A 56,962-nucleotide genomic window follows, 5' to 3' on the forward strand; every position below is an offset into this window, starting at 1 on the left:
CTCCGGCACCGGCCGGGCCTCGGGCCGGATCCGCAGCGCGGCGAACGCGAGGACGCCGGCCAGCGGGGTCAGCAGCAGCAGGAGCAGCACGGGCCGGTGGCCGTGCGCCTGCCAGACGAAGCCCAGCCCCATCGGCACCACCAGCCGGGCGGAGCTGAGCACGAAACCGTTGAGCGCCATGAAGGCGCTGACCCGGCGTGGTTCGACGTGGTCGGCGATGTAGGTGGGCACCACCACCGAGGCGATGATCTCGCCGAGCGTCCAGACGACTGTGGACAGCAGCACGGCGGGCAGCGAGAACGCGAACACCAGCACCGCCATCCCGGCCGACCAGAGCAGGCCGGCGACGACGAGCAGCGTGCGCGTCGGGTACGCCTTGATCCGCTTCTCGATCAGCATGCCGGCGCCCACCACGACGATGCTGTTGATCGTGTAGACCGCGCCGACCACCGCCACCGACGAGTTCAGCACCCCGGTGACCGCCAGCGGCAGCGTGTACTCCAGCCCGATCAGCGGCGCCACGTAGCAGAACGAGAGCACCACCAGCACCGCGACGTCCAGGTCGCGCCGCAGCGCCGCCCGGCGCAGCCCGGCCTTCGCCGGTGTCCCGGCCGCGTCGCGGCGGGTGTCGGCGGGCACGCTGAGCCGGATGGTGAGCGCCGCGAGCAGCCCGAGCAGGATGTTCCCGGCGAACATCAGCCCGTACGAGTACGCGGCGGCCAGGCCGCCCAGCAGCGGCCCGACGCCCATGCCGAGGTTGTTGGCGATGTAGCTGACCGTGTACGCGAACGGCCGCTGCTCGGGTTCGGCGAGGTCGGCGATCAGCGTGTTGGCCGCGGGCGCGAACATGCCCATGCCGACGAGCGCGACGAACAGCAGCGCCGCGTATGTCCACGGCGGGCCGTCCAGCACCGCCAGCCCCAGGTAGCCGGCCGCGTTGAGCAGCAGGCTGGACACCAGCGCGGCCCGCCGGCCGGCGCGGGCGCAGACCGGGCCGCTGAGCAGGCTCCCGGCGAGCAGGCCGGTGCTGCCGACCGAGATCAGCACGCCCGCCTCGCCGGTGCTCAACCCCCGGCTGCGCACCAGGTAGACCGCGAGCAGCGGGAAGACGAACATGCCCGCGCGGTTGATGAACGAGGCGAGCACCAGCATCCGCAGCGGGCGGGGCAGCGCCCGGAACCGGCTCAGCCACATGACGCCTCCCCGGCCGGTTCGGTACGCACCTGGAAGGCGTCCCGGATGGTCTTGAACCGGGCCCGTACGTCGTCGAAGTCCCGGCCCTCGCAGACGTACCAGCCGAGCACGTCGTTGGAGGCGGTCGGCGGGGCGAGCACGTCGCCGACGCCCTTCCACACGTCGGCGTCGAGGACCGAGTCCAGCGCCCGCAGCTCGTCGGCGGTGGTGATCGCGGTGATCCGGCCGTACCGGTCGGAGCAGAGGTATTCGGTGCCGGTCTCCGCGCCCAGCGCGGCGGCGGTCCGGTGCCCGGGGTCCAGTTCCAGCCGGCACCACTCGCCGGCCAGGTTGATGCCGCGCCCGGCCTCGATGGCCGGGACGATCGACCCGCCGCCGGCCCGGGCCGCCGCCTCGCCGAAGACCACCTCGCCGTCGTCGCGGAGGAAGAACTCCACGTGCGCGACGCCGGTACGCATGCCGAAGCCGCGCAGGAGCCCCGCGTTGGCGGACAGGATGCGCTGCTCCGCGGGGGTCAGGTCGTGCTTGCGGGAGATCGTGCCGCCGGGCTCGTCGCGGAACTCCAGCACCGAGTACGTGTAGCGGGAGAGCTGCTCGAAGACCACCTCGCCGTCGCGCAGCAGCGAGTCGACGTGGTACTCCGCGCCGCGGACGTACTCCTCGACCCGGTAGTCGTGGCGCGCGTCGGCCACCAGCGGCCACACCCGGGCCAGGTCGTCGGCCGAGTCCACCCGGTGGGTGTCGCCGCAGGCCCAGCCGGCGTACGGCTTGACCACGACCGGCCAGCCCACCTCGGCGGCGAACTCGGCGACCGCGCCGACGGTGTCCGGGCGGCAGGAGCGAGCCACCGGCACACCCAGCTCCACCGCGCGGCGGTGCATCACGTTCTTGTCCCGGAAGGCGAGCGCCTGCTCCGGGTCCAGGCCGGGGATGCCGTGGTCGCGCCGGCACCGCGCGGCGGTCAGCACGTCGCCCTCGAACAGCGGGAAGATCCGCTCGACCGGGCGGTCGGCGACGATCGCCGCGACCGCCGCCCGGACCGCGTCCGGGTCGTCCAGGTCGGCCCGGTGGCAGGACAGGCCGGCGGTCTCCGGCGCCGGCTGGCCGGTGGGCAGCAGCACCAGGCTGTCCACGCCGAGGTCGGTGGCCGCGGCGACCACGCTGCGGAACTGGGCGGCGTAGCGGCCGGCCGCGGGCCGGTAGACGATCAGGATCGCGCGTTTCACGAGCGGCCTCCCGGGGTGCCGGCGGGGCTGAGCGGGGCCTCGACGGCGAACACGGCGTCGCGGGTGTCCCGGTCCAGCACCGCCCGGTGCCGGGGCGCGGCGGTCAGCTCGCCGAGCACGGCGTCGAGCCGGTCCAGCGCCGCCTCCACCTCCGCCCGGCCGCCCGGGTGGGCCGCCTCGACGGTGAGCAGCAGCCGCCGCCGGCCCTGGTCGGTGCGGACCAGGTGGCCCTGGCGCCAGTTCCAGCGCCGGGAGTGGGCCCGCCCGTGGTCGTCGGCGTAGACGATCTCGCCCGGTTCGGGCCGTTCCGGCGCGTCGGGCGCGCCCAGCGGCAGGTACGTCTCGGTGCCGTCGGCCGGCCGGACGGCGACCGCCGCGATGTCGTCCACCGCGCACGAGGCCACCGGCAGCGCCGAGTCCAGCGAGACGGCGTTGCAGAGGTCCACGAGCGCGTTGATCCGGGGCAGCCGGTCGCCCCGGGCCACCCGCCGGGCGATCGACTCGGCGGCGCACGGGAACCGGTTCGGGTTCACCGCCACCGCCCGGTACGCCGCCCGCCACCCGGCGATGCCCGGCAGCTCGGACACCCCGGCCTTGTCCAGGCCGGCCCGGTGCAGCGCGTCCTCGGCGGCGGTCAGACGCCGCGCCACGGCCGGGTGGGCCGGCCCGACCTCGATCGCCGGCACGGCGAGCAGGCCGAGGACGTAGTCCGGCACGCTCGCCGTCACCCGGTCGTCGATCCGGACGGACAGCCGGTCGGCGCCGTCGCTGAGCTGGGTCATCGTCATCCCCGTCGGTTCGGTTCACACGGTCGCCCCGACCGTACGAAGCGGCGCCGCCACCGGTTGTGGCCAATCCCCGCCGATCCGGTGAGGCCAATCCGGGACTGTGGGCCGCTTTGCCGCGCCGGCCGCATCAGGCCACCCCGGCCGGCCGGCGGTCCCGGTAGGCGGCGGCGTCCCCGGCGACCACCCGCCCGCCCAGCAGGACCAGCTCGATCGCCTCCGGCCGCCCCAGCACTGTGATGTCCCGCGCCGGGTCGCCGTCGGTGACCACCAGGTCGGCCAGCCGGCCCGGCTGCACCGTCCCGGCCTCGTCGCCGCGCCCGGCCAGCCGCGCGCCGTTGGCGGTGGCCCAGGTCAGCACCGTCGGCGCGGGGATGCCGGCCATGCTCACGTACGTCTCCAGCTCCTCGGCGTACCGGCCGTGCGGGGTCCAGGCGAAGCCGAAGTCGTCACCGGCCACGATCGGGATGCCCATCTCCACCATCAGCGGCAGGATCCGCAGCGTGTTCTCCACCTCGGCCCGGAACTCCAGCGTCTCCAGGTATTCCGGGGTCTTGCCGTGCGCGGTGCCGGTGGTGAGCAGCCGGTGCGGCTGGTGCAGGCTCGGCACCACGAAGATGCCGCGCTCGGCGATCGCCTCCAGCGCCGCGTCGTCGGCGTACGTGGCGTGGTCGATCACGTCCACCCCGGCGGCGATCGCGTTGCGGATGCCGCCCAGCCCGCGCGAGTGCGCCCGGATCCGTACCCCCCGCTCGTGTGCGGCGTTGGCCGCGACCACCAGCTCCTCGGCGGTGAACAGCAGCTCGTGCGAGCGGCCGTTGGGGAACGTGTCGTCGCCGGTGGAGAACACCTTGATGATCTCGGCGCCCTGGGCGACCTCGGTGTCGACGTACTCGACCAGCTCCTCCGGGGTGTCGGCCAGCCGCATCAGGTCGGTGGGGATGCGCTGCCTGACCGCCGGATTACGCCGCTGGGGCGGCCCGGAGACCATCAGGTCCCGGCTGCACGGCGTGATCCGCGGTCCGGGCAGCCGCCCGGCGTCGATCGCCCGGCGCAGCGCCATGTCGATGCCGGCCACCGAGCCGGCGCCGACGAACGCGGTGTAGCCCAGCCGGAGCATCTCCGCCGCGTTCGCCGCCGCGCCCAGCGTCACCTCCGGGATCGAGTGCTTGAACAGCGTCTCCCGGCCGTCGAGCACGTTCAGGTAGGCGATGTGGGTGTGGCCGAGCGTCATGCCCGGCATCACGGTCCGCCCGTCCAGGTCCAGCACGTCGACGTCCGGGTCGTGCAGCGGCGCCTGCGCCTCGGGCAGCACCGCGACGATCCGCTCCCCGTCGAGCAGCACGCTGTGGTGCGGCCGGGACGCCACCCCCAGCCCTTCCTGGACGGTGGCGCGGTGCAGCAACGTTCGTCGGGACACGACTGTCACTCCGGTTCTCCTCGAAGGTGCGGGCGGCGGTGGCCGAAGAGCAGCCAGACGATCTCCGCGCCGGGGCGGCGGACAACCCAGCGCAGCGCGTGCCGGCGTACCCCCGGGGCGTTCGTCACCGCGAGGTCGGCGGCCCCGGCGGCGAGCAGCTCGGCGGCGTGCTGGGTGGACTCGGCGTCGAGCCACCGCATCGGACGGTCGCGCAGCGCGGGCGGGGCGAGGTCGGCGAAGATTCGCCGGACCTCCCACAGCGCGGCGACGGTGACCTCCCCGTCGCCCGGCGGCGCGTCCCGCTTTCGCGCCGCGATGCCGTACTCCGGGGTGGCCTGCGCGAAGTAGGCGTCCAGACGCAGGTCGCGGTGCCAGTGGAAGCGGGTGGCGCCCTGGTACGCGCTCGGCACCAGCGCCTGGTCCACGCGGCGTTCCACGAGCGCGCCGAGCACCTCGTCGAACGTGTCGCACAGCTCGATGCGCAGGCCGTGCCGCTCGGCCAGGAACGCGGCGGTCAGGTGGCTGGACGTGCCGGCCGGGCCGAGCGTCGCCACCGCCGTGCCGGGGTGGCCCGCCCACCGGTCCACCACCGTCCGCCACCGCCGCCCGTACGCCCCGGCGAGCGGCCCGGGCAGCGCGGGCACCGGCTCGGCGGCTGTGGTGTCGGGTGTCGCCGTGGTGTCAGGTGTCGTAGCCACGCCTGCCCGCCATCCGCCGGGCCACCCGGGTCTCGTGGTCGTCGGCGACCCGCCGGTCCACGATCCGCGCGGCCTTCCAGCTCACGAACGCCCCGGTGCTGACGATCGGGTCCAGCCCGTCGCTCAGCTCGACCTCCACCGGCACGCCGAGCGCGGCGGCGGCCCGCCGGCGCACCCCGTCGGCCACCGCGGCCGGGTCGTCCACCAGGTCCTTGAGCAGCTCCAGCCGGACGGTGAGCCGGTCGCCGCCGGCCGGGTCGTTGTCGATCACCACCTGGTAGCCGGCCGAGCCGGTGACGCCGGTGAGCACCGCGCTCTCGATCTGCCCGGCGGTACGCCGCTGCCCGCCCAGGTCGATGCGGTCGAGCGTCCGCCCGACGATCTGCACCAGGTCGCCGGGCATCTCGCAGTCGCAGTCCGACGCGCCGACCACCACCGCGTCGCCGGTGCGGTAGCGGATCAGCGGCTTCACGCCGTCGACCAGCATGGTCACGGTCAGCTCGCCGGTGCCGCGCGGGCCGTGCGACGCGCCGGTCTCCGGGTCGACCACCTCGATCAGGTAGTTGGTCTGGGACAGGTGCATCCGCTTGTTGCGGCAGGCGGTGGCGATCACGAACGCCTCCTGCGAGCCGTACAGGATGTTGTAGACGTCCGCGCCCCAGACCGACTCCAGGTTGTGCGCGAGCGCGGGCGTGCACATCTCGCCGGTGACGAACAGCAGCTTGACCGCGAAGTCCTCGCGCAGCCGGTAGCCGTGGTGCTCGGCGGCCTTGGCCAGCATCAGCGCCACGCCCGGCGTGCAGCAGATCACCTCCAGTTCCAGGTCCCGCATGAGCTGGAGGGCCTTGGCGAACCCGATCACCGGCGAGTACGGCCAGATCTTGGCGTTCATCGCGCCGGTGTTGCGGGCCACGTCGCCGAGCGTGTCGCCGAACGAGTGCACCTCGGTCGGGCCCATCAGCCCGACCCGGGGCGCGTGTTCGCCGAAGTGGTGGCGGAAGATCGACGCCCAGGACTCGGTGACGTGGGCGTTGCTGGCCACCACCTCGCGGCCGTCGCGGGGGCACGGCGTGGCGGGCCCGGTCGTGCCGGTGGTCTCGTAGAAGAAGACGGCCTCGGCCAGCGGGCGGCTGAGCACGTCGAGCATCTCCTCGCGCAGGTGCGCCTTCGTGGTGAAGGGCAGCCGGTCGAGCGTGGCCGGGGTGATCGTGGTCAGGTCGATCCCGGCGAGGTGCCGGGCGTAGAACGGCGAGCCGGTGCCGACCTGGTCGAGCACCCGGCGCAGTTGCCGGTCCCGCCAGTCACCGAGCTGCTCGTCGGTGAGCGTGCGGTCGTAGAACGCGCGGTGCAGGCGCAGGTAGTCGGCGGCGAAGCCGGCCGCCGGGCCGGTGGTGGGAAGCCACATGGATCGGGGTCCTCTCGGTGTGCGTCAGTGCAGGCCGCCGTCGACGTCCAGCACGGAGGCGGTGACGTAGCTGCTGTCCGGGCCGGCCAGCCAGGCGACGGCGGCGGCGATCTCGTCCGGGGCGCCGAAGCGGCCGGCCGGGATGCGGGCCCGGTAGTCGTCCCGGCGGGCCGCCGGGATCCGGGCGGCCATCGGCGTCTCGACCAGCCCGGGGGCCACCGCGTTGACCCGGATGCGGTGCGCGGCCAGCGCCCGGCCGAGGCTGCGGGTGAGCGCGACGACAGCGCCCTTCGAAGCGCCGTACGCGGCGTCCGGGCTGCCGATCCGGCCGCTGATCGAGGCGACGTTGACCACGGTGCCCGGACGCCCGGCGGCCACCAGCGCCCGGGCGTACGCGAGCGTGCCGAAGAACGTCGCGCCGAGGTTGGTGTCCAGCACCTCGGCGTACGTGCGCGGGTCGTAGTCGAGGAAGTCCCGGGCCGGGTAGACGCCGGCGTTGTTGACCAGCACGGCGGGCAGGCCGTGCCGCTCGTGCACGTCGTCCAGCAGCCGCTGCGCCTGCTCCGGCACGGCCAGGTCGGCGACGAGCGCCGCGTACGCCGACGGGTCGGCGGCCGGCTCGCGGTCGACGCTGAGCACCCGGTGCCCGGCCCGGGTCAGGGCGGCGGTGACGGCCCGGCCGATGCCGCCCGCGCCGCCGGTGACCACGGCGAGCGGGGGAGGGGAGTCGGACATGATCGGTCTCCGCCGCTCAGCCGGCGACCGGCAGCGCCGCCGGTACGCCGCGCAGGAAGTTGTCGAACAACCGCAGCCCGTCCTGGGTGGTCACGCTCTCCGGATGGAACTGCACCCCCTCGACGGCGAGCGTGCGGTGGCGCAAGCCCATCACGTAGCCGTCGTCGCCGGAGCGGGCGGCCACCTCCAGCGAGGGCGGCACCGGGTCGTCGACGATCAGCGAGTGGTACCGGGTGACGGTCAGCGGCGCCGCCGCCCCGGCGTAGACGCCCCGGCCGTCGTGCGTGACCTCGCTGGTCTTGCCGTGCATCAGGTGCCGCGCCACCGCGATCGTGCCGCCGTACGCCAGGCCGATCGCCTGGTGGCCGAGGCAGACGCCGAGCAGCGGCACCCGGCCGGCGAAGGCATGGACCAGCTCGACGTGGCCGGAGTCGCCGGGGTGGCCGGGCCCGGGTCCGAGCACCACCGCGTCCGGGCGCAGCGCGGCGAGCTGCCGGGGGCTGCGCACGCGCGACCGGACCACGACCGTCCGGGCGCCGAGCGTGCGCAGGTACTGGTCGATGATGTGGGTGAAGCTGTCGTACGCGTCGACGAGCAGGACCTTCACGGCAGCAGCTCCTCGCCGGTCAGGGCCCAGTAGGCGGCGCTCATCTTGGCCAGCGTCTCCCGCCACTCGGCGGCTGGTGTGGAGTCGGCGACCACGCCGGCGGACGCCTGGGTGTGGTAGCGGTGGCCGTCGTGCACGACGGTGCGGATGCAGAGCGCGAGCACCGCGAACCCGCGGACGTCGACCAGGCCGATCGCGCCCGCGTAGATGCCCCGGGGTGCCGCCTCCAGCCCGTCGATGATCTCCATCGACCGCAGCTTCGGCGCGCCGGTCATGGTGCCGGCCGGGAACGCGGCGCGGACCGCCGCCCACACGTCGGCGCCGTCGTCGAGGCGGCCGGAGACGGTGGAGACCAGATGGTGCACGTACGCGAACGGCTCGACGTCGAGCATCGCGTCCACCGACAGCGTGCCCGGCTCGCAGACCCGGCCGATGTCGTTGCGGCACAGGTCGACGAGCATGACGTGCTCGGCGCGCTCCTTGTCGCTGGCCCGCAGCTCGGCCACCCGGCGGCGATCGGTCAGCGGGTCGGCCGAGCGGGCGGCGGTGCCGGCGATCGGGCGCATCGACAGCCGGTCGCCGCTCAGGCGCAGGAACAGCTCCGGGCTGGCACCGATCACGGTGCGCCCGGCCCAGGGCGCCAGGTACATGTACGGCGACGGGCTGCGGTGCCGCAGGCGCCGGTAGACGTCCAGCGGGGTGAGGGCGGTCTCCACCTCGATGCGGTGGCCGATCTGCACCTGGTAGCTGTCGCCGACCCGGATGTGCCGCAGGCAGCGCCGCACGCGTTCGGCGAACGTCTCCTCGTCGACGGTGTCGCGTACCCGGGCCGGCGTGGGCGCGGGTGGCGGCGGCTGGTCGCCGGGCGCGCCGGTGAGCAGCCGCGTCACCGGCGGCGCCGGCTGCGGCGGGAGGTGCGGGCCGGTGGCGTGCAACTGGTGCGCGGTGCCGGCCCGCAGGTCCCACCAGACGGTGTGCCGGAACAGCGTCAGCGCGAACCGGGGGAGGTCGTCGTCGGCCCGGCCGAGGGTCAGCTCGTCCATGTCGCGGGCGGCCTCGTAGGCCAGGGTGGTGAGGAAGCCGAAGGCGAACCGGTCGGCCGGCACGGGCGTCTCGACGGTGAAGGCGCGCTGCACGGCGCGGACCACCGACCAGAGCTGCGCCGGGCCGGGCACGTGCCAGGCGGACGTGGTGCCCTGCCGCCGGGCCGGTGCGCCGAGGACGCCGGTGACCACCGCGCCCAGCGCGTCGCCCAGCGGCCCGGCGGCGGCCAGCTCGCACCCGTCGGCCAGGAACCGCAGCTCGGCGAGACGGCCCCAGCCCACCGCCGCGGCCTGCCGGTCGGCGGCCGGTCCGTCCAGGCTTTCGAAGAGGTACGCGTCGTGTGCGGCATGGCTTTGTGTCAATGCGGTGTACAACGTGAGCGGATCGATCGACGGCAGTGTGATTGAGGTCACGGAAATCGGAATGCGGCCGGTCGGCGTCGTGCGTCCCGGCGTCTCCGAACGGTGGTCTGCGGTTTCCGCGCCCACCGTGGTCGACAATGAGGACACTGTGGAACCCCCCTTTGAGCAGCCCGGATGTCCCGACGCGGACCGGCTGGACCGCGTTCGGTGACAGATCGGACTTCCCCCGTTGAAAAGGACGCGCGGCACCCCCCGGTTGCGGCCGGGAATCGGTTGCGGTCCCGGGAAACACTTTCACCAAGTGCGGTTCCCGCTGTCCATACCACTTCGGAGACCGGGGAGAGGACCAATCGGTGTGGCATCTGAATCTGTCAATTGACGGCGATGCGCGTGAAACGTTGTCGGCGCAGCTCCGCAACGCTCTGCGCGGGCGGATCACCGACGGCACGCTGCGCCCCGGGACGCGCGTGCCGTCGACCCGTCAGCTCGCGACGGACCTCGGCGTGTCCCGCACCGTGGTCGTCGAGGCGTACGAGCAGCTCTGCGCCGAGGGCTACCTGACCTCGCAGCGCGGCTCCGGCACCTCGGTGGCGGACTCCGCGCACGCCGGCGTCGCCTCCGCGCTCACCTCCGACGAGGCACCCGCGCCCGAGGTGTGGGACCTGCGCGCCGGCGGCACCGACGTGTCCACGTTCCCGCGCCAGGACTGGATCCGCTGCGTCAGCTCGGTGCTCCGCTCGGCCGGGCCGCAGGAACTGGGCTACGCCCCGCCGTCCGGCCTGCCGGCGGTCCGCCGCACGCTCGCCGGCTACCTGGGCCGGGTCCGGGGCGTCCGCGTCCGCCCCGAGCACCTGATGATCACCTCCGGCTTCGCCCAGGGGCTGGCGCTGCTCTGCCGGGTGCTGCGCGACCAGGGACACGAGGCGATCGGCGTGGAGGATCCCGGGCACCCGGGGGAGTGGGCGTTCATCGCCGACGCCGGGCTGCGGCCGGTCGGTGTGCCGGTGGACCGGGAGGGCATCCGCGTCGGCGAGCTGGCCGCGACCGGCGTACGGGCCGTGCTCACCACCCCGGCCAGCCAGTTCCCCACCGGTGCGCCGCTGAGCCGGCGGCGCCGGGAGCAGCTCGTCGACTGGGCGCGTGCGGTGGACGGGTACGTCGTCGAGGACGACTTCGACGCCGCGTTCGTGGCGCCGGCGCAGCGGATGCCCGCGTTGCAGAGCGTCGCGCCGGACCGGGTGGTGTACGCCGGCAGTGCCAGCAAGGTTCTCGCCCCGGCGCTGCGGCTCGGCTGGCTGGCCGCGCCGACCGGGCTGGCCGCCTCGATCGAGCGGGTCCGGGCCGGCTGGGACATCGGCTGTTCCGGGCTGGACCAGCTCGCCTTCGCCCGGCTCGTGGACACCGGCGCGTTCGACCGGCACCTGCGCCGGCTGCGGGCCGAGTTCCAGCGCCGCGGCCAGGCGGTACGCCAGCACGTCGCACGCCATCTGCCCGGCGTGGCGCCGCTCGACGCCAGTGGTGGCCTCCAGACGTACCTGGTGCTGCCCCGCTGGTGCGCCGAGGAGTCCATGGTGGCGGCCGCGCGGCGCCGGTCCGTGCTGGTGCGCGGCGGCCGGTTCTACGCCCTGCGCGCCGACGACCGGCCCCCGGCGCTGGTCATCGGGTACGCCGGGGTGCGCGGCGCCGAGCTGGGGCGGGGACTGGCCGGGGTCGCCGCGGCCTACCGCGACGTGACCGCGCGCCACGCGCCGGGTGTCAATGTGCGCCGGGCCGCGGAATCCGACCGAAGGACCGGCTTGACAGCGTGATCAGCGCTTAGGTTAGCCTAACCTCCGTGACGAGCAGAACGGTGCGAGCCGACGGCTTGAGCGGCAGCGACCTGCGGCTGGGCTACCACGGCACGACGGTGGTGCACGACGCCGCCATCACGCTTCGGCCCGCGGCGGTGACCGCGTTGGTCGGCCCGAACGGCAGCGGCAAGTCGACGCTGCTGCGCGGGCTGGCCCGCCTGCACCCGCTGGAGCACGGCGAGATCGTGCTGGCCGACGGCACGCCGGCCCGGGCGCTGTCCGCCCGGGACTTCGCCCGCCGGGTCACGCTGCTCGCGCAGAGCCGCCCCACCCCCAGCGGGGTGACGGTGCGCGACGTGGTCGGGTACGGCCGGCACCCGTACCGCCAGCGGTGGCGCGCGAACGACCTCGACGGACCGGCCGCGATCGACCGGGCCATGCGGGTGACGGGCGTCGACGGCATGGCCGGCCGGCCGGTCGACGAGCTGTCCGGCGGCGAGCTGCAACGGGTCTGGCTGGCCACCTGCCTGGCCCAGGACACCGCGATCCTGCTGCTGGACGAGCCGACCACGTTCCTGGACCTGCGCTACCAGGTGGAGATCCTCGACCTGATGCGCGAACTCGCCGACACCGCCGGCGTCGCCGTCGGTGTGGTGCTGCACGACCTGAACCAGGCCGCGGCCGTCGCCGACCAGGTCGTGCTCCTGCACGAAGGCCGCGTCCGCGGCGCCGGCACGCCGCACGAGGTGTTCACCGAGGCGGCGCTCACCGAGGCGTACGGCATTCGCGTCGAGGTGACTGTCGACCCGGTCACCAACCTGCTCTCCACTCGTCCCGTCGGCCGGCACACGACCCGCGTCTCCGCCTGACCGACTCCTGCCCACAGAAGAGAAACCGATGTTGCGTACCCGCCTGACCCTGCTCGCCGCCGCCGCGGCCAGCGCGCTGCTGATCGCCGGCTGCGGCACCACCGAGGAGCCCGCCGCCGCACCGTCCCCCTCCGACGCCGCGTCCACCGGCCCGGTCACCGTCACCGACAGCCGGGGCAAGACCATCACCCTCAAGAGCCCCGCCACCAAGGTCGTCGGCCTGGAGTGGGGCGAGGTCGAGATGCTCGTCGGCCTCGGCGTGATGCCGGTCGGCGTGGCCGACCCGAAGGGGTACGCCACCTGGGTGACCGCCGCCCCGCTCGACGCGGGCGTCAAGGACGTCGGCACCCGGGGTGAGCCGAGCGTCGACTCCATCGTCGCGCTCCAGCCGGACCTCGTGGTGATGGAGGCCGAGCGCGGCTCCGCCGTCGTCACCCAGCTGGAGAAGTACGTCCCGGTGCTGGTCACCAAGGGCAGCGACGCCTCCGACAACATCGGCCGGATGCGCGCGGACCTGAAGATGATCGCCACCGCGACCGGCCGGACCGCCCAGGCGGACAAGCTGCTCGCCGACTTCGACGCCGCGCTCGCCGACGGCAAGAAGAAGATCGCCGACGCCGGGGCGGCCGGCAAGCAGTTCGCCATCGCCGACGGCTGGAAGGAGGGCAGCACCGTCTCGATCCGGATGTTCGGCCAGGGCGCGTTCGTCTCCCAGCTCGGCATCCAGCTCGGCCTCAAGAACGCCTGGACCGGCAAGACCGACGAGATGTGGGGCCTGGGCCAGACCGACGTCGAGGGCATGAACGTCCTCAAGAGCCAGGACCTGCACTTCTTCTACAACGCCTCGGACGGCAACGACGTGTTCGCCGACGGCCTCGCCGGCAACGCGATCTGGCGCTCCCTGCCGTTCGTCCAGCAGAACAAGCTGCACAAGATGCCCAACGGCATCTGGACGTTCGGCGGCACGCTGTCCGCCAAGCAGTACATCGACGAGCTGGTGAAGGTCTACACGGCTTGAGCGCGATGACCGCCCCCGCCCCGCCGGGGCCGGCCACCCGGCCGGCCCCGGTCGGGCCGCCGCCCGTCCGGCGCAGCCGGGTCGCCGGCGCGTTCACCCTCGCCGCCGTGGTGCTCGTCGCGATCACCGCGGTGCACCTCACCCAGGGCACGTCGTCGGTGGGGGCGCTGGACCTGCTCCGGCTGCTGACCGGCGGCGACGACGAGGCCGCCCGGATCCTTGTCGCCTCCCGCCTGCCCCGGCTGCTCACCGGCCTGGCCGTCGGCGTCGCGCTCGGTTTCGCCGGCGCGGCGTTGCAGTCGACCACCCGCAACCCGCTCGCCTCGCCGGACACGCTCGCCGTCAACGCGGGCGCGCACCTGGCGATCGTCGCCACCGCCGCGTTCGGGATCGCGCTGCCGGCGCTGCCCTCGGGCGGCCTGGCGTTCTGCGGCGGCCTCGCCGCCGCCTCCCTGGTCATGCTGCTCTCGGCCGGCGGGCAGGCCGCCACCACCCGGCTCATCCTCGCCGGCTCGGCCACCGCGATGGCGCTCGCCTCGCTGACCATGCTGCTCCTGCTGCTGTTCGAGCAGTCCACCATCGGCCTGTTCGCCTGGGGCAACGGCTCGCTCGTGCAGGGCGACCTCGCCGCGTTCACCCAGCTCGCCCCCGTGATCGGGGTCGCCGCGCTGCTGCTGGTGACGCTCGGGCACCGGCTGGACCTGCTCGCCCTCGGCGACGACACCGCCACCGTGCTCGGGCTCAACGTGCGCCGGACCCGGCTCATCGTGGTGCTGCTCGCAGTGCTGCTCTCCGCCGCCGCGGTCACCCTGGCCGGGCCGATCGGCTTCGTCGGCCTCGGCGCGCCGGTGATCGTCCGGCTGCTCGGCCGGTGGGTGCCCGAGGTGCACCGGCACCGCATCCTGATGCCGCTGGCCGGCATCGTCGGCGTCGTCATCGTGCTCGGCTCCGACGTGCTGCTGCGCGCCGTACTCGGCGGGCAGGCCGGTGTCGACGTGCCCACCGGCGTGGTGACCACGCTCTTCGGCGCGGTGCTGCTGATCTGGCTGGCCCGCCGCCACCGCGACGCCGGGCCGACCCGGCAGGCGCCCGGCGGCCACGCCGCCGTCCGCTCCCGCGGCTTCGTCGCCGCCGTCGTCGCGGCCTGCGCGGTCGTCGTCACCGCCGCGCTGGTGCTCGGCATGCTCGCCGGTGACACGTGGGTGCTGCTCGGCGACATCGTCAACTGGGTGCAGGGCCGCACCGGGCCGGCGTACACCTTCGTGCTGGACGCCCGCTGGCCGCGGGTCACCGCGGCGCTGCTGGCCGGGGCCGCGCTGGCCCTGGCCGGCACCACGGTGCAGGCGGTGTGCCGCAATCCGCTCGCCGAACCGGGCATCCTCGGCATCACCGGCGGCGCCGGCATCGGCGCGGTGTCGCTGCTGACGTTCGCGCCGATGGCCGGCGTGCTCGCCCTGTCCGGCGCCGCCGGTCTCGGCGCGGTCGCCGCGTTCGCGCTGGTCTACGGCCTGGCGCGGCGGCGCGGCCTCAACTCCGACCGGCTGGTGCTGATCGGGTTCGCGGTCTGGCAGGGCGGGACGGCGGTCATCACGTTCATCGTGGTCTCGTCCGACCCGTGGAACACTGGCAAGGCGCTGACCTGGCTGTCCGGCTCCACCTACGGGCGTACCGCCCCGCAGGTGCTGCCGGTGCTGATCGCGTTGATGATCGCGCTGCCGGTGGTGGCCGCCGTGCGCCGCGAGCTGGACCTGCTCGCGCTCGACGACGACACGCCCCGGGTGCTCGGCGTCCGGCTGGAACGCGCCCGGCTGATCGCGCTCGGCCTGGCGGCGCTGCTCACCGCCACCGCCGTGTCGGCGGTCGGTGTGATCGGCTTCGTCGGCCTGGTCGCGCCGCACGCGGCCCGCGCCCTCGTGGGCGGGCGGCACACCCGCGTCCTGCCGGTCGCGGTGCTGCTCGGCGCCACCCTGGTCAGCCTCGCCGACACGCTCGGCCGCAGCGTGATCGCCCCCGCCCAGGTTCCCGCCGGTCTGGTCACCGCCCTGATCGGCACCCCGTACTTCGTCTGGCTGCTGTGGCGTTCCCGCGCCGCGGCGGCCGCCCGTTAGCCCGTTCACCGACGTACCGCCCACCGGCCGTGAGAGGAATGACGCATGACCAGCACCCTGGCCGTCGCGCCCTGGCGAGTCTTCACCGTTGAGGTCCGCGCGCTGCGGCGGCTCGGCCCGTCCTTCCTGCGGGTGACGCTCACCGGCCCGGACCTGGACCGGTTCGCCGACAACGGGTACGACCAGCGGATCAAGCTGGCCCTGCCGCCGGTCGACGGGGCGCCGGGGGAGCTGCCCGACGGGCCGGACTGGTTCCCGCGGTGGCGGGAGCTGCCGGACGGGCTGCGCAGCCCGATCCGCACCTACACGGTGCGCGCGGTCCGGCCGGAGGCGTACGAGGTGGACGTGGACATGGCGCTGCACGGCGACGGCGGCCCGGCCACCCGGTGGGCACGCCGGGCCCGCCTCGGCGACCGGATCGCCGTCGTCGGCCCGGACGCCGGGTGGGACGGCCCGCACGGCGGCGTCGAGTTCCAGCCGCCGGCCGGTGCCACGCTGCTGCTCGCCGGCGACGAGACCGCCGCGCCGGCGATCTGCGCGATCCTGGAGCGGCTGCCCGCCGACGCGCGCGGGCACGCGCTCGTGGAGGTGCCGGAGACCGGCGACGAGCTGCCCTGCGCGGCGCCGGCCGGCGTCACGGTGACCTGGCTGCCCCGCGACGGCGCCCCGCACGGCAGCCGGCTCACCCCGGCCGTGACGAGCCTGGCCGGCCGGCTGGTGCCCGTACCGGCCGGACCGGGCGCGCCGCCGCTGGCCGAGGTGGACGTGGACCGGGACATCCTCTGGGAGGTGCCGGAGCGGCCCGACGGCGCGGCGCTCTACGCCTGGCTGGCCGGGGAGGCGGCGGTGATCCGCGGCCTGCGCCGGCACCTGGTCACCGAGCGGGGCATGGACCGGTGCGCGGTGGCGTTCATGGGCTACTGGCGGGCCGGACGCGCGGAGAACTGATCGTCCCCACCGCCGTCGAAGCGGGCCGGCGCACGGCGCCGGCCCGCTTCTTCGTCGTCCCCGTCAGTCGCGCGGCGCGTACGGGGCGAGCGGGTTGACCAGCGTGCCGGCGAACTGCAACGCGGCCGACGGGTCGGACAGGTCCACCATCTGCTGGTTGTTGCGCAGCTGGAGCCGGTTGAGGCAGGACAGCGTGAACTCCGGCGCGAACAGGTCGTGCCGGCGCATCCGGTCGGCCAGGTGCGGCACCGTGGCGGCGTAGCCGGCGGCGCACTCGGCCACCGTGCGCCAGAACCCGTCCTGGTCGAGCACGCCCTGGGTGTGCAGGGCGGCGCTCAGGTGCCGCAGGAAGCAGTCGAACACGTCGGTGAAGATGGACAGGATCTTCTCGTCCTCCGGAATGGCGGCCCGGATCCGCCGCACCCGCTCGGGCAGGTCCGCGTCCGGGTCCATCACCACGATCTCCTCGGCGATGTCCTTGAACACGACCCGCTCCACCACGCCGCCGTCCAGCACCAGGATGACGTTTTCGCCGTGCGGCATGAACGCCAGGTCGTGGGCGTACAGGCTGTGCAGCAGCGGCACCAGGTAGGCGTCCAGGTAGCGGCGCAGCCAGTCGGCCGGGGCCAGCCCCGACTCGTCGATCAGCGCCGCGGCCAGCGAGCGCCCGTCGGAGTCCAGGTGCAGCAGCGAGGCCATGGTGGCCAGCCGCCGCCCGGGTTCCAGCCCGGGCACCGGGCTCTCCCGCCACAGCGCCGCCAGCATCTTGCGGTACGGGGAGTACCTGTCGGTCGCCGCCTCGTACTGGCGGTGCCGGTAACCGATCGCGGCCCGCTCCCGGATGATCGACAGGCCGGTGCGCTTGAGCACCGGGTCGCCCTCGATCAGCCCGGCCAGCCAGTCGTTGATGGCCGGCGTCGCCTCCATGTACGCGGCGGACAGCCCGCGCATGAAGCCCATGTTCAACACCGACAGCGCGGTCTTCACGTAGTGCTTCGCCGGGTCGGTGACGTTGAAGAAGGTGCGGATGGACTGCTGCGCGAGGTATTCGTCCGGCCCCTCGCCGAGGCAGACCAGCCGGCGCGCGGCCACCTCACCGGCGAACGTGACGGCGAGCTTGTTCCACCACTGCCACGGGTGTACCGGGACGAACAGGTAGTCGGCCGGGTCCAGGCCCAGCCCGGTGAGCGTGGCGGTGAATCCGGCCAGCGTCTCCTCGCCCAGCTCGGCCCGGACCAGCGTGTCGTAGTCCAGGTCGTCGGCGCAGGTGAACGTGGTGTGGTCGCGGTGCGCGGCGAGCCAGAGCAGCCGTACCGGCGCGGCGGCCTCCGGGGCGTACGCGTGGTACTCGTGCACGCCGAAGCCGATGCGGCCGTTGTTGGCCACGAAGCAGGGATGCCCCTCGGTCATGCCGGTCTCGATCGCCTGGAAGTCGGCGGCGGCCAGCTCGGCGGCGCTCACGGCGGGCTTGGCCAGCTTGTACGCGGTCCCGGCCAGCGTGGAGGTGATCTCCTCCAGGTAGACCGGCAGGATCGCGTCGGTGAGGCCGAGCGCGCCGCGCAGCTCCACGCACAGGTCGACGGCGTCGGGCGGCAGGTCCGCGCCGTCGCGGCGGCGCACGATGCTGTCCGCGTCGACCTGCCAGTGGTCGAGCGCCAGCCGCTGCGCGGCGAACCGGTACTCGACGGTGCCGTCGTCGCTGCGCACCAGCCACTGTCCCGGGCCGGCGGGCTCGGGGGTGATCAGGCGCTCGTGGGCGAACTCGGCGAGCGCCTTGCGCACCAGCAGCCGGTTGGCCGTCGCCCACGCCTCGGGGGTCAGGTGGTCCACGGATGCGCTGGCGTTCACGCCGGTGCCCCTTCCTCGCTGGCGGGCGCGCCGGTGGCGGCCCGGAACTGGTCCCGGGTGCAGACGCTGAGCAGCGCCTCCTTCTCGGGCTTGCGGATCGGGCCGACGACGGAGAAGCCGACTGCCGCGTTGAGCGCGTGCACGGCGGTGTTGCGCACGTCCGGCTCCACCACCACCCGGCGCGTCGCCGGGTCGGCGAACAGCCAGGCCATCACCGTGGTGATGACGGCCCGGGTGAAGCCGTGGACCGGCGTGTCGGCGGGCGCGCAGAGGAAGTGCATGCCCACGTCGCCGGGCTCCGGGTCGTAGAGATCGACCAGCTCGACGTGCGCCGGGTCGTACCGCTCGGCCAGGAACGCCGGGGTGCCGCGCCACGACCCGAGGTACGCGTCGTGGTGCGGGTGGTCGGCGATGCGCCGGTACTCGGCGGCGACGGCGTCCACGTCGGCGTCCTGCATGAGCCAGAACGCGGACTTGGGGTGGGTGACCCAGCGGTGCAGCAGCGCGGCGTCGGCGTCGGGGTCCAGCGGGCGCAGCGTGAACTCGCCGAGCGCGTCGTCGACGCGGGTGAACGCGGTCATGCCGGTCATGCCGGGGCCCCGGCCGGGGCGCCGAACTCCTGGAACGCGATGGTCTTCTCCACCGGGTAGTGCTCCCGGCCGGTCATCTCCCGGATCAGCCACGAGTTGCGGTACGGGCCCATGCCCAGGTCGGGTGAGGTGATGCTGTGCGTGTGGGTGCCGCCGTTCTGGAGGAACACGCCCCGGCCGGTGTGGTCGACGCTGTAGTTGCGGGCCACGTCGAAGCGGCCGTGCGCGTCGAAGCGGAGCCGGTCGCGGACCGGCGCGAGGAACTCCGGCACCCGGTAGTGGTAGCCGGTGGCCAGCACCAGTCCCGCGGTGTCGAGCGTGAACGCGCGGTCCTGCTCGGTGTGGCGCAGCCCGAGCCGGTAGCGGCCGTCGGCGTACGCCGCCTCGACCAGTTCGGTGTTGGTCAGCAGGCGGCTCGGCACCGGCCCGTGCAGGCTCTTGGCGTACAGCAGGTCGTAGATGTCGTTGATCAGGTCGGCGTTGATGCCCTTGAACAGTGGCTTCTGCGCGGCCTCCAGCGCGTAGCGGGTCGGCTCGGGCAGCGCGTGGAAGTAGTCCACGTAGTCCGGCGAGGTCATCTCCAGCGTGAGCTTGGTGTACTCCAGCGGGAAGAACCGCGGCGAGCGGGTCACCCAGGTGAGCTGGTAGCCGTACGTGTCGATGTCGCCGAGCAGGTCGTGGTAGATCTCCGCGGCGCTCTGGCCGCTGCCGACGATCGTGATGCTGTCCTTGGCCCGCAGCGCCTCCCGGTGCTCCAGGTAGCGCGAGTTGTGGATCATGTCACCGCCGAGCCCGGCGCAGGCCGGCGGCAGGTACGGCGGGGTGCCGGTGCCGAGCACGAGGTGCCGCGCCCGGTGGGTGGCCGGGCCGTCCGGCGTGTCCGCGTGCACCACGTACCGGTCGTCGGCCTCGTCGTACTCGACGGCGGTGACGGTGTGCCGGAAGCGCAGGTTCGGCAGCTTCCCGGCGGCCCAGCGGCAGTAGTCGTTGTACTCGGCGCGCAGCGGGAAGAAGCTCTCCCGGATGTAGAACGGGTAGAGCCGGCCGGTCTCCTTCAGGTAGCTCAGGAACGAGTACGGCGAGGTGGGGTCCGCGAGCGTGACCAGGTCGGCGATGAACGGCGTCTGGAGCCGGGTGGATTCCAGCAGCATGCCGGGATGCCAGTCGAAGCTGTCGCGGGCCTCCAGGAACAGCCCGTCGAGGTCGTCGATCGGCGCGGTGAGGCAGGCCAGGCCGAGATTGTAGGGGCCCAGCCCGACGGCGATGAAGTCGTGGGTCGACATGTTCTCGTTCTCCTCGGCGGGGGTCAGACCGGGCAGGACAGCTCGGCGGTGGCCGCGGTCCGGGCGTACCAGGCGGCGTGGTCGGCGATGAGGTCCAGCACGTGGGCGATGTCGTCCACTGTGGTCTCGGGGTTGAGCAGGGTGAGCTTCAGGTGGTGGGCGCCGTCGACCTTGGTGCCGGCGACCAGGGCCGCGCCGGAGGCGGCGAGCGCGTCGCGGGCGTGCAGGTTGGCCTCGTCGACCAGGTCGGGCGCGAGGCCGGGCGGCCGGTACCGGAAGACCACTGTGCTCAGTTGCGACGGCGCGGCCACCTCGAAGCGCGGGTCGGCGTCGAGCCGCCGCCACGCCTGCGCCGCGAGGTCGACGACCTGGTCGAACAGCGCGCCGATCGCGTCCGGCCCCATGATCCGCAGGGTCAGCCAGAGCTTGCACGCGTCGAACCGGCGGGTGGTCTGGATGCTCTTGTCGACCTGGTTCGGGATGCCCTGCTCGACCGCGCGGGCCGGGTTGAGGTAGTCGGCGTGCCAGGTGGCGTGGCGCAGCGTCCGGCCGTCGCGGACCAGCAGCGCGCTGGAGCTGACCGGCTGGAAGAACGACTTGTGGTAGTCCACAGTCACCGACGCGGCCCGTTCGATGCCGTCGAGCAGGTGCCGGCGGGTGGGGGAGACCAGCAGCCCGCAGCCGTACGCGGCGTCGACGTGCAACCAGACGCCCGCGGCGGCGCAGATGTCGGCGATCTCCGGCAGTGGGTCGACGGTGCCGAAGTCGGTGGTGCCGGCGGTGGCGACGACGGCCATCACCACCTGGCCGTCGCGGTGGCAGCGGTCGATGGTGCGGGCCAGTTCGTCGGTGCGCATCCGGCGGGTGGCGTCGGTGGGCACGGTGAGCACCGCGTCGGCGGCCAGGCCGAGCAGCTTGGCGGCCTTCTGCACGCTGAAGTGCCCGGCCGCGGAGGTGAGGATGCGCAGCCTGGACAGCACCTGCGGCCGGTCCGGCCGGCCGGTCGCGCTGCCGCCGCCCACCACCGTGCGGTACGCCTCCTCGCGCGCCAGCAGCATCGCCTGGAGGTTCGACTGGGTGCCGCCGCTGGTGAACACGCCGTCGGCGCCGGCGCCGAACCCGATGCGCCCGGCCGTCCACTCGATCAGGCGCCGCTCCATCAGCGTCGCGCCGGCGCTCTGGTCCCAGGTGTCCAGGGAGGAGTTGACCGCGCTGAGCACCGCCTCGCCGAGCAGCGCCGGGATGACCACCGGGCAGTTCAGGTGGGCCAGGTAGCGCGGGTGGTGGAAGTAGACCGCGTCGCGCAGCCACACGTCGTGCAGCTCGTCCAGGGCGGCGTCGGTGTCGCCGAGCGGCCGGTCCAGGTCGATGGCGCCGATGAGCGGCGCCAGCTCGTCGGGGGTGACGCCGGTGAACGGCCGGTCCGCCTCGCCCACCCGGCGGGCGACCCGGTCGACGCCGCGCGCCAGCACGTCCCGGTACCGCGCGAGCGTGCCGGCGTTGAACAGGTGGCCGCGTGCCGTGGCGGCGGCGCGGCCGGTGTCGGTGGGCGCGGCGCCGGTCGGGCTCCCGATCGAACTCATGCGACTTCCCAGCGGTCGTACGGACAGGACACGCGGCGACAGCCGCGGCGATCAGGTTAGGTTAGGCTGGCCTAACTAGCAAGCACGACTCGGGGTGCTTTGTCCCGGATGCGCCGGTGGTTGGCGCCTTGGCCGCGTCGCGGTAAGGTCGCCCTCGGTTAGGGGAGGTTATCCTAAGTTGACTGTGGAGCGGAACCGGCGCCCGGCGCGCCGAGGCGGCGTGAGACGATGACGTACGTCGATCGCGACAGGTGGGGTGTGCCCCGGTTGTGGGCCGCCGACGTCGACGCGCTCGCGCGTCTGCAGGGGCGTGTCGCCGCGCTGGACCGGGCCTGGCAGATCAGCGTCGAACGATGGCGTGCCGAGGGCCGGCTGGCCGCCCACGTCGGCGCGGCCGAACTGGCGTGGGACCGGTTCGCCCGGCGCGTACGGCTGGACGACACCGCCCGGCGCTGCTACGAGGGCCTGGACCCGGACACCCGGCGGTGGGTCGAGGCGTACGTCGACGGGGTCAACTCCGGACTCACCGAGGGTGCTGCCGGCGCGCCCGAGTTCGCCGCCACCGGCACCGCGCCCGAACCCTGGCAGCCCTGGTCGCCGCTCGGCGTCTTCCTCGTCCAGCACGTGCTCTTCTCCACGTTCCCGAACAAGCTCTGGCACGCGCACGTGGCCCGCACGCTCGGCCCCGAGGCGGCCGGGCTGTTCGCGGTCGAGGGACCGGCGTCCTCCGGCAGCAACGCCTGGGCGCTGCCCGCCGACCCGGCCACCGGGCGCGGCCCGGTGATCGCCGGGGACCCGCACCGGCTGCTCGAACTACCCGGCGTCTACCAGCAGGTCCGGCTCGCCTGTCCGGAGTTCGACGTGATCGGCCTCGCCTTCCCCGGCGTACCCGGCCTGCCGCACTTCGGCCACACCGGCCACGTGGCCTGGGCCGTCACCAACGCGATGGCCGACTACCAGGACCTCTACCGCGAACGGCTGCGCCGCGACGGCGACCGCGTGCTGGTGCGCGAGGCGGACGGCTGGACGCCCGCCGCGCGCCACGTCGAGGAGATCGAGGTCCGCGGCGGCGCCCCGGAGACGGTCGAGGTGATTGAGACGCCGCGCGGGCCGGTGATCGACCACGACCGGGTCACCGGCGACGCGATCGCCCTGCGCACGCCGAGCCGGGTCGAGGCCCGCCTCGGCTTCGAGGCGTTGCTGCCACTGCTGCGCGCCCGGCACACCGGTGACGTCGCCGAGGCGCTGCGCCACTGGGTCGAGCCGGTCAACAGCGTGCTCGCCGCCGACACCGGGGGCAGTGTCCGCCGCCTGGTCGCCGGCCTGGTCCCGGTACGCGACGAGCGGTGCCGCCGGGAACCCGTACCGGCCTGGGAGCCGGCCTACCGGTGGCGGGGCGACTACCTGCCGCTCGTGGACGAACCGGTCGACGGCGTGGCGGTGTGCGCGAACGACCGCCGCGAGGACGTGGCCGCACACGGCGCCGACTTCGCCCCGCCGCACCGGGCCCGCCGGATCCGGGAACTGCTCGCCCAGGGCGCCGACGCGTCCACGGTGCACACCGACGACCGGCTCCCGGCCGGGCCGCTGTACCGGCTGCTCGGCCGGCTCGACCCCGGCCGGCTCGACGAACCCGCCCGCGCGCTGCTGCTGCGGCTGCGCGGCTGGGACTGGGCGATGGCGGCCGGCTCGGCCGAGGCCGGCGCGTACGCGGCCTGGCGGGCGGCACTCGCCCGGCGGTTGCGCGTACACCCGAGGTTGCGTGCCCTCGGCGAGCCGTGCGGTTTCGACGAGCTGTTCGCGCCCTGGACCGACCCGGCGGCCCGGATCGGCCTGGCGCTGGACCACCTCGCCGCCGAGTTCGGCGCCGGCCTCGCGGCACCGGCCGCCGAGGCGCTGGTCGAGGTGGCCGCCGGCCCGGCGCCCGGTGAGTGGGGCGGCCGGCACCTGCTGCACCCGGTGCACCTGGGTGTCGCCCCGGCGGTCACCGACGCGGTCGCGGCGATGCGGCAGCGGGTGGCGCTGGCCGGTGACACCGACTGCGTGCTGGCCACGTCCAGCGTGCCGGGCGTCTCCGACGCCTGCTGGCGCGGCCCGGTGGCCCGCTACGTGTGGGACCTGACCGACCGGGCGGCCAGCCGCTGGATCGTCCCGTTCGGCGCATCCGGGCGCCCCGGCGACGCGCACTTCGCCGACCAACTCACCCACTGGGCCGCCGGGACGCTGGTCCCGGTGCCCGCCGGCCCACTGACGGGAGACGAGCCGACGTGATCCACCTGGAACGGATCCCCGGCCTCGGCGAGCTGGCGCTGGAGCCGGTACGCCCCGACCGGCACGCCGAACTGCTGCACGGCTGGGTGGTCCGGCCCCGCAACCGGTTCTGGGGCATGGGCTCGCACACAGTCGACGAGGTACGCGAGATCTACGCGTTCGTCGACGGGCTGGACACCCACCACGCGTACCTGATCCGGCTCGACGGCGAGCCGATCGGGCTGTTCCAGACCTACCAGCCGGAGGCGGACCCGGTCGGCGACCGCTACCCGGTGCTGCCCGGCGACGTCGGGATCCACCTGCTGCTCGACGCGCCCCGGCGGTATCCCGGTTCGCTGACCGGGGCGGTCTTCCCGGCCCTGGTCCGGTTCCTGCTGCGGGACCCGGCCGCGCGCCGCGTGGTGGTCGAGCCGGACGTCCGCAACGACGTCATGCTGCGCCGGCTGCGGATCGAGGGATTCACGCTCGGCGACGAGATCGACATGCCGGACAAGCGGGCGAGGCTGGCGTTCCTCACCCGGGAACGGTTCGAGGCGGACCACCCGGCGGCGTGACGCCCCGCCCGCGTCAGGGCTCGATGGCGTCACGGCCCGGGGCGCGCAGCCGCCCGGCCAGGTCCCGCACCGTCTCGGCGTACGCCGGGTCGTCCTCGGACGGAAGGTGACCCTTGATCGGCGGCGGGACGCTGTCCCAGGGCGGCGCCACCAGGCTCTCCGGATCCCGGAGACGACGGTCCACAGTCGCCTCCGGGCCGGTGACGCGGGCCGGCTCGTCCGCGCGGTGCGGGGAGAAGATCCAGCCGCCCAGCGCGTCGGTGTCCCGCCACAGGTTGCGCCACCGCCAGCCGAGCCGGCCGCCGATCCCGCGCAGCATCTCGTCGCCGACGTAGGCGGGGAACAGCCGGGCGTAGAGCCGGCGCAGCGGCGAGCTGTACGTGAGCAGGGCGACCCGCGCGCTGATCTCCGCCGGCAGTTGCAGGACGGTGGCGGCGACCAGCACCGAGCCGTGGCTGTAGCCGGACAGCAGCACCCCGTTTCCGCTGCGCACCAGGTACGTGATGCGCCGGGCCAGCTCCGGCACGGCCCGCTCGGCGTAGCAGGGCGGTGCGAACGGGTGCGCGGCCCGGGGCCAGAACGTGGCCAGGTCGAAGAGCACGCCGACGTGGTGGCGGAACCCGGGACTGCGGTAGGCGAAGATCCCGGCCACGACCAGGGCCAGCCCCGCCGCCGAGAGCGCCACCCCGCCCACCTCGATGCCGAACATGACCAGCTCGGCCGGCACGTGCGTGCGGCGTTCCAGGGCCTCGCCCGGCTCGGGGCGGACCAGCGCCATCGCGGTGGTCGCCGCGCCCGCCCCGGCCATGACGGCGAACAGCACCGCCAACGGCACCAGCAGGTCGGTGAACCGGGCCCGCACGATCATCGTCCGGACCTGCCGCAGCCGGGGCGCCGCCTCGGCCGGCGGCGCCGGGAAGTCGCGCTCGACGACCGCCTGGGCGGCCCGGATCCGGCCGCGCCGGGACACCAGCGCCACCACGGCGGCGGCCGCCAGCGTGACCAGCAGGGCGCGGAAGAAACCGTAGATCGCCCAGGTGTACGCGCGCGCCGGACCCGGTATGTCGTCCGCCGGGGACACGCCCCGGTCCAGCAGGTCGGCGGTGCGCTGGACCAGCTCGGCGGAGTACGCCACCGCGAGCCCGCCCGCCGCCGCCGCGACCACGAGCGCGCCGAGCCCGTTCGGCGGCTGGTGGCCGCGTACCCGCAGCCGGTGCCAGAGCAGCACGACCCCCAGGCCGCCGAGCAGGACCGCGTGCGTGACCAGCAGCCAGGTCAGGATCGAGCCGTAGCCGGGCAGGCCCCCGCCGGTACGCCAGCGGACCGGGGCGAACAGCAGGTACCCGGCCACCACGACGGTGAGCCCGACCGCGGTGCCGCGCAGCACCCGGGCGACCCGGTCGCGTCGCGGGTCGGCGGGCGCCCGGTCGACGAGCGGCGGCACGCAGACCAGGACCACGCAGGCGAGCAGCACCGCGCCGGTGACCGCCAGCAGCGCCGCCACAGTGGGCGGGACGCCCTGCGCGGCCCGGGCGGCGAGGAGACAGCCGTCGAGGGTGGCGAAGGCCGCCGCGATGTGGATCGAGCGCAGCCGGCCCATCAGCGGCTCGGTGTCCCACTGGCCGATCGTGCTCAACGGAGGGCCGGCGGATGCCCGCTCCGGCGCCCGGAACGCGGTGAACGAGCGTCCCGGACGCCGGGCGCCCCACCAGACCAGGCTCACCGCGGCGGTCGGGACCAGCGCCAGCACCACGAGCCGCAACCCGACCGGCCGCCCGCCCATCCAGGACAGCCACTCCCGGTCGGAGATACAGGCCGGCACGGACAGGCACTGCCAGGCCACCAGGTCCAGCGCCACCCCGGCGCCGGCGAGCACGTACAGCGCGGTCAGGCTCAACCCGAGCACCCGGCACAGCCCTCGCACCACCGCGCCGCCGACCGCGTCCCCCGGCCGCATCCACACGGCCACGTTGAGCAGCATGAAGGGCATCAGGAACAGCAGCGACAGGGTACGCAGCGCGGTGCCGGACGGCAGGTCGTTCCACCGGTACGCCTCCAGCGTCACCCCGCCGGCGCCCTGCGCGTCGGCGAGCCCGGGGCGGGGGCGGTAGAAGCCCGCGCTGCGGTCGCCCGCGACCTGCCGGACCAGCGGCCGGCCCAGCACCTCGGCGGCGCCGGCCGAGGAGACGCCGTGCACCCGCAGCTCCACCACCTCGCCCGACGGCGCCTGTGCCCGCCCTGGTCCAGCCGTCATCGACCCTCCGCGACGTCCCGGCCGCCCACGCCGCCTGGCACGGCCCGCCCTCGGGTGGCGCAGCGTCCTACCCGGCCGGGCCGGGGGCAAACGCCCGTGGGCCCGGCGGGCGGCCCGTTCGAAGCCGCGCCGTCCGGGTAACCGCCGGCGGACGTCCTCGGACGAAGGGAGCCCGCATGACCGGCGCATCGTCCCCGCGCGACGGCTTCGCCGTCGTGGAGATGTTCACCTCCCAGGGCTGCGACAGCTGCCCGCCCGCCGAGGAGGTGCTGTCCGAGATCGACCGGGACGCGCGTGAGCGCGGGGAGCGGGTCTACACGCTCGGCTTCCACGTCGACTACTGGGACCACCTGGGTTGGGCCGATCCCTATGGCGCGCAGGCGCACACGCTGCGGCAGGAGCGGTACGCGCGGACGCTGCGCACCGGCGGGCTCTACACGCCGCAGATGATCGTCAACGGAACGGTCGAGTTCGTCGGGTCGGACCGCCGGCAGGCCGGCTCGGCGATCGACGCCGCGCTGGCCGCGTCGCCCGGCACGCCGGTGACGCTGTCCGTCGTGACGGCCGACGCCGGGCACGTGGTACTCGACTACGAGACCGGAGCGCTGCCCGAGCAGGCCCGGCTGAACGTGGCGGTGGTGGAGCGCGGCCTGGAGAACGACGTCCCCCGGGGCGAGAACGCCGGGCGGCGGCTGCGCCAGGACACGGTGGTGCGCGCGTTCTGTTCCACCGAGCTGAACGGGGAGCGGGGCCGGATGGAGATCGACGTGCCGGCGGCGCCCGACCCGCGCCGCGCGTCGGTCGTCGGATACGTGCAGCAGGGCGACCGGGCGGTGGTCGGCGCGACCGCCGTCGACCTCGGCGACGGGAACCGCGGATGACCCGGGCCGCGGTGGCGACCCGGCTGCCGCCGATCGACGTCGGCCGCTGGGTGAACTCCGCGCCGCTGACGCCGCAGGATCTGCGCGGACGTGTGGTCCTCGTCGACGTCTGGGAGTACACCTGCGTGAACTGGATCCGCACCGCCCCGTACGTGCGGGCGTGGCACCGCGACTACCGCGACCTCGGGCTCACTGTCGTCGGCGCGCACGCGCCGGAGTTCGCGTTCGGCCGGCTCCCGGAGAACATCGACCGGGCGATCCGCGACCACGGGCTCACCTACCCGATCGCGATCGACGACGACTACACGTTCTGGCGTGCCCTGCGCAACGACGCCTGGCCGGCGAAGTACCTCTTCGACGCCGACGGGCGGCTGGCCGACCGCTGGGTCGGCGAGGGCGACTACGACCGGACCGAGGCGCTGATCCGGCGGCTGGTCGAGACCGCCGCGCCCGCGACCGCGCTGCCGCCGGTCACAGCGGAGGTGACCGCGTTCGTGACCGGCCCGCAGCCCACGTACGCCGGGATCACCCCGGAGACCTACCTCGGCGCCGACCGCGGTGTGCCCGGCACGTACGCGCTGACCGGCGACTGGCGGGTCGAGGGCGAGTACGTCGAGACCGGCGATGCCGGCGCCGAGCTGGTCCTGCCGTTCACCGCCGGTGAGGTGAACCTGGTGGCCGACCCGGGACCGGAGGGACCGGCCGGGATTCGGGTGCTGCTGGACGGGAAACCGGCCGCTGACGCGCGCGGAGCCGACGTGGGCCCGGACGACCGGGTCCTCGTCGACCGGGCGGCCATGATCCGGCTGGTCGACGGCGCGACGCCGGGGGAGCACCGGCTCACCCTGCGCGCCGAGCGGCCCGGCTTCCGCGCGTACGTCTTCACGTTCGGTCCCTGACCCGACCCGAGGAGGACAACCCGTGGCCGTCAAGACCATGACGCCGACGCGTACCGGCGCCGGCATCCGTGAGTTCCGCGTCGAGGTGCCGGAGGCGGACCTGGAGGACCTGCGGGTCCGGATCGCGGCCACCCGCTGGCCGGAGCGCCAGACCGTGGACGACCAGTCGCAGGGCGTGCCGCTGGAGACCAGTCAGGCGCTCGCCCGCTACTGGGCCACCGAGTACGACTGGCGCCGGGTCGAGGCGCGGCTCAACGACCTGCCGAACTTCGTCACCGAGATCGACGGCCTGGACATCCACTTCATCCACGTTCGCTCGCCGCACCCCGACGCGCTGCCGCTGATCGTCACGCACGGGTGGCCCGGTTCGGTGATCGAGCAGTTGAAGATCATCGGTCCGTTGACCGACCCGACGGCGCACGGCGGCAGCGCCTCGGACGCGTTCCACCTGGTGATCCCGTCGATGCCCGGCTACGGGTTCTCCGGTCAGCCGGACCGGCCCGGCTGGGATCCGCAGCACATCGCCCGCGCCTGGACGGAGCTGATGCGGCGGCTGGGCTACACCCGCTTCGTGGCGCAGGGCGGCGACTGGGGCGCGCTGATCACCGACATGCTCGGCGTGCAGGCCCCGCCGGAGCTGGCCGGCATCCACACGAACATGCCCTGCGTGGTGCCGCCGGAGATCGACGCGCTGTTGCAGAGCGGCATCACCGGTGTCAACAACCCGCTCGCGGAGCTGCCGGCCGGGCTGTCGGCCGAGGAGCGGGCCGCCTGCGAGCGGATCGACTTCTTCTGGAAGCACTCCGCGTACGCGCTGATCATGACGACCCGTCCGGAGACGCTCGTGGCGCTCGCCGACTCGCCGGTCGGCCTGGCGACGTTCATGCTCGACCACGACGCGGCGAGCCTGGACCTGATCTGCGCCGCCTTCGCCGGCCGGCCCGGCGGGCTGAGCCGCGACGACATCCTGGACAACGTCACGCTCTACTGGCTGACCAACACGGGCGTGTCCTCGGCCCGGCTGTACGCGCAGAACGCGCTGTCGTTCTTCGCCGCCAAGGGCGTCCGGGTGCCGGCCGCGGTGAGCCAGTTCCCGGACGAGATCCTGCTCGCACCGCGCAGCTGGGCCGAGCGGGCGTACCCGAACCTGATCCACTACAACAAGGTGGACCGGGGCGGGCACTTCGCCGCCTGGGAGCAGCCGGAGCTGTTCGCCCAGGAGATGCGGGCGGCCTTCCGGTCGCTGCGCTGACGTCGGGACGGATGCGGCCGGGTGGGATGCCACCCGGCCGCATCCCCGGGTTCAGACCTCGGTCAGCCGGACCGCGTCGGCGATGACCAGGCCGGCGGCGGAGCTCCACCGGCTGACCGCGACGCGGTTGGCGTCGCCGGCCGGCAGCGTGAACGTGCCGAGCGAGCGCCACTGCCCGCCGGTCGCCCGCTGGTCGACCACGATCGTCCGGTTGCCGGTGGTCGTGGCGACGATGTACGGCGTGGCCGCGTTGTAGCCCGCGTTCGCCGGCCACCACGCCTCGACCCGGTAGTTGCCGGTCCGCGGGACGTTGAACTTGTACCAGGCCGCGTCGCTCGCGGCGACCGGGTCCGCGTAGCGGTAGTCGGCGCCGTAGCGCTGCCCGGAGTACGTCGAGGTGCCCCAGCTGGCGCTCGCGGTGAACCGGCCCGCGGTGGCGTTGTCCACGATCGACGTCCAGCCGGTGCCGCCGCCGGCCATCTTGGCGGCCACGTCGGCGCGCATGGTGTTCAGGTCGATGAAGGACGGGTCGATCTTGCCGGTGGTGCTGGTCTCCCGGTGTCCCCGGGCGTAGCTGGAGTCCCGGCCGAGCCGCTTGAGCACGGCGGCGGTGGCCGCGATGCTGGCGTTGTACTGGGCGGTGGTCATCCGCTGGTCGACGCCGTTGTAGTCGATCTCCCACCCGATCATCAGCGTGTTCCCGTCCCCGGCCGGGATCGGGCCGCTGCCGCCGCTGGTGCCGGCGTGGTTGCACCGGCCGGCGGAGATCACGTGGAACACGCCGTTGTAGTCCACGAGCGCCTGGCAGAGCGGGCCGGGCAGGTCGGAACGGCCGTTGATGCAGATGTTCAGCGCCGGGTGCGGGTTGGTGGCGCTGGAGGTGGCCGCGGTGTGGTGCCAGAGCACCCCGATCGGGTCGAAGGAGCCGGGGCGCATCCGGTTGAGCCAGTCGCCCTCGACCACGACCTGCACACCGGCGGCCCGCAGCACGTCCACGAGCCAGGGAATGGTGGCCATCACTGCTCCCCGAGCAGGTCGGCGAGGCACTCGGCCTTCGGCGCCGCGAGCGCCGTGCCGGGCCGGACGGCCACGGCGAGGGCGGCGGCCACCAGGGCGGGTACGCCGAGCAGACCTCGGCGTCGCAGACGGGGGGATCGTGACGTGGGCATGGCGCTCCTCGGGTGACGGCGCTTCACCGATCGACGGATGTGAGTGCGGGAACGCTATACCGGCTTCCGGCGTCTTGTCGATACCCTTCATTGATCGTTTCTTCGGTGAAAACTTTCGCCACCATCATCTGTCGTCATCCGTCGATGCGTGGTAGAAATCCTGCCCATGTCTCGCCGTCGAGCGAGGAATCCCGCACAGGAGGGGCGCCGATGAGAGCGATCGCCACGGCCCTGACGTTTCTCACCGTGGTCGCGGCCACGGCCGTCCCGGCAACGGCATCGGCCGTCCCGGCCCGGGCCGGGACACCGGCTGTCGCCGGCCCGCAGCCTGCCGCCGAGTCGCAGTCCGCCCTGGCCGCGGTCGGCCCGCAGCCCGGCACGTTCACCGGCAAGGGCTTCGACACCTGCACCGCGCCGTCGCAGGCCGCGATGGACGCCTGGCTCGCCGCCTCGCCGTACCGCGCGGTCGGCGTCTACATCAGCGGCGGCAGCCGCACCTGCGCCCAACCGAACCTGACCGCGACCTGGGTCGCCGACCAGACCCGCAAGGGCTGGCGGCTCATCCCCATCGAGCTCGGCTACCAGGCGCCGTGCGGCACCCGTACGCCGAAGATGTCCGCCGACGCGGCCACCGCCCGCGGGCAGGGCAGGACCGCGGCGGACAGCGCGGCCGCCGCCGCGGCGGCGCTCGGCATCGGCGCGGGCAGCACGCTCTACAACGACATCGAGCAGTACCCGTCGAACGCGAGCTGCCGGGCCGCGGTGCTCTCCTTCCTCTCCGGCTGGGTCGAGCGGCTGCACACTCGCGGCTACCTCGCCGGCATGTACTCCAGCGGCTCGTCCGGCATCACCGACGTCTGCGCCGCCTACCACGACACCCGGTACCTGCGGCTGGACCAGATCTGGATCGCCTGGTGGAACGGGGTCGCGGACACCGACGGGGGCACGTACTGCGCCGACGACCGCTACGCCGACCAGCAGCGCCTGCACCAGTACGCCGGCGACGTCACCGAGACGTGGGGCGGCGTGACCATGAAGATCGACCGCAACTACCTGGACGTACGGGCCGGTACGCCGCCCGCGTCGTGGAGCGTCACGGTCGACAACGCCACGGCGGGCGGGTTCACCGCCGGCGCGGCCTGGGGCACCTCCGCGTACTCCGCGCAGCGCCACGGCGCCGACTACCGCTTCGCCGCACCCGTGGCGTCCAGCGACGTGGCCTGGTTCCGGACGACCCTGCCCGCGACCGGCGCCTACGAGGTCTCGGTGTGGTACCCGGCCGACCCCGGCTACAACGACCGCACCCCGTACCTGGTGGCCACCACCACCGGCAATCGGACGGTGACCGTCGACCAGCGCGCCGGCGGCGGCCGCTGGGTGTCGCTCGGCGTGTTCACGCTCGCCGCCGGGACCGGGGACAAGGTCGGGGTGAGCCGCTGGAGCGCGGGGACCGGCTACGTGGTCGCCGACGCGGTACGCATCACCCGGGTCTGACGCCCGCACCCGTACGGATGCACTGCCGCTGTAGCCGCCCGGCCGGTCCGCCGGGCGGCTAGAACGGACGGTATGGCGGGGCGACGGGCGGTCTACGGGGACACCGGCGACGGCGGCGTGCAGCTCGCCGCCAGCACCGACAGGTGGCACCTCTATCCGGATCACGTCCTGTTCGCCCCGGACGACCCGCCGGAGGACCTGCTCCGCTTCGACGCGGAGCTGATGCCGTTCGCCGACAACCCGCGACGGGGCGCGCTGGCGGTGGTCGACATGCAGAACGACTTCTGCGCCGAGGGCGGCTGGACCCACCGCTCCGGGCTGGACTACCGGGCCTGCCGGGAGGCCATCCCGGGGGTGGTACGCGCGGTCGAGGCCGCCCGCCGCCACGACATGTTCGTCATCTGGGTGTACTGGCACAACCGCCCCGACCTGCGCAACCTGGGCGCACCGACGCTGCACTCGTTCAAGCACACGCCCGACCAGTGCGGCATCGGCCAGCCGCTGGACCACGGGCGGGTGCTCACCGCCGGGGAGTGGGGCGCCGAGATGGTCGACGAGCTGAAGCCGCTGATCCGCGACGACGACGTCATGGTCGAGAAGGTGCGGATGAGCGGGTTCTACGGCACCCATCTCGACCAGGTGCTGCGCACCCAGGGCATCCACACGCTGTTCGTCTGCGGCGTCAACGCCGACCAGTGCGTCAGCACCACGATCGAGAGCGCCTACTTCCGCGACTACAACCCGGTCCTGGTCGCCGACGCCACCGCCACGTCCAGCCCGGCGTACTGCAAGGACGCGGTCGTGTTCAACACCAAGCAGTGCTGGGGGTTCGTCACGACCACCGACCGGTTCGCCGACCCGTCGCCCTACCGGCGGTGAGCCGGTCCCGACACGGCGGGACCGGCTCACCCGGCCGGGTCAGTTCAGGTGCGCCAGCAGGGCCGTGGCCATGCCCTGCTCACCCCGGGCGTTCGGGTGGAACGGCGCGGCCGCGTTCTGCGGCACCAGCCCCTCCACCCAGCGGGTGCCGCTGCTCTTGCACGTGTCCCGGCCGATCGACGGCGTGTAGACGTCGGCGTAGCTCGCGCCGCCCGCCGCCGCGGTGTCGGCGAGCATCGTGTTGAGCGCCTTCTGGACGCCGCGCAGGTACGGCACGTCCTGGTAGGCGATCGGCACCACGGGCCAGCAGCCGTATCCGCTGTCGGGCAGGATCGCCGGGTACCCGAGCACCACCACGCGCGCGTTCGGCGCGGCCTGGCGGACCGCCCGCAGCACCGCCGTCACCTTCGGCGCGGTCGCGGCGATCCGGGCCCGCAACTGGTCGGTGCCGCCCGCGGTGAACCGGTCCTTGCAGGGTGACCCGAGCGGGCTGCTCACGCTCGCCTCGGCGCAGTCGCCGATGATGCCGGAGAAGCCGATGTCGTTGCCGCCGATCTGGACGGTCACCAGCGCGGTGGTCGAGGTGACGGCGTTGACCTGCGGCGGCAGCGCGATGCCCAGCGCGCCGTCGCCGCCGTACAGGATGTCCTCGGTGGTGGCGCCGGAGCAGCTCACGTCGGCGAACGACGCCGAACCGGCGGACGCCGCGACCAGGGACGGGTAGTTGCGGTTGGAGCGCAGGCAGTTCAGGTCGACCTGGGTGGGGACGAGCGGGGCGGAGGTGTAGGAGTCGCCGAGCGCGACGTAGCGCCCGGAGGGTGCGGCGGCGACGGCGGGTGCGGCGGCGGCGAGCAGCACGCCGGCGGCGGCCGCGACGAGCGCGGTCATCCGGCCGGCGGTCCGCAGGAGCGGCAGGCGGGGACGGTTCATGGGGCCCTCCCGGAGGGGTCCTGGTGGTGGTGCTGGGATTCTGTCCGCGCCCGTGACATGCGTCAATATCGATAAGCCTCACTAAATCCCGTTCCGGGATGTGGTCCGCCGCCGTCCCTCCGGCCGGCCAGGGGTGTCGCGTACGTCACACTTTTCGGCGTCGGTGATGTCGGGTACAGGTCCGGCGCCGAACGGTCGATCCGTTGCGTCACAACGGTCCCCGGCGCGTCGCGCCTGATAGGCGGCTGGATGCCGGATCCGGGCACGCACGCACCGGAGTGACCCCGGCACGGCTGGTGAAGAACGCATCGAGTGTCGGCGATCGTGAATTTGCAGGCGTCATTACGCTGCGGGGTGGTTGATCGCCGGAACCACGGACGACAGGTGGAAGAACCTCAGATGAGTGACAATCACCCTCCCTACGGAGGCTATCCGGACCCGAACGCCGGAGCGTGGGGCAACCAGCCCGACCCGAACGCCCCGTACGGCGCGCAGCCGGCCTCCGGTGCGCCCTACGGTTCGCAGCCGGCGTCGGGCGCCCCGTACGGCGCCCAGCCGGGGTCGGGCGCTCCCTACGGCGCCCAGCCCGCGTCGGGCGCGCCGTACGGCGCTCAGCCCGGGTCGGGCGCTCCCTACGGCGCGCAGCCCGCGGCGCCGTTCCCCGGCCAGCCGGGCTACCCCGGGCAGCCGGCGCCGTACGCGCCCACCCCGCCCCCCAGCGGCGGCAAGAGCAAGGGCCTCATCGTCGGCCTCGCCGCCGGTGCGGTCACGCTGACGCTGCTGTGCTGCGGCGGCGGCCTCGCCTACGTCGCCTTCAACGGCGACGAGGAGAACCCGAAGCCGGTGGCCTCGGGCAGCGCCACCCCCGGGCCGGACAACAGCCCGTCCGCGACCCCCAGTGCGGGCGGGCCGGAGTCGACCGGGCCGGACGGGCCCACCAACAACGACTCGATCACCGCGCGTTACGCCAGCGAGATGTCGGCGGTCTGCGACGGGGGAGCGATCCTCAACGCCGCCCCGTACACCGCGCCGGCGGGTTCGAAGGCGTACGTCTTCTCCAACTCCCCGGACCGACCGTCGTTCTGGTCGCAGAAGACGATCAGCTCGGCCAAGCCGTACTACGCGAAGTCGGCCGACTTCGCCACGGTGTCCGTCATCGGCTGCCTCAAGATGGTCGAGGGCAGCGAGGGCACGCCGAAGAAGTGCCAGTACAAGAACAGCGAGGACAAGGTCGTCACGGTCGACTACATCTCCTCGCGGTACACCCTGACCTTCCACGCCGCCAAGACCGGCGAGAAGGTCGGCGACGGCGGCACGGTGACCGCGCCCGCCGCCCGGTGCCCGAGCTTCATCTCCTACAACAAGGTGACGATGAAGTCGTACGCGTCCCCGGACAGCGGCACCATCGAGGCCGCGCTGGACCGCTTCCTCAAGTAGCCACACCCGGATCGCGGTGTGCGGGCCGGGTGGCCCGCACACCGCGTACGGCGGCTCAGGCCGCTGGCAGCGGCCGGCCGTGTGCGTCCACGCACTCGCGGGCGAAGATCCGCAGCAGCTCCGGCAGGTGGAAACGCTCGCCCGGGGCGCCGGAGTCGACCGGCACCAGCAGGTTGTGCTGGATCAGGCGCTCCACCATCCGGTTGGCCTGCTGCCGGGGCAGTCGGAGGATCTCCACCGCGCTGGACGCGGTGATGAACGAGTCGGCGCGGGCCAGCGCGTGCAGCGCCCGGCGGGCGTCCACGTCCAGCGCCTGGTAGCTGACCGAGAGGCTGTCGCGCACCGAGATGTCCCCGACGGACAGCTCCGACAGCCGGTTCTCCTCGTCCTCCAGATGCGCGGCGAAGCCGGGCAGGGCGACGTCGGGCTGGGTGACGAGCCGGCTGCCGACGATCCGCAGGGCCAGCGGCAGCTGGTCGCAGGCCGCGGCGATCCGGCCGAACACCTCCGGCTGCTCGCGTACCCGGCGCTCGCCCGCGATCGTGGCCAGCAGCTCCACCGCGTCGGCCCGGTCGAGCGAGCCGAGCGTCAACCGCCAGCCCACGTCCAGGTCCAGCAGGCGCTGCCGGCTGTTGATCAGCACCAGGCTGCGGCCCGCCCCGGGCAGCAGCGGGCGAACCTGCTGCGCGCAGTCGACGTCGTCGATGATGAGCAGCAGCCGCCGGCCGGCGAGCGCGCAGCGCAGCGCGGCGGAGCGTTCCCGGATGTCCTCGGACACGTCGGTGAGCGGCACGCCCAGCTCGACCAGCAGCTCCCGGATCAGCTCCCCGCTGCCGCGCGGCGGCTCGTCGCCGCTGTCGAAGCTGACGAAGAGCTGACCGTCGGGGAAGAGATCGGCCAGGTCGTACCCGCTGGTCACGGAGAACGAGGACTTGCCGACGCCCGGCGCGCCGGAGACGAGCACGACCCCGGCGTGCTCGTCGGCGTCGGCCGGGTCGGCGATCCCTTCGGCGATCGCGCGCAGCTGGCCCGCGGTGGTGTCCCGGCCGACCAGGGACGGCGGCTTCATCGGCAGGGCCTGCGGGCTCGGCGGCGGGCCGGGCGGCGACGCCGGCCCGGTGCCGGCGGCCGTCGGCCGGCCGGCCGACGGGCGGACCTCGGCGGAGTCCGCGTCCAGCGCCGTGTGGAGGGCGCCCTGGAGCGTGGGACCGGGGTCGACGCCCAGTTCGTCGACGATGCCGCGCCGGGCCTGCTGGTAGACGGCCAGCGCCTCGGCCACGCGTCCCTCCTGCGTCAGCGCGGTCACCAGCTGCGCCTGCCGGCGTTCGTCCAGCGGCTCCTCGGCCACCAGCCGGCGCAGCGACGGGATGACCCGGGCCGGCTGGCCCAGCCGCAGGCGCAGGTCGATCAGCTCGGTCGTCATCTCCCGGTGCTGCTCCCGCAACGCCGTTACGGTCGCGCCCAGGTCGGTGCCCGGATCCGCCAGGTCCTCCAGCGGGTGCCCGCCCCACAGCTCGACCGCCCGGTCGAACAGGTCGGCGGCGGCCTCCGGCCGGTCCCCCCGCGCGGCCCGGCGTGCCTCGTCGGCGAGACGCCGGAACCGCAGCAGGTCCAACTCGTCCTCGTCGACCCGCAGGTGGTAGCCGGTGCCGTCGTGGACCAGCCGGCCGGCCGAGTCGCCGCCGCGGTCCAGCGCCTGCCGCAGCCGGTGCACGTACGTGCGCAGGTTGCGTACCGCCGACGCGGGCGGCGAGTCCGGCCACAGGCCGTCGACCAGCCGGGAGGTGGCGACCGTGCGCCCCGGGCTCAGCAGCAGCACGGCGAGCAGGAGGCGGGGCTTGGTGCCGGTGAGCGTGACCGGGCGGTCGTCCACATGAACTGTCAGCGGGCCGAGAACACTGAACCGCATCGATGCATTCCCCCGCTCCGCAGTACCGTCCACAGTGTGGTGTACCGATGGATTTCCCACCTTCGGCTGGGGAATACCGCGCTCCCAGATGGTGCAAGTAGTCACCGATCGGTGTGTACTTCGTGACCCCGGGTGAGTTGCGCTGTCGCCCGCCGCGCCGCGTCGAGCACCGCCACCGCGTCCGCCACCCCGGCGCCCGCAGACCGGCCCTCCCGGACCAGCCCGGCGAAGTCCTCCGCCTGGCGGGCCAGGGCCGCGTACATGGTGGCGTCCCCGTCGGCCGGGTCGAGGAAGGTCAGCCGCTCGTGGTCCCGGGTGCCGAAGACCTCCACCGTCGCCATGTCGCCGCCCCGGTGGTGCCGGCCGAGCGAGACCAGCGCGGTGCCGCCGCCGGACAGGCCGAGCAACGCCTGGGCGCTGTCCACGTCCCGGCCGCGTACCGCCGGGTCGGTGACCGGCCCGGCCGGCTGCACCGCGACGCGGTCGACCTCCTGCCCGGTCAGCCACCGGATCTGGTCGAACTCGTGCACGCCCATGTCCACGAAGATCCCGCCGCTGCCGGTGCGGAACGCCGCCGCCGGCGGCTCGCCGTCCCACTGCGCCGCGGCCACGAACAGGACCTCGCCCAGTTCGCCGTCGGCGATCCGCTCCCGCAGCCGGTGCAGCTGCGGGACGAACCGGCGCCAGTAGGCGACCTGGAACGGGATCCCGGCGGCGGCGGCCACCCGTCCCGCCTCGGCCGCCTCGGCCGGGTCGAGCCCGGCCGGCTTCTCGCACAGCACCGGCAGCCCGGCCTTGGCCGCGGCCGCGACCAGCGCGCCGTGCCGCCCGGTGGGCGCGGTCACCAGCAGACCGTCCGGCACGGCGTCCGTGAGCAGGTCCTCCACGCTCGGGTACGCCGGCAGCCCGGCCGCGGCGACCGCCTCCCGTGCCGCCGGAACCGGGTCGACCACGTACCGGATCCGGACCGCCGGGTGGTCGGCCAGGGCCCGCAGGTGGTGGTGGCCCATCCGGCCCGCTCCCACCAGCGCCAGCCGGAACTCATCGCTGCCGGTCATCGTCGCTTCCCCTCTCCTCGTCGGTGCCGTCGGTGCCGTCGGTGCCGTCGCGGCCGTCGGTGCCGTCGTGGCCGTCCGTGCCGCTGTCGCCCAGCCAGCCGGCCAGCGCGGCCACCACGGCCGGCGCGCCGGTGCCGAACACCTCGAACCCGTCGTGGCGCCACCGCCGGCTCACGCCGCCGGCGGCCTCCACCAGCGCGGCCCCGGCCGCGATGTCCCACGGCGCGGGGTCGAAGCTGAGGAACGCGTCCAGTTCCCCGCGGGCCACCGCGGCCAGGTCGCAGACGGTGGAGCCGGTGTTGCGCAGGTCGGCGACGCGCGGCGCGACGCCGACGAGCGCCTGGTACGCCCGCCGCCGCGGACCGGGCGCGTTCGGTACCGCGAACGCCACCAGGGCGTGCCCCGGCTCGGCCTCGCGGTTGACCGCGACCGGGGCGTCGCCGTCGAGCGCGCCGCCGTCGTCGAGCACCAGGCAGGCGCCGGTGGCCGGTTGCAGGACGGTGGCCGCGACCACCTGCCCGTCGCCCACGTCGCAGCCGGTCGCCACCGCGATGCTGACCGCGTAGCGGCTCGCGCCGTGGCTGAAGTTCAGCGTGCCGTCGAGCGGGTCGACGATCCAGCGCAGGCCGGAACAGCCGTCGCTGGCCCCGGACTCCTCGGCCAGGACGGCGTCCTGCGGCCGGTCGCGGGCGAGCAGGCCGAGGATGGCCCGTTCGCTGGCGTGGTCGGCGCTGGTCACCGGATCCTGGGCCGCGCCGCCCTTGTGTTCGGTCTGCAGGCCCCGGCCCCGCGCCTCGCGGATCGCGTCCGCACCGGCCCGCGCCGCGCGCAGGCTCAGGTGGCGCAGGTCGCCGGGAGCGGCACTGACGCTCATCGCGCCACCTGCGCTTCCCGCGGCGCGGCGAGCCGCGCGTAGTCGCCGTCCACGAACAGCAGCGGCGGCGTAGGCCGGAGCAGGCCCGCGGAGCGGACCTCGCCCATCAGCACCGCGTGGTCACCGGCCGGGTCGGCGGAGACCGCCTCGCAGCCGAAGTACGCCACCCCGTCGGTCAGGCGCGGGCAGCCGGTCGCCCGTTCGTGGTCGTAGGCCACACCCGCGAAGCCGTCGGCGCCCGCCGGCCGGCCCCGGCTGGCGAACCAGGCCGCCTCCTCGCGCTGGTCGTCGCCGAGGACCGTCACCGCGAACCGGCCGGTACGCCGCACCGCGCCGAGCAGCCGGCAGTCCCGCCGGAGGCAGACCAGCAGCATCCGTGGTGACAGCGACACGGTGGTGAAGGAGTTGACGGTCATCCCCACCGGGCCGTCGGGTCCGACGGCTGTCGCCACGGCCACGCCGGTGGCGAAGCGTCCGGCCACCGAGCGGAACGCCCGTTCCTGGTCCTGTCCGTTCCCTGTGCTGGTCATCACCGTGCTCCTCTCGTCGCGCTGCCGACCAGGTCGGCGGTCCGGCGCCGGTCGGTCTTGCCGTTGGCGTTCGTGGGCAGGGCGGCCACGTGGTGGATCCGGGCCGGCACCATGTAGCCGGGCAGGCGGTCCGCGCACCGGCGGGTCAGCTCGTCGGTGATCCCGTCGGCGCCGGTGTAGACCGCCCGCAGGGAGACGTCGTCGCCCGCGCCGAACGCCAGCACCACCGCGTCCTGCACGCCCGGGTGGCCACGCAGGACCATCTCGATCTCGCCCAGCTCGATCCGGTAGCCGCGCAGCTTCACCTGGTCGTCCAGGCGCCCGTGGTGCACGAGCGTGCCGTGCTCGCGGCGGACCCGGTCACCGGTGCGGTAGTACCGGCGGCCTGCGTCCGTGACGAACCGGTCCTCGTCGTCGGCCGGGTCGAGGTAGCCGTCGAACCGCTGCGGCCCGTGCACGCACAGCTCGCCGCCGTCACCGCCGACCGTGCCGTCCTCCGCGCGCAGGATCGCGTCGAGCCCGGGGTGCGCGTCGCCGATCGGCACGGTGCCGTTCGAGGTCGCCGGCCAGGCCGCCGGATCCGCGGGCAGCCGGTGACCGGTGCAGGTCACGGTCAGCTCGGTGGGACCGTAGAGGTTCTCCACCACGCTGCCCGGCGCCGCCGCCGCCCACGCCCGCGCCTGCTCCAGCGTCAGCGCCTCACCGGCGAAGAGGCTGTGCCGCAGGCCGGGCATGGCGCCGGGGGAGAGCATCCGCATCCGGCGGGCCAGCGAGACCACCGAGGGCACCGAGAACCAGTGCGTGATCCGCCGCTCGTTGACGAACCGCACCGGCGTCAGCACCTCGTCCGGCTGCGGCACCACGAGCGTGGCGCCGCCACCCCAGGCGACGAACATGTCGAACACGGACGGGTCGAAGGTCAGGTCGAAGGTCTGCGACAGGCGGTCGCCCGGGCCGACCGGGTAGCGGTCCCGGCAGTGCGTGAGGAACGCGTCCACGTTGCGGTGGCGGATCGGCACGCCCTTGGGCCGCCCGGTCGAGCCGGAGGTGAACAGCAGGTACGCCACGTCGTCCGGCGCCACCGGGGCGGCCGGCGGCGGGACGCCCGGCGCGCCGTCGAGGCGTACCGTCACGGCGTCGCCCGCGACCTGCGCCGCCGTCGCGGCGCCGGCGTCGTCGACCACCAGCGCGTCCACGCCGGCGTCCCGGCACGCCCGGGCGGTGCGGGCCGGCGGGAAGGCCGGGTTGAGCGGCACCACCACCGCTCCGGCGCGCAGCGCGGCCAGATAACCGGCGTACGCGGGCAGGCTGCGGGCGGCCAGCAGGCCGACCGCGCGGGGGCGCCGGCCCACCTCGGCGTGGATCCGCCCGGCGAGGCCGTCGGCGAGGTCGCGCAGCCGGCGGTAGGTCACCGGCTCCCCGCCGACCTCCAGCGCGACCGCCTCAGGCACGCGTTCGACGGTCCGCTCGAACCAGGAGTAGAGACTCACGGCGTTGCTCCCTTCACTGTGCTGTCGTCGATCGGTCTTGCGGCGCCGCCGGCGTGGGACGCCGCGCTCAGGTCACCGCGCCCGCCAGTTCGTCGGCGTGGTCGGCGATGCCGGCGAGCATCGCGCCGGTGGCGCCACCGGCGATGCCGAACATGGCCGCCTCGGTGCGCAGCTGTGCCTCCCCGCCGTCGCGGAACGCGTCCGCGCCGCGCAGGCGCACCGCCTCGGCGGCGACCCGGTCCACGGTCTCGGCGGCGCTGACCTTCAGCAGCATCCCGGTGACCGCGGACGGGACGGCGGCCGGCGCGTCCAGCAGCGGCGCGCACAGCGCGTCGAGCTGGTGCGTGGCGACCAGGCATCGGGCGTACCGCTCGCGGACCGCCGGGCGGTCCCAGAGCGTGCCCGCCCCGGCCGGTCGCCGCCGCAGCCAGTCGCGCAGGCCCGCCAGCATCCGGTGGCACATCGCCCGGGCCCACAGCGCTCCGGCGACCCGTTCGACGCCGACCTGCCGGGCGAACCCGGCCAGCGCCCGGCCGGGGCGGCCCAGCACGGCGTCCGGGCCCAGCGCCACGCCGGCGAAGCGCAGGTGGCCCACGCCGGACCCGGCGAACGCCCGGCCGGCGGACCCGACCGTCACGCCCGGCGCGCCGGCCGGCACCAGCAGCCAGCAGAAGCTGGTGAAGTGCCGCGCCTCGCGGTGCCGGGCCAGCACGAGCGCCGCGTCGCAGCTCGTCGCGTTGGTGATCCAGTCCTTGCCGCCGTCCAGGACGGCGCCGTCGTCGCCCAGCTTCACCCGGGTCGCGGCGTCGAGCAGGTCCGAGCCCGACCCGCCGGCGTCGGTGACGGCCAGCGCCACCACCGTCTCGCCGCGCAGCATCCCGCGCCGCGCGCGCTCCGCCGGCCCGGTCGCGCCGGCCAGCAGCGGCAGCACGGTGGCGACCTGGACGCAGACCGACAGCGTCACGCCGAGCGGGCACCGGGCGTCCAGTTCGGTGAGCAGCACCGACAGCCGCCGGGGGTCCGGCTGCACGCCGTCCGGGTAGAGCGCCTCGACGATCCCGGCGGCGCCCAGCGCGCGCCACACGGCGCCGGGGTCGCCGAGGTCCACTCCGGACAGCGCAGCCCGTACGGAGGCGGCCTGGTCCCCGGGCGGCGGTGTCGGCGTCGTCGGCGTCGGCGGCGGCGGCGGTGTCGGCGTCGTCGGCTCAGGCAAGACGCACCCCCGGGTCGCGCAGCGACAGCGCCCCGTTGGCCAGGCGCAGCCGGTCGTTGGCGTAGTTCAGCGAGGCCGAGCGCAGATCCCGGAACGTGCGCTCCAGCGTCAGCGGCGAGTCGGTCAGGTAGCCGTGGCGCAGGCCCGCCAGCTCGACCAGTTCGTGCGCGGCGGCGAAGGACTCCTCGGCCGCGCGGATCTTCAGCGTGTTGAGCAGCATCTGCACCGGTGCCGCCGACATGTCCGGCGCGTCGGTGACCACCGAGACGGTGTGGCGCAGCAACGCGTGCGCCGCGTCCAGCCGGGCCCGGATGCCGGCCAGCCGCAGCAGCACCAGCTCGGAGGAGGGGGCGAACTGCCGCCGTCCCGCCTCGCTGCGGGCGTGCCGCAGCACCCGGCCGTACGCGCCGGCCGCCGCCCCGATCCAGGCCGCCGCCCAGCCGACGTGCGCCAGCGGCGCGAAGACGGTGGTGGCGATCTCCCGGAAGCCGCCGTGCTCGCCGACCACCTGCCACTGCGGCACCGCGCCGCGCAGCCGCATCGGCACGCTGTGCGTGGCCCGCATGCCCAGCGGGCGCCACCCGCCGGTCACCTCGATCTCCACCTGGTCCCGGTCGGCGTAGACCAGGTCCACCTGGGCGGCCGAGTCGGCCCCCGGGGCGCGGGTGGTGATCAGGAAGGCGTCGGCGTACGGGCCGCCGGTGACGATCGGCGCCTGCCGGTCGACGCGCAGCATCTCGCCGTCGTGCTCCAGCGCCGACTCGGCGGTCATCAGGTGACCGCCCTTGCCGGCCTCGGTGGTGACCGAGCCGAGATACCGCTCGCCCCGGGCCACCGCCGGCAGCACCTCGGCGCGCAGCTTCTCCCCGCCGTACGCGGTGATCGCGGCGACCTGCTGGCAGTGCATGGCGAAGACCATCGCCACCGACATGTCCACCCGGCCCAGCGCCAGCGTGACGTCGACCAGGTCCGGCAGCGTACCGCCGGCGCCGCCCTCGGCTTCGGGGACCAGCAGCCCCAGCAGCCCGGTACGGCGCATGGCGGCCAGCGCCTCGGTCGGGAAGACGGCGTTCTCGTCGGCCTCCCGGGCGTGCTCCGCCGCCACGTCGGCGACGGTCTCGACGGCCGGGGCGTACCCGGCGGGCGCGGTCATCGGGAACCACCGCCGACCGGGGTGCGCAGTTCCTCGACCACGCTCCACAGTCCACCGGCGGTGGCGAAGGTCGAGTCGACGAGCTTGTCGTCGGGCACGGCGACCCCGAACGTGTCCTCGATGGCGAACAGCAGCTCGATCTCGCGCATCGAGTCCAGGCCGAGGTCGCGCAGGCGGGACTCCTCGGTGATCTCGTCCGGGCCGGCGAACTTGAGGAACGGGCGGAGCAACTCGGTGAATTCGGCGTTCATTGACGTCACCTTTCTTCTCGGGTTTCGGCAGTGGCGCCCGGCGCGTCGACCGGGTGCCGCGTCAGGGTCAGCCGGGACGTCTCGACGACGCGGTCGCCGTCGCAGACGACCTCGACCGGCGCGGGGTGGCCGAGGAAGGCCAGCAGGCTCGCCGAGAGCCCGTAGGCCCCGACGTTCGGCACGGCCAGCACGTCGCCCGGCCGTACGTCGGGCAGGTTCGCGGCGCGGGCCCAGGTGTCCAGCGGCGTGCACAGCGGCCCGGCGACGATCGCGGCCTCCAGCGGCGCGCCGTCGCGGCCGTCGGCGGCGTGCAGGGCGGGTACGAGCGGCGGCAGCCGGCGCAGGCCGGACATCCCGCCGAGGTGGTTGATGCCGGACTCCAGCACCACCACCGGCGTGCCCTGCGACCGCTTGACGTCCAGCACGCGCGTCAGCAGCGTGCCGGCGGTGGCGGTGAGGAACCGGCCCGACTCGAAGGCGACTGTCGGCGCCCCGTCGCGCCAGCCGGGGAAGAGCTCGTCCAGGGCCGGGGCGACCCGGTCGGCGAGGCCGGTCAGGTCCGCGTTGTGGCCGGGCCGGGCGAACGGCGCGCCGAAGCCCCCGCCGAGGTCGAGCAGGGCCAGGTCGACGTCGAGCAGGTCCCGCAGCCGCCGGGCGGTACGTGCCGCGGCGGTGAACTGGGCCACCAGCGCGTCCACCGAGTCGACGTTGCTGCCGGTGTAGAGGTGGAATCCCCGGACCGGGGCCGACGGGCGGGAGCGGAACCGCTGGGGTTCCCGCTCGATCCAGTCGGCGTCGGCGCCGAACTGCGACGCGACGCCGGTCATGGTGAGCCCCTGACCCGGGTTGGGCACCCGGTCGTTGACGCGCAGCAGGCACCGCAGTTCCACGCCGTGCGCGGTGGCTATCCGGTCGGCCTGGTCCAGGCCCTCGGGCGAGTCGACGGAGAACCAGCGGACACCGGCGCGCACCGCCTCGGCCACCTCGGCGTCGCGTTTGCCCGGTCCGGTGTAGAGCATGCGGTCGCCCGGCACGCCGGCCCGCAGTGCCGCGGCCAGCTCGCCCTCGGAGCAGATCTCCGCGTCGCAGCCGGCGGTGTGCAGCGCCGCCACCAGGGCCGGGTGCGGGTTGGCCTTGAGCGAGTAGAACAGCCGGCTCGGTGCGGGCAGCGCGGCGACCAGGGTGGCGTGGTTGGCGCGTACCCGGGCCAGGTCGTAGCGGTACGCCGGGGTGTCGAAGGGCAGGTCAGCCATCGTGCTCACCCGCCAGCCGGGCCAGCGCCCGCCGGTCCACCTTGCCGTTGCCGGTCAGTGGCAGGTCGGGCAGCACGACGCAGTGCGCCGGCACCTTCATCTCCTCCAGCTGTTCCCGCAGCCGGCGCAGCACGTCGGCGGGGGTCAGCTCGGCCACCACGAACAGCGTCGCGCCGTCGCGGCCGTCGGCCGGCGGCAGCACCCCGGCCGCGTCCACGCCGTCGACCCGGTACGCGGCGGCCTCCACCTCGGTGGCGCTGACCCGGGTGCCCTTCTCCTTGTAGACGTCGTCGCGGCGGCCGGCGAAGTGGACGTACCCGTCGGCGTCCACGTGACCGTGGTCGCCGGTGTGCAGCTGCGGGAACAGTCCGTGGGCGCGGCGGAACCGCTGGGCGGTCAGCTCGGGCCGCCGCCAGTAGCCGGCCATCACGTGCGGGCCGCGTACCACCAGCTCGCCGCGGACGCCCGGAGGCTGGCGCCGCCCCTCGGCGTCCACCGTGAAGATCTCGGTGCCGGGCAGCGCCCGCCCGCAGGCGCCGGGCCGGCGCAGGTCGGCGTCCGGCGGCATGATCGCCGCGCGTTTGCACTCGGTGAGGCCGAACATGAGCTGGACGGCCAGGCCGGGCAGCAGCCGGCGCAGGCCGGCCAGCACCTCGGGCGGCATGGCCGCGCCGGTGTTGGTGAGCAGGCGCAGCGGCGGGCGGGGCGCGCCGGCCCGGCCGAGCAGCCGCAGCAGGTTGATCGCGAGCGACGGTACGCAGGGCAGCACCGTGGCGCCGGACTCGACAAGTGTCGCCAGCAGGCGGCCACCGGTGTCCCCGGCGTCGCCCAGGCGCAGCCGGGCACCGGCGACGGTGCTGAGGAAGATCTGGTAGAGGCCGTAGTCGAACGAGGGCGGCAGCAGGACGTGCACCACGTCGTCGGGCCGGTAGCGCAGCTCCGACTGGATCGCCCGCACCGCGAACGTGACCTGGGCGTGCGTGGAGACCACCGCCTTGGGCATGCCGGTGCTGCCGGAGGTGTAGATCAGGCAGACCGGGTCGACCGAGAGCGGGGCCGGGCCGGTGGGCGTGCCGCTGATCGCCGCGGCGGACGCGGCGCGGCGTGCCTCGTCCGCGCCGCGAACCGGGACGCCGCGGGCGCGGGACAGGCCGGCCAGGACCGGGTCGTCGGTGAGGACCAGGCCCGGCTCGGCGTCGTCGAGCACGTGGGCGAGGGCGACCTCGGGGGCCGGCGTGCGCAGGACGACGAAGACACCGCCGGTACGGGCGACCGCGTACAGCAGCGCCGGCAGGGTCGCGTCGGTGGGCAGCGCCACCAGCACCCGATCGCCGCGCCGGATGCCCTGCCCGCGCAGCCACCCGGCGAGGCGCAGGCTGTCCGCCCGCACCTGACGGTACGTGCGCTCGACGGTCCCGTCCCCGGCGGCGGGCGCGTCGGGGCGCGCGTCGGCGGTGCGGTCCAGCAGGTCGTGCAGGAGTTCGGTACTCATCGGGCACCTCCGGTGGCGGCGCCGAACATGGCGCACAGGGAGCCGACGTCGCGCAGGTCGGCCGCGGACAGCGCGGTGGCCGGAACCTCGACGCCGAGCCGACGTTCGACCCGGTCGATGACGTCGACCAGCCGGAACGAGTCGAAGCCGGGCAGTTCCCGGAGCACGTCGGTGGTGCGCAGGGCCGAACCGTCCAGGTCCAGGGTGTCGCCGAGCGCGCCGAGCACCGCCGCGCGTACGCCGTCGTCACCGGCCCGGTCCGGCGCGGCCGGTGCGGCGTCGTCGCCGGTCCCGGCGGCCGGTCCGGCGATCGACTCCAGCGCGGCCAGGTGGTCGGCGATCAGCGCGCCGAGCGCGTCCGCCAGTTCCGGCGCGGCCGGCCGGCCCGCCTGGGCCCGCCGCAACGCCACGTAGCTGCGCGTGGCGAGTTGCTGCCAGCGCGCGGCCTGCCCGGCCAGCGCGGCGGCGGCCTCCGGCGCGACCGCCGCGAGCCAGCGTTCGTGCAGGTCGCGGGCGCGAGCCAGCAGCCAGACGTCGAGCACGAAGCGGTGCAGCCCGGCCACCGTGTCCAGGGCGGCGGCGGTGCGGGCCAGGTAGCTGTCGATCTCCGGGCGGGCCCGTCCGGCCCGGGCGGCGTTGCCGGCGAGCATGGCGGGCACGTCGATCGCCGGGGCCGGGTGCGCGGTCACCGCCAGTGTGTGCGCGCCCCCGGCCAGCGCCGCGTCGAATGCGGCGTCGGGCAGCCGCCACACACCGGGCCGTGCGGGCCCCCAGGCGGTGTCGTTGTGGTACGCGTCGACCACTGTGACCTCGTCCGGCCCGGCGGCCGTGACGAGGAAGCTGTGCCGCATGTGCTCGTGCTCGTGGTAGGGGCACCACGGCAGGTCGTACGCGTCGGCGGTGACGTAGAGCGGCTGGCCCGGGGCGCACAGCCGGCGTACCTGCGGGCCGTCGAGCTGCATCCACCGGCCCTCGACCCGCAGGCCGAGCAGGTCGACCGCCTCGGTGGCCCGGTCGTCCGAGGTCGCCTCGACGGTGACCAGGCCGTCCTGGTCCCGGGTGCGGAACCCGTACCGGGCGCCGAGGGCGAGGTGGCTGCCGGACCCGTTCGCGTGGTCGGCCAGCAGGGCGAAGCTCGTCTGGAGACAGTCCAGCGCGGTCGCGTGCAGACCGGTCAGGATCGGTGTCCACACCGGATCCGTGGTCGGCCGGTCGGGCGCGTTCGGGACGTGGTGGGACATGGGGAACTCCTCGATGCGGATACGTGGGGCGGGGCCGCCGGCGCGGAGGGTGCCGCGCCGGCGGCCGGTGCGAAGGTCAGCTGTCGGCGCGGCCGTCCAGACCGTTGGCCCAGGTGGAGAGCGCCTGCGCCTGCTCGGCCAGCGCGTGCTCGTCGGTGCCGATCGGGTCCTTGAAGAAGAACCCCAGCTCCTCGATCGGGCCGACGTGCCCGGCGCGGTGCGCCGCGGCGGTCAGCCGGGCCAGGTCGAGCACCAGCGGCGCGGCCAGCGTCGAGTCCACCCCGCTCCAGGTCAGTTGCATGGACATCCGGACGCCGAGGAACCCCTCGAACGAGACGTGGTCCCACGCGGTCTTGTGGTCGCCCAGGTCCGGCACGTTGTCGATGTGCAGCGGGGCCGTGACGTCCTCACCGAGCAGCGCGGGCAGCACGCCCGACTTCGAGCTGAGCTTGCTGCGGGCGTTGCGCGGATCCTCCAGCGTGGCGCCGTCGCCGCCGCCGAGCAGGTTGACCCCGGCCCAGGAGAGCACGTGCAGGGCGCGGGAGGTGAACATCGGCGCCAGGGCGGTACGCAGCAGCGTCTCCCCGGTCTTGCCGTCGGAGCCGGCGAACGGCACGCGCTCCCGCTGCGCCATCATCTCCAGCGCGGGCAGCCGGGCGCCGGTGGACGGGGTGAAGTCGACGAAGCCGCAACCGGCCTGGAACGCCGCGTACGCGACCACCGAGCTGGCCGGCAGCGCCTTGTCGTCCGGGTCGGCCATGGCGCGGGTCAGCGCGTCCAGGTCGTCGTGCTCGGGCCGGTGGTCGGCCGGCGGCTCGGTCGAGGACACGTTGATGACGACGACCCGGGACAGCCCGTTGCGGCTGCGGAACTCCTCGATGTCGCCGGCCAGCCGGTCGACCACCTCGGCCAGCGGTGCGGTCTCGGTACGCGCGTCGTATCCGGTGCGCAGGTTCTGCTCGACCTCGGGCAGGCTGCCGCGCACGGCGGCCAGCACGGGTGCCGGGATGACGCCGGAGTCGACGAGCGACTCGGCCTTCTTCTCCAGCGGCGTGTCGACGATGTCGTGCCCGCCGACGACCAGGTCGTTCCAGCTCGCCAGCGGCGCGTCGCGCAGCATGCCGGTGTCGGTGACGCAGCCGGTCGAGTCGGCCATGCCGGCGCGCAGCGCCAGCAGACCGGTGATCGCGGTGGTGGCGACCGAACCGCGGGCGCCGTTGAGCCACACGCCGACGGGCGCGTCCGTGTCGGGGGACGAGGTCGGGGCGTGCGTGGTCTCGCGATGGGTGACGGTCACGGGAAGACTCCTTCTGTGGGTGCGCCGGTGGCGGCGCGGATCAGCGGGCGAACACCTTGGCGACGGCGGCGGCGATGTCCTCCATGTCCTGTTCGGTGCCGAGGAAGGTGCTGTGGTGCGTCTGGACGGTGTGGGCGGCGAGCCATTCGGTGTTCGGGTACGTGCGCTCCCGGTGGATCGCCGCGAAGCGTTCGGCCAGCGGTGCGAGCAGCGGCTTCGTCCAGGGCTGGAGCAGCCGGCTGCGGTGCAGCGGCTCGTCGGTGCAGTAGAAGCGCCGGCCCAGCTCGGCGGTGAGCGCGGCGGCCACGGCGGCGTTGTCCATGCCGGCCGGCAGCTCGTCGAAGACGACGGTGCCCTCGTAGATGGAGATGCGGGTCTGGCCCGCCGCGGGTCGCAGCAGCCGTACGCCGTCGACGCCGGCCAGCATCTCGCCGAGCAGCCGGTAGTTGTGGTTGCGGACGCCGTGCTGCTCGTCCAGGGTGGTCAGTTGCGCGCAGGCCACGGCCGCGGAGAACTCGTTCAGGCAGAAGTTGGCGCCCTGCACGCCGGCGCTTTCCTCCAGGTCCAGTTCGCCGGCCGGCGTCCGGTCGCCCCGGTAGCGGCGCGAGTCGGCCCGCAGTTCCTGCAGCACCGGCGCGAGCGTGTCGTCGTCGGTGACCACGGCCCCGCCCTCCCCGCAGGTGAGCACCTTGCCGTGCTGGAAGCTGAAGCAGCCGAGCCGGCCGAGCGAGCCGGCCTGACGGCCCTGCCAGGTGGCGCCGTGGGCCTGCGCGCAGTCCTCCACGACGGAGATGCCGCGCGGCCGGGTGACCGCGTCGAGTGCCGGCACGTCGGCCATGTTGGAGGCCCAGTGCACGGCGACCACCGCGCGCGGGTCCACCGACAGGTCGAGGTCGTTCGGCCCGACGCACCCGGTGTCCCGGTCGACGTCGACGAGCACCGGGACCAGGCCGGCGCGCAGCGCGGCGGTCGCGGAGGCGGTCCAGGTCAGCGCCGGTACGAGCACCGTCTCGCCGTAGCCGAGGCCGAGTGACTCCAGGGCCACCACCAGGGCGCTCGACCCGTGGTCGACCGGTACGCAGTGGCGGGTGCCGACGTAGCGGGCGAAGTCGGCGGCGAAGCGGCGCTCGAACAGGCCGGTGTCGCCGACGGACGGGCTGCTGATCGCCCACCGGCCGCCGGTCAGCACCGCGGAGAGGTTGCCGGCGGCGTCCGGTGCGGGGATCGGCCAGCGTGGCCATGGACGGTCGGGTGGGCGGACCGGCCGGCCACCGTCCACGGCGAGCCGCCGGTCGAGAGGAATGGAGGTCGTCATGTCTTCGACCTTGATGGTCATCGATACATCAGCGGTACACGTGCGATTGCCGGGACGGCCGGTGCTGTGTATCGGCGTTGTATCCGGGTGGTCGAACCTCGGGGCATGAGCCGATCCGTATCGCCTGTGAGTGAACCGACCGAACCCCGCGCCGTCGCGCGTGGCGTCTCCGTCGTCATCCCGGTCAAGGACCGGGTGGCGGAGATGCGCCGCCAGCTCCGCAGCCTGCGTGACGCCGCCCCGAACTGCCCGGAGCCGGTGGAGGTGGTGGTCGTCGACGACTCGGCGCCCACCGCGGCCGCCGCGCACCGCGCCGCCTGTGCCGAGTACGGCGCCCGCTACGTGCGCGGGCCCCGGCACGTCGGGGCCAAACGGAACCTGGGCGCCCGGCACGCCCGGTACGACCTGCTGCTGTTCACCGACTCCGACTGCCGGGTGCCGGCCGACCTGATCACGCGGTACGCGGCCCGGCTGCGCGCCTCCGGCGCGGAGGTCGCCGGCGTCACCGGCCCGGTGATCGTCGAGCCCGGAGACAGCGCGTTCTTCCGCGTGATGCGCCGCTCCTACCTGCTGCTCGGCGACCTGACCCGCCCGCTGCACTACGAGCGCGTGTCCTGGGGCGCCAGCGCGAACCTGGCGGTGAAGCGCTCCGTCTTCGAGGCGGTCGGCGGATTCCCGGAGGACTCCCCGATGCCGCTGGGCGGGGAGGACCTGCACCTCGGGCTGCTCCTCACCGACGCCGGCTACGTGCTGCTCGCCGACCCGGACGGGGTGGTCACGCACGACACCGGCGTCGCCGACACGTTCCGCGCGGTCGCCTACCGGTTCACCACGTACGGACGCTCCGAGCAGTGGCTCTGCCTCGCCCACCCGCACCGGCGCCGGTTCGTGCTCAACACCGCCAGCACGCTCGCCGTGACGGCCCTGGCCGGGCTGCTGACCGCCCGGCGCAGCGGGGGACGCAGCCTGCTCGCGGTGCCGGCCGTCGCGGCCGCCGTGATCGCCGCGAAGACACCCGGCCGGCTCGGTGGGGACCGGGGACCCCGCGCGGTGGCCGAGTCGATGGCCTGCGCGGCGATCGAGACGCTCTTCGACGGCGCCGCGTTCGTCACCTCGCTCCGGCTCGGCCGGCCCGACCTGCTCTTCACCGGCTTCCGCGCGCCGGACGAGGCGGACTACCAGCCGGACGTGGCCGATCACCGGCCGGACGAGGTGGACCGTCGATCGGCCCCGCCGGTGGCCGTGCCGCCGGTGGCGGCCTGACGGGGGGAGTGGCAGTGCCGACGACGTTTCCGCTGGCCCCCGGCCAGCAGATGATGTGGGAGTTCATGACCGCGCTCGACCCGGCGCACCCCGGCGCCTCACGGCTCGTGGTGGTGGAGTTCCGCCGGTTGCGGGGCACGCTGCGGGTCGACGTGCTGCGGCAGGCGATGCAGGACGTGGTGGACCGGCACGACGCGCTGCGGATGCGGTTCGACCGCATCGGCGTGGAGCCCGAGGTGCGGATCCTGCCGCACGTCGAGTCGCCGCTGGAGTACGTCGACCTGTCCGGGCTGCCGCCGGCCGAGCAGCAGGCCCGGGTCGAGCGGATCGCGTACGCGCACCGCAACGACGAGTTCGACCCCGGCCGGGCGCCGCTGTGGCGGGCCGCCCTGGTCCGGCTCTCCGAGACCGAGCACGTGCTCGCGCTGTGCTTCTTCCACATGGTCTCCGACGGCTGGTCGTGCCGCGTCGTGGTGGAGGACCTGTGCCACGCGTACGCGGCCCGGCTCGGCGCGGCCGATCCGCAGCCGCCGCTGGGCGTGGACCCCACCGCGCTCGCCGCGCTCCAGGAGACCGAGCAGGCCGGCAACGGCGTCGACGCCGCCGCCCGGGCCGCGTACTGGCGGGACCTGCTGCGGCCGGTGGAGCCGTACCAGCTCTTCCCGGCGTCGCCGCCGGCGCCGGACGTCGCGCTCAGCGCCGAGGTGGCCACCCGCTTCGCGTTCCCGCCCGAGATCACCGCGCGGCTGCGCCCGGCCGCCCGGCGAGCCCGCACCAGCCCGTACGTGCTGCTGCTCGCCGCGTACCTGGTGCTGCTGTCGAGGCGGGCCGGACGGTCCCGGGTGGTGCTGGGCACCACCACGCTGGGCCGGGAGAGCCCGCTGTCCCGGCAGCTCGTCGGTCAGTTCACCAACAACGTCTACCTGCCGGTCGACGTCGCGCCGGACGCGCCGATGAGCGCTGTGGTCGACGCCGCGCACGCCTCGCTGGCCGGGGCCGTCGCGCACGCCACCTCGTTCCACCGGGTGGCCCGGGCGGTCCGCCCCGACTTCGCGGCGATCCGCCCCTGGCCGGACAACCACCTGTTCGACGCCTGGTTCCAGTCCGCCGCGTCGGCGTCGCCGGTGCTGCACTGCCCGGGCCTGCGGGTGGAGCCGGTCGACATCACCGCCCGGGCCGCGCCCGGCACCCCGTCGCCGGTGGTCGCCGCCGACGTGCCGCCCGAGTGCCTGCCCGTCTGGGTCAAGCGGGGTTCACCGATCGTCGTGGTGGACGACGACCGGGCCGGCGGCGTGGTGATCCGCAACCGTGGCGTCTTCGGCGACGACCTGGTACGCGGGCTGATCGACGACTACGTCGCGGTGGTCTCGGCGCTCGTCACCGACCCGGACGCGACCCCGGAACGGGTACGCCTTCCTGACGGTGCGTGCTTCCTCGACCACGCGATCGGGTAGGAGATCCGACGGACCGACCGGAGAGAGGTACGACGACCATGACGGACACCTCGACGAACCAGCACACGACGGAGCAGCCCGCGCCGCCGGTGCCACGCTCGGCCGTACGGGCCCGCTGGTCGGTGGCGCTGCTCTTCGTCATCATGGGCCTGGCCATCGGCGGGTGGTCGGCCCGCGTGCCGGAGGTGCGGGACGCGGTCGGCGTCGGCAACACCGGCTGGGGCCTGGCCAACATCGCCACGAACGCCGGGGAGCTGGTCTCCCTGGTCGTGGTGGCGGTGCTGATCAGCCGGATCAACACCCGCCGGCTGGCGCTGGCCGGGGCCGCGCTGATCCTGGTCAACGCGCCGCTGCTGGCCGCGTCCACCACTGTGGTGGCGCTGGTCGGCGGGCTCGCGGTCTGGGGTTTCGCGGCGAACCTGCTGGCCACGCCGATGAACGCCCAGTCGGTCGAGGTGCAGAAGCGGTACGGGCGGCCCATCCTGTCCACCTTCCACGCCGGCTTCAGCATCGGCATGCTGGCCGGCGGCCTCTGCGGCACCGGCGCCGCGGCGATCGGGATGTCCCCGTCGGCGCAGATGGCGGTCACCAGCGTCCTGCTGGGCGCGCTGCTGGTCGGCACGCACCGCTGGCTGCCGGACACGCCCCGGCAGGAGACGAAGGACGGCGAGGAACGGCGACGGCTGCGCGACCGGTTCACCCCGCAGCTGCTGCTGCTCGCGGTGATCGCGTTCCTCGCCTCGTTCATCGAGATGGCCGGCGCACAGTGGAGCGCGCTGTACGCGACCGAGGTGGCCGGCGCCGCCGCGGTGCTGGCCGCGGCCACGTACACCTGCCTGTCGCTGGCCGCTACCGTGGCCCGGCTGTTCGGCGACCGGCTGGCCGGCCGGTTCGGGCGGATCCGCTTCGTCCGGCTGTCCGCGCTCGTCGCCACCGCCGGCGTGGCGCTGCCGGTGGCGTACCCCCATCCGGCCGCGGTGATGGCCGGCTTCGGACTGCTCGGCTTCGGCCTGGCGTGCGTGACCCCGACGGTGCTCGGCTTCGCCGGCGAGCAGCCCGGCCTCACCTCGGGTGAGGGCGTCTCGGTGGTGGCGATGGGCCAGTGGCCGGGCGCGTTGCTGGCGGCGCCGGTGATCGGCCTGCTCGCCGGTGCGCTGGACCTGCGCAGCGCGTTCGTGGTGGTGGCCGTGATGGCGGTCGCCGTGGTGGCGTTGATCGGGCGGGTCCGGGCGACGGCGCTGCCCGGCGAGAGCCCGGTCCCGCCCCGGCCGTGACGGCCGGGGCGGGGGCGGCGGTCAGAAGTCGTCGTCGAAGGTGACCGAGCCGGTCACCCCGACCTGGTACGCCGACACCCGGCGTTCGAAGAAGTTGGACAGCTCCTGCACGTCCTGCAGCTCCATGAACGCGAACGGGTTGCCGCTGCCGTACATCGGGGCGATGCCGAGCACGGCGAGGCGCCGGTCGGCCACGTGCTGGAGGTACTCGCGCATGTCGGCCAGGGACATGCCGGGCACGCCCTGCCCGAGCAGGTCCTCGGCGAAGCTCACCTCGCACTCCACCGCCTCGGCCAGCATCTCCCGGACCTGCCGCTCCATCTCGCCGTCGAACAGGTCCGGCTCCTCGGCGCGTACGGTCTCCACCACGTCGAAGGCGAACGCCATGTGCATCGACTCGTCCCGGAACACCCAGTTGGTGCCGGAGGCCAGCCCGTTGAGCAGGCCCCGGGACCGCAGGAAGTAGACGTAGGCGAACGCGCCGTAGAAGAACAGCCCTTCGATGCACGCGGCGAAGCAGATCAGGTTGAGCAGGAACGCCCGCCGGTCCGCGCGGGTCCGCAGTTCCCGCAGCTCGAAGATCGAGTCGATCCACCGGAAGCAGAACTCGGCCTTGCGGGCGATCGACGGGATGTTCTCCACCGCGGCGAATGCGGCGAAGCGTTCCTTCTCGTCCGGCACGTACGTGTCCAGCAGGTTCAGGTAGAACTGGACGTGCACCGCCTCCTCGAAGAGCTGCCGGGACAGGTAGAGCCGGCCCTCGGGGGAGTTGACGTGCTGGTAGAGGTTGAGCACCAGGTTGTTGGCGACGATGGTGTCGCCGGTGGCGAAGAACGCCACCAGCCGCGACACCAGGTGCCGTTCGGCGGGGGACAGCTTCGCCAGGTCGGCGAGGTCTCCGTGCAGGTCGACCTCCTCGACCGTCCAGGTGTTCTTGATGGCGTCCTTGAACCGGTCGAAGAAGCGCGGGTAGCGCATCGGCCGCAGGGTCAGGTCCATGCCGGGGTCGAGCAGCATGTGCCGGGTCGGTGCGGTGGTGGTCACTGGCATGCCTCGCAGCTCTCGGGGTTCTCCAGGGAACAGGCCAGCGCCTCGTCGTCGCTCACGGCGGAGACCACGCCGGAGACCGGGGCGAGCACCGGCGCGACGGTGGCCTGCTGGATGCGGGTGGCGGGACGGGAACGCAGGTAGTAGGTGGTCTTCAGCCCGGCCTTCCAGGCGTACAGGTACATCGAGGAGAGCTTGCCGATGGTCGGCGCGCTCAGGAACAGGTTCAGCGACTGGGACTGGTCGACGAAGGGCGCCCGCGCGGCGGCCAGGTCGATCAGCGCCCGCTGCGGCAGCTCCCAGCCGGTGCGGAACAGCTCCCGCACCGGCGCGGGCAGCTCGGTGATGTCCTGCACCGAGCCCTCGGCCCGCTTGATCCGGTCGCGGACCTGCGGCGTCCACAGCCCGCGCGCCTTCAGCTCCCGCACCAGGTACGTGTTGACCTGGAGGAATTCCCCGGACATGGTCTCGCGCTTGAACAGGTTGGACACCTGCGGCTCGACGCACTCGTAGCAGCCGGCGATGGAGGCGATGGTGGCGGTCGGCGCGATCGCCACCAGCAGCGAGTTGCGCAGCCCGTGGGCGGCGATCCGTTCGCGCAGCGCCGCCCACCGCTGCGTCTGCGCCGGCTCCGCGCCCCACAGGTCCGGGTGCAGGTCACCCTTGGCGGCCCGGGTCTGCGGGTACGCCGGATGCGGGCCGAACTGCTCGGCCAGCCCGGCGGAGGTCTCCAGCGCGGTCAGCAGGATCTCCTCCTGCACGCGGGTGGACAGCTCCCGGGCCTGGGCCGAGTCGAACGGCAGGCGCAGCGTGAAGAACGCGTCCTGCAAGCCCATCAGCCCGAGCCCGACCGGCCGCCAGCGCGGGTTCGACGCCGCCGCCTGCTCGGCCGGGTAGTAGTTGATGTCGATCACCCGGTCGAGGAAGAGCACAGCCGTGCGTACCGTGGCGCGCAGCCGCTCCCAGTCCACGCCGTCGGCGGTGACGTGGGCGCCGAGGTTCACCGAGCCGAGGTTGCACACGGCGGTCTCGGTGTCGTCGTTCACCTCCAGGATCTCGGTGCACAGGTTGGACAGGTGGATCACGTTGCCCGGCTCACCGGTCTGGTTGGACAGCCGGTTCGCGGCGTCCTTGAACGTCATCCAGCCGTTGCCGGTCTGCGCGAGCGTGCGCATCATCCGCCCGTACAGGTCCCGGGCCCGCACCGTGCGGACCGCGTTCTTCTCGGCCGCCCGGTACGCGGCGTCGAACGCCTCGCCGTACAGGTCGGGCAGCTCCGGGGCGTCCGACGGGTCGACGAGCGACCACTCGCCGT

At 74.3% G+C, this 56,962-nt stretch carries 49 protein-coding genes (1 of these 49 cut by a window edge); 17 read left to right on the forward strand and 32 right to left on the reverse strand.

Going from position 1 to position 56,962, the window contains the following annotated elements; translation table 11 throughout:
• The 9 genes from EAD96_RS10405 to EAD96_RS10445 form a co-directional block, all read right to left on the reverse strand.
• A partial coding sequence (locus EAD96_RS10405) for an MFS transporter (protein WP_147457863.1) occupies positions 1–1,194 on the reverse strand: 1,194 nt, incomplete at its 3' end.
• Positions 1,185–2,420: an ATP-grasp domain-containing protein gene (locus EAD96_RS10410; RefSeq protein WP_121684127.1), complete on the reverse strand. Its 1,236-nt coding sequence runs from the start codon at positions 2,418–2,420 to the stop codon at positions 1,185–1,187. The genes EAD96_RS10410 and EAD96_RS10405, both read right to left, overlap by 10 nt.
• Positions 2,417–3,202 (reverse strand): B3/4 domain-containing protein, encoded by a 786-nt coding sequence (locus EAD96_RS10415; protein ID WP_121684157.1) that lies wholly within the window; start codon positions 3,200–3,202, stop codon positions 2,417–2,419. Before EAD96_RS10415 ends, EAD96_RS10410 begins: the two co-directional genes overlap by 4 nt.
• 133 nt (positions 3,203–3,335) lie before the next feature.
• Positions 3,336–4,634: an amidohydrolase family protein gene (locus EAD96_RS10420; protein WP_121684128.1), complete on the reverse strand. Its 1,299-nt coding sequence runs from the start codon at positions 4,632–4,634 to the stop codon at positions 3,336–3,338.
• A complete protein-coding gene (locus EAD96_RS10425) occupies positions 4,631–5,323 on the reverse strand; it encodes a prephenate dehydratase (protein WP_233585619.1) in 693 nt (230 codons plus the stop codon). The genes EAD96_RS10420 and EAD96_RS10425 overlap by 4 nt, the downstream gene beginning before the upstream one ends.
• The gene (locus EAD96_RS10430; RefSeq protein ID WP_121684129.1) at positions 5,307–6,728 is read right to left on the reverse strand and encodes a phenylacetate--CoA ligase family protein; all 1,422 of its coding nucleotides are present in this window, start codon (positions 6,726–6,728) and stop codon (positions 5,307–5,309) included. Before EAD96_RS10430 ends, EAD96_RS10425 begins: the two co-directional genes overlap by 17 nt.
• Positions 6,729–6,752: 24 nt before the next feature.
• The gene (locus EAD96_RS10435) at positions 6,753–7,463 is read right to left on the reverse strand and encodes an SDR family NAD(P)-dependent oxidoreductase (RefSeq protein WP_120570366.1); all 711 of its coding nucleotides are present in this window, start codon (positions 7,461–7,463) and stop codon (positions 6,753–6,755) included.
• A 16-nt stretch (positions 7,464–7,479) separates the two neighbouring features.
• The gene (locus tag EAD96_RS10440; protein ID WP_121684130.1) at positions 7,480–8,070 is read right to left on the reverse strand and encodes an aminodeoxychorismate/anthranilate synthase component II; all 591 of its coding nucleotides are present in this window, start codon (positions 8,068–8,070) and stop codon (positions 7,480–7,482) included.
• Positions 8,067–9,476 (reverse strand): anthranilate synthase component I family protein, encoded by a 1,410-nt coding sequence (locus tag EAD96_RS10445; RefSeq protein ID WP_233585621.1) that lies wholly within the window; start codon positions 9,474–9,476, stop codon positions 8,067–8,069. Before EAD96_RS10445 ends, EAD96_RS10440 begins: the two co-directional genes overlap by 4 nt.
• Positions 9,477–9,489: 13 nt before the next feature.
• Here EAD96_RS10445 and EAD96_RS31500 point away from each other — a divergent pair, with 13 nt between their 5' ends.
• From EAD96_RS31500 to EAD96_RS10470, 6 genes are all read left to right on the forward strand, one after another.
• Positions 9,490–9,687: a hypothetical protein gene (locus EAD96_RS31500; RefSeq protein WP_233585623.1), complete on the forward strand. Its 198-nt coding sequence runs from the start codon at positions 9,490–9,492 to the stop codon at positions 9,685–9,687.
• A gap of 187 nt (positions 9,688–9,874) precedes the next feature.
• Complete coding sequence (locus EAD96_RS10450) at positions 9,875–11,284, forward strand: PLP-dependent aminotransferase family protein (protein WP_233585625.1); 1,410 nt, start codon at positions 9,875–9,877, stop codon at positions 11,282–11,284.
• Positions 11,285–11,325: 41 nt separating this feature from the next.
• On the forward strand, positions 11,326–12,135 hold the full coding sequence (locus tag EAD96_RS10455; RefSeq protein WP_047891048.1) for an ABC transporter ATP-binding protein: 810 nt from the start codon (positions 11,326–11,328) through the stop codon (positions 12,133–12,135).
• Positions 12,136–12,163: 28 nt separating this feature from the next.
• The gene (locus EAD96_RS10460; protein WP_047891049.1) at positions 12,164–13,153 is read left to right on the forward strand and encodes an iron-siderophore ABC transporter substrate-binding protein; all 990 of its coding nucleotides are present in this window, start codon (positions 12,164–12,166) and stop codon (positions 13,151–13,153) included.
• 5 nt (positions 13,154–13,158) lie between these two features.
• The gene (locus EAD96_RS10465) at positions 13,159–15,261 is read left to right on the forward strand and encodes an iron ABC transporter permease (protein WP_121684132.1); all 2,103 of its coding nucleotides are present in this window, start codon (positions 13,159–13,161) and stop codon (positions 15,259–15,261) included.
• A 45-nt stretch (positions 15,262–15,306) separates the two neighbouring features.
• A complete protein-coding gene (locus EAD96_RS10470) occupies positions 15,307–16,209 on the forward strand; it encodes a siderophore-interacting protein (protein ID WP_120570362.1) in 903 nt (300 codons plus the stop codon).
• A gap of 63 nt (positions 16,210–16,272) precedes the next feature.
• On the opposite strand, the gene EAD96_RS10475 is transcribed toward EAD96_RS10470, so the two are convergent.
• Genes EAD96_RS10475 through EAD96_RS10490 form a run of 4 tightly spaced genes read right to left on the reverse strand, consistent with a single transcriptional unit; the run spans position 16,273 to position 21,513 of the window.
• Positions 16,273–18,057 (reverse strand): IucA/IucC family siderophore biosynthesis protein, encoded by a 1,785-nt coding sequence (locus EAD96_RS10475; RefSeq protein ID WP_121684133.1) that lies wholly within the window; start codon positions 18,055–18,057, stop codon positions 16,273–16,275.
• A complete protein-coding gene (locus tag EAD96_RS10480; RefSeq protein WP_199733124.1) occupies positions 18,054–18,638 on the reverse strand; it encodes a GNAT family N-acetyltransferase in 585 nt (194 codons plus the stop codon). Before EAD96_RS10480 ends, EAD96_RS10475 begins: the two co-directional genes overlap by 4 nt.
• A gap of 5 nt (positions 18,639–18,643) precedes the next feature.
• The gene (locus EAD96_RS10485; RefSeq protein ID WP_121684135.1) at positions 18,644–19,930 is read right to left on the reverse strand and encodes a lysine N(6)-hydroxylase/L-ornithine N(5)-oxygenase family protein; all 1,287 of its coding nucleotides are present in this window, start codon (positions 19,928–19,930) and stop codon (positions 18,644–18,646) included.
• 23 nt (positions 19,931–19,953) lie between these two features.
• Positions 19,954–21,513, reverse strand: coding sequence for an aspartate aminotransferase family protein (locus EAD96_RS10490; protein ID WP_121684136.1), 1,560 nt, complete (start codon positions 21,511–21,513; stop codon positions 19,954–19,956).
• Positions 21,514–21,741: 228 nt separating this feature from the next.
• Between EAD96_RS10490 and EAD96_RS10495 the strand changes: the two genes are divergently transcribed.
• Together EAD96_RS10495 and EAD96_RS10500 are read left to right on the forward strand one after the other, a co-directional pair.
• Positions 21,742–23,784: a penicillin acylase family protein gene (locus EAD96_RS10495; RefSeq protein ID WP_121684137.1), complete on the forward strand. Its 2,043-nt coding sequence runs from the start codon at positions 21,742–21,744 to the stop codon at positions 23,782–23,784.
• Positions 23,781–24,338 (forward strand): GNAT family N-acetyltransferase, encoded by a 558-nt coding sequence (locus tag EAD96_RS10500; protein WP_120570358.1) that lies wholly within the window; start codon positions 23,781–23,783, stop codon positions 24,336–24,338. The genes EAD96_RS10495 and EAD96_RS10500 overlap by 4 nt, the downstream gene beginning before the upstream one ends.
• A gap of 13 nt (positions 24,339–24,351) precedes the next feature.
• Here EAD96_RS10500 and EAD96_RS10505 read toward each other — a convergent pair whose 3' ends face one another.
• Positions 24,352–26,592: a hypothetical protein gene (locus EAD96_RS10505; RefSeq protein WP_121684138.1), complete on the reverse strand. Its 2,241-nt coding sequence runs from the start codon at positions 26,590–26,592 to the stop codon at positions 24,352–24,354.
• A gap of 176 nt (positions 26,593–26,768) precedes the next feature.
• On the opposite strand from EAD96_RS10505, the gene EAD96_RS10510 reads away from it, so the two are divergent.
• The 3 genes from EAD96_RS10510 to EAD96_RS10520 are packed head-to-tail and all read left to right on the forward strand — an operon-like array spanning position 26,769 to position 29,624.
• Complete coding sequence (locus EAD96_RS10510; RefSeq protein WP_121684139.1) at positions 26,769–27,473, forward strand: thioredoxin family protein; 705 nt, start codon at positions 26,769–26,771, stop codon at positions 27,471–27,473.
• The gene (locus EAD96_RS10515; RefSeq protein WP_120570355.1) at positions 27,470–28,372 is read left to right on the forward strand and encodes a redoxin; all 903 of its coding nucleotides are present in this window, start codon (positions 27,470–27,472) and stop codon (positions 28,370–28,372) included. The genes EAD96_RS10510 and EAD96_RS10515 overlap by 4 nt, the downstream gene beginning before the upstream one ends.
• 22 nt (positions 28,373–28,394) lie before the next feature.
• On the forward strand, positions 28,395–29,624 hold the full coding sequence (locus EAD96_RS10520; RefSeq protein ID WP_120570354.1) for an epoxide hydrolase family protein: 1,230 nt from the start codon (positions 28,395–28,397) through the stop codon (positions 29,622–29,624).
• A gap of 51 nt (positions 29,625–29,675) precedes the next feature.
• Here the strand turns inward: EAD96_RS10520 and EAD96_RS10525 are convergent, their stop codons facing one another.
• Positions 29,676–30,641: an N-acetylmuramoyl-L-alanine amidase gene (locus tag EAD96_RS10525; RefSeq protein ID WP_120570353.1), complete on the reverse strand. Its 966-nt coding sequence runs from the start codon at positions 30,639–30,641 to the stop codon at positions 29,676–29,678.
• Positions 30,641–30,793, reverse strand: coding sequence for a hypothetical protein (locus EAD96_RS31180; RefSeq protein WP_162959110.1), 153 nt, complete (start codon positions 30,791–30,793; stop codon positions 30,641–30,643). Before EAD96_RS31180 ends, EAD96_RS10525 begins: the two co-directional genes overlap by 1 nt.
• A gap of 210 nt (positions 30,794–31,003) precedes the next feature.
• Between EAD96_RS31180 and EAD96_RS10530 the strand changes: the two genes are divergently transcribed.
• Together EAD96_RS10530 and EAD96_RS10535 are read left to right on the forward strand one after the other, a co-directional pair.
• The gene (locus EAD96_RS10530) at positions 31,004–32,287 is read left to right on the forward strand and encodes a glycoside hydrolase domain-containing protein (RefSeq protein WP_121684140.1); all 1,284 of its coding nucleotides are present in this window, start codon (positions 31,004–31,006) and stop codon (positions 32,285–32,287) included.
• A 72-nt stretch (positions 32,288–32,359) separates the two neighbouring features.
• Positions 32,360–33,166, forward strand: a complete 807-nt coding sequence (locus EAD96_RS10535; RefSeq protein WP_120570351.1) for a cysteine hydrolase family protein — start codon at positions 32,360–32,362, stop codon at positions 33,164–33,166.
• A 39-nt stretch (positions 33,167–33,205) separates the two neighbouring features.
• Here EAD96_RS10535 and EAD96_RS10540 read toward each other — a convergent pair whose 3' ends face one another.
• Positions 33,206–34,096, reverse strand: coding sequence for an SGNH/GDSL hydrolase family protein (locus EAD96_RS10540; protein ID WP_047891061.1), 891 nt, complete (start codon positions 34,094–34,096; stop codon positions 33,206–33,208).
• Between the two features lie 399 nt (positions 34,097–34,495).
• Here EAD96_RS10540 and EAD96_RS10545 point away from each other — a divergent pair, with 399 nt between their 5' ends.
• Positions 34,496–35,533, forward strand: a complete 1,038-nt coding sequence (locus EAD96_RS10545) for a hypothetical protein (RefSeq protein ID WP_121684141.1) — start codon at positions 34,496–34,498, stop codon at positions 35,531–35,533.
• A gap of 55 nt (positions 35,534–35,588) precedes the next feature.
• Here the strand turns inward: EAD96_RS10545 and EAD96_RS10550 are convergent, their stop codons facing one another.
• From EAD96_RS10550 to EAD96_RS10610, 13 genes are all read right to left on the reverse strand, one after another.
• Positions 35,589–37,442, reverse strand: coding sequence for an AfsR/SARP family transcriptional regulator (locus EAD96_RS10550; protein WP_121684142.1), 1,854 nt, complete (start codon positions 37,440–37,442; stop codon positions 35,589–35,591).
• Positions 37,443–37,543: 101 nt separating this feature from the next.
• Positions 37,544–38,500, reverse strand: coding sequence for a Gfo/Idh/MocA family oxidoreductase (locus EAD96_RS10555; RefSeq protein WP_121684143.1), 957 nt, complete (start codon positions 38,498–38,500; stop codon positions 37,544–37,546).
• Complete coding sequence (locus EAD96_RS10560) at positions 38,484–39,374, reverse strand: inositol monophosphatase family protein (RefSeq protein WP_121684144.1); 891 nt, start codon at positions 39,372–39,374, stop codon at positions 38,484–38,486. Before EAD96_RS10560 ends, EAD96_RS10555 begins: the two co-directional genes overlap by 17 nt.
• Positions 39,371–39,904: a flavin reductase family protein gene (locus EAD96_RS10565; protein WP_120570346.1), complete on the reverse strand. Its 534-nt coding sequence runs from the start codon at positions 39,902–39,904 to the stop codon at positions 39,371–39,373. Before EAD96_RS10565 ends, EAD96_RS10560 begins: the two co-directional genes overlap by 4 nt.
• Positions 39,904–41,394 (reverse strand): amino acid adenylation domain-containing protein, encoded by a 1,491-nt coding sequence (locus EAD96_RS10570; protein WP_121684145.1) that lies wholly within the window; start codon positions 41,392–41,394, stop codon positions 39,904–39,906. The genes EAD96_RS10565 and EAD96_RS10570 overlap by 1 nt, the downstream gene beginning before the upstream one ends.
• Positions 41,395–41,461: 67 nt before the next feature.
• Entirely contained in the window at positions 41,462–42,502 is a 1,041-nt protein-coding gene (locus EAD96_RS10575) for an acyl-CoA dehydrogenase family protein (RefSeq protein WP_233585627.1), read from the reverse strand.
• Between the two features lie 97 nt (positions 42,503–42,599).
• The gene (locus tag EAD96_RS10580; RefSeq protein WP_120570343.1) at positions 42,600–43,760 is read right to left on the reverse strand and encodes an acyl-CoA dehydrogenase family protein; all 1,161 of its coding nucleotides are present in this window, start codon (positions 43,758–43,760) and stop codon (positions 42,600–42,602) included.
• The gene (locus tag EAD96_RS10585) at positions 43,757–44,011 is read right to left on the reverse strand and encodes a phosphopantetheine-binding protein (RefSeq protein ID WP_114920141.1); all 255 of its coding nucleotides are present in this window, start codon (positions 44,009–44,011) and stop codon (positions 43,757–43,759) included. The genes EAD96_RS10580 and EAD96_RS10585 overlap by 4 nt, the downstream gene beginning before the upstream one ends.
• A 5-nt stretch (positions 44,012–44,016) precedes the next feature.
• The gene (locus EAD96_RS10590) at positions 44,017–45,264 is read right to left on the reverse strand and encodes an alanine racemase (RefSeq protein WP_121684159.1); all 1,248 of its coding nucleotides are present in this window, start codon (positions 45,262–45,264) and stop codon (positions 44,017–44,019) included.
• Entirely contained in the window at positions 45,257–46,756 is a 1,500-nt protein-coding gene (locus EAD96_RS10595) for a class I adenylate-forming enzyme family protein (RefSeq protein WP_121684146.1), read from the reverse strand. The genes EAD96_RS10590 and EAD96_RS10595 overlap by 8 nt, the downstream gene beginning before the upstream one ends.
• Positions 46,753–47,997 carry an acyl carrier protein gene (locus tag EAD96_RS10600; protein WP_121684147.1) on the reverse strand — a complete coding sequence of 415 codons (1,245 nt, stop codon included), beginning with the start codon at positions 47,995–47,997 and terminating at the stop codon, positions 46,753–46,755. Before EAD96_RS10600 ends, EAD96_RS10595 begins: the two co-directional genes overlap by 4 nt.
• Positions 47,998–48,073: 76 nt before the next feature.
• The gene (locus tag EAD96_RS10605) at positions 48,074–49,294 is read right to left on the reverse strand and encodes an inositol-3-phosphate synthase (protein ID WP_120570339.1); all 1,221 of its coding nucleotides are present in this window, start codon (positions 49,292–49,294) and stop codon (positions 48,074–48,076) included.
• A 40-nt stretch (positions 49,295–49,334) separates the two neighbouring features.
• Positions 49,335–50,609, reverse strand: coding sequence for a DegT/DnrJ/EryC1/StrS family aminotransferase (locus EAD96_RS10610; RefSeq protein ID WP_233585628.1), 1,275 nt, complete (start codon positions 50,607–50,609; stop codon positions 49,335–49,337).
• A gap of 126 nt (positions 50,610–50,735) precedes the next feature.
• Here EAD96_RS10610 and EAD96_RS10615 point away from each other — a divergent pair, with 126 nt between their 5' ends.
• Genes EAD96_RS10615 through EAD96_RS10625 form a run of 3 tightly spaced genes read left to right on the forward strand, consistent with a single transcriptional unit; the run spans position 50,736 to position 54,600 of the window.
• The gene (locus EAD96_RS10615) at positions 50,736–51,872 is read left to right on the forward strand and encodes a glycosyltransferase (RefSeq protein ID WP_233585630.1); all 1,137 of its coding nucleotides are present in this window, start codon (positions 50,736–50,738) and stop codon (positions 51,870–51,872) included.
• A gap of 14 nt (positions 51,873–51,886) precedes the next feature.
• Complete coding sequence (locus tag EAD96_RS10620) at positions 51,887–53,326, forward strand: condensation domain-containing protein (RefSeq protein ID WP_121684150.1); 1,440 nt, start codon at positions 51,887–51,889, stop codon at positions 53,324–53,326.
• Between the two features lie 38 nt (positions 53,327–53,364).
• Complete coding sequence (locus tag EAD96_RS10625; protein ID WP_121684151.1) at positions 53,365–54,600, forward strand: MFS transporter; 1,236 nt, start codon at positions 53,365–53,367, stop codon at positions 54,598–54,600.
• A 21-nt stretch (positions 54,601–54,621) separates the two neighbouring features.
• Here the strand turns inward: EAD96_RS10625 and EAD96_RS10630 are convergent, their stop codons facing one another.
• Positions 54,622–55,650: a ribonucleotide-diphosphate reductase subunit beta gene (locus EAD96_RS10630; RefSeq protein ID WP_121684152.1), complete on the reverse strand. Its 1,029-nt coding sequence runs from the start codon at positions 55,648–55,650 to the stop codon at positions 54,622–54,624.
• Positions 55,641–56,962 carry the 3' portion of a ribonucleoside-diphosphate reductase subunit alpha gene (locus EAD96_RS10635; RefSeq protein WP_233585632.1) on the reverse strand. Its footprint extends 1,012 nt past the window's final position, so 1,322 of the gene's 2,334 nt are visible here — the last part of the coding sequence; its start codon lies beyond the right edge, outside the window; it ends in the stop codon at positions 55,641–55,643. The genes EAD96_RS10630 and EAD96_RS10635 overlap by 10 nt, the downstream gene beginning before the upstream one ends.

Origin of the sequence: Micromonospora sp. BL1 (assembly GCF_003667485.1) — a bacterium.
In the GTDB taxonomy this organism is placed as follows: domain Bacteria; phylum Actinomycetota; class Actinomycetes; order Mycobacteriales; family Micromonosporaceae; genus Micromonospora; species Micromonospora tulbaghiae.

Excerpts from the sequence above, each read along its gene's own strand:
- EAD96_RS10415 (WP_121684157.1), bottom strand. The coding sequence starts at position 3,202 with ATGACCCAGCTCAGCGACGGCGCCGACCGGCTGTCCGTCCGGATCGAC.
- EAD96_RS10430 (WP_121684129.1), bottom strand. The coding sequence starts at position 6,728 with ATGTGGCTTCCCACCACCGGCCCGGCGGCCGGCTTCGCCGCCGACTAC.
- EAD96_RS10435 (WP_120570366.1), bottom strand. The coding sequence starts at position 7,463 with ATGTCCGACTCCCCTCCCCCGCTCGCCGTGGTCACCGGCGGCGCGGGC.
- EAD96_RS10460 (WP_047891049.1), top strand. The coding sequence starts at position 12,164 with ATGTTGCGTACCCGCCTGACCCTGCTCGCCGCCGCCGCGGCCAGCGCG.
- EAD96_RS10465 (WP_121684132.1), top strand. The coding sequence starts at position 13,159 with ATGACCGCCCCCGCCCCGCCGGGGCCGGCCACCCGGCCGGCCCCGGTC.
- EAD96_RS10470 (WP_120570362.1), top strand. The coding sequence starts at position 15,307 with ATGACCAGCACCCTGGCCGTCGCGCCCTGGCGAGTCTTCACCGTTGAG.
- EAD96_RS10480 (WP_199733124.1), bottom strand. The coding sequence starts at position 18,638 with ATGACCGCGTTCACCCGCGTCGACGACGCGCTCGGCGAGTTCACGCTG.
- EAD96_RS10485 (WP_121684135.1), bottom strand. The coding sequence starts at position 19,930 with ATGTCGACCCACGACTTCATCGCCGTCGGGCTGGGCCCCTACAATCTC.
- EAD96_RS10490 (WP_121684136.1), bottom strand. The coding sequence starts at position 21,513 with ATGAGTTCGATCGGGAGCCCGACCGGCGCCGCGCCCACCGACACCGGC.
- EAD96_RS10495 (WP_121684137.1), top strand. The coding sequence starts at position 21,742 with ATGACGTACGTCGATCGCGACAGGTGGGGTGTGCCCCGGTTGTGGGCC.
- EAD96_RS10505 (WP_121684138.1), bottom strand. The coding sequence starts at position 26,592 with ATGACGGCTGGACCAGGGCGGGCACAGGCGCCGTCGGGCGAGGTGGTG.
- EAD96_RS10510 (WP_121684139.1), top strand. The coding sequence starts at position 26,769 with ATGACCGGCGCATCGTCCCCGCGCGACGGCTTCGCCGTCGTGGAGATG.
- EAD96_RS10515 (WP_120570355.1), top strand. The coding sequence starts at position 27,470 with ATGACCCGGGCCGCGGTGGCGACCCGGCTGCCGCCGATCGACGTCGGC.
- EAD96_RS10525 (WP_120570353.1), bottom strand. The coding sequence starts at position 30,641 with ATGGCCACCATTCCCTGGCTCGTGGACGTGCTGCGGGCCGCCGGTGTG.
- EAD96_RS31180 (WP_162959110.1), bottom strand. The coding sequence starts at position 30,793 with ATGCCCACGTCACGATCCCCCCGTCTGCGACGCCGAGGTCTGCTCGGC.
- EAD96_RS10530 (WP_121684140.1), top strand. The coding sequence starts at position 31,004 with ATGAGAGCGATCGCCACGGCCCTGACGTTTCTCACCGTGGTCGCGGCC.
- EAD96_RS10535 (WP_120570351.1), top strand. The coding sequence starts at position 32,360 with ATGGCGGGGCGACGGGCGGTCTACGGGGACACCGGCGACGGCGGCGTG.
- EAD96_RS10540 (WP_047891061.1), bottom strand. The coding sequence starts at position 34,096 with ATGAACCGTCCCCGCCTGCCGCTCCTGCGGACCGCCGGCCGGATGACC.
- EAD96_RS10545 (WP_121684141.1), top strand. The coding sequence starts at position 34,496 with ATGAGTGACAATCACCCTCCCTACGGAGGCTATCCGGACCCGAACGCC.
- EAD96_RS10550 (WP_121684142.1), bottom strand. The coding sequence starts at position 37,442 with ATGCGGTTCAGTGTTCTCGGCCCGCTGACAGTTCATGTGGACGACCGC.
- EAD96_RS10555 (WP_121684143.1), bottom strand. The coding sequence starts at position 38,500 with ATGACCGGCAGCGATGAGTTCCGGCTGGCGCTGGTGGGAGCGGGCCGG.
- EAD96_RS10560 (WP_121684144.1), bottom strand. The coding sequence starts at position 39,374 with ATGAGCGTCAGTGCCGCTCCCGGCGACCTGCGCCACCTGAGCCTGCGC.
- EAD96_RS10565 (WP_120570346.1), bottom strand. The coding sequence starts at position 39,904 with ATGACCAGCACAGGGAACGGACAGGACCAGGAACGGGCGTTCCGCTCG.
- EAD96_RS10580 (WP_120570343.1), bottom strand. The coding sequence starts at position 43,760 with ATGACCGCGCCCGCCGGGTACGCCCCGGCCGTCGAGACCGTCGCCGAC.
- EAD96_RS10585 (WP_114920141.1), bottom strand. The coding sequence starts at position 44,011 with ATGAACGCCGAATTCACCGAGTTGCTCCGCCCGTTCCTCAAGTTCGCC.
- EAD96_RS10590 (WP_121684159.1), bottom strand. The coding sequence starts at position 45,264 with ATGGCTGACCTGCCCTTCGACACCCCGGCGTACCGCTACGACCTGGCC.
- EAD96_RS10595 (WP_121684146.1), bottom strand. The coding sequence starts at position 46,756 with ATGAGTACCGAACTCCTGCACGACCTGCTGGACCGCACCGCCGACGCG.
- EAD96_RS10600 (WP_121684147.1), bottom strand. The coding sequence starts at position 47,997 with ATGTCCCACCACGTCCCGAACGCGCCCGACCGGCCGACCACGGATCCG.
- EAD96_RS10610 (WP_233585628.1), bottom strand. The coding sequence starts at position 50,609 with ATGACGACCTCCATTCCTCTCGACCGGCGGCTCGCCGTGGACGGTGGC.
- EAD96_RS10625 (WP_121684151.1), top strand. The coding sequence starts at position 53,365 with ATGACGGACACCTCGACGAACCAGCACACGACGGAGCAGCCCGCGCCG.
- EAD96_RS10630 (WP_121684152.1), bottom strand. The coding sequence starts at position 55,650 with ATGCCAGTGACCACCACCGCACCGACCCGGCACATGCTGCTCGACCCC.